This is a genomic window from Serratia sp. Je.1.23.a (genome assembly GCF_051129805.1).
Taxonomy (GTDB): Bacteria; Pseudomonadota; Gammaproteobacteria; order Enterobacterales; family Enterobacteriaceae; genus Serratia; species Serratia liquefaciens.
The window spans coordinates 1-57,671 of record NZ_JBCPSR010000010.1 but is presented as its reverse complement, the minus strand read 5'-3'; the positions used below and the strand labels follow the sequence as shown (position 1 = coordinate 57,671).

Here is a 57,671-nt window from a genome sequence, read left to right as displayed (position 1 = left end):
CTGATCGAAAGGATATTGCCTTCAATCACGATATTCGCAGCGGCATCTTCGACGCTGGAACGGTAGCTTACTGGGCTTTACAGATCCTGACTTTCTTAGGTTTTGAACGGTTGTATATCATTGGGCTGGATATGAATAATTTCCACCAGCCGCGATTTTATGAGTCTGCAGATAATAAATTACCAACCGAGCTCGAAAACAAGGTTACCGTGCAAGTTATGCCTTCTTTCAGCCATGCCAGCAAATTGATGAAGGCCAAGAATATTATTATAAAAAACCTTTCCATCACCAGTGCCATCAGTAATGATATTTTCGACAAGGTCGACCCGGATGAAATTTTCAAATAACCCTTACTACGTACAAAAATTGTATGTGGTATTTTTTTTCCTTTTTTCATTTTTCAGCGCTATTTTCTATAGCTATACGAAAGTTAATAATTTGTTTCATCTTTCGGCTATTTTTTTCGTCATTACTCTTTATTTTGATAAAGACTTTCGGCTGACTTTCTTCCGTAGCAATGAAATCCGTCGCGGCCTGGGCCTTACTGCTGCAATGCTGCTTTACTTTTCTTTTAGCAACCTGTGGTCAAACGATCCTGCCAATATCGAATCAACCCTGACGCACAGCGTTTACCTGCTAATTTATTTGGCCATGCTGATCTCCATACTTAATGGAATGCAACGTAACTTATTGTTTATATGCATTGTTTTAGGATTAACTAGTCTGTGCCTGTTCTCAATCACTTTTGATTATCACGATATCTTGATCAGCAGACAAGTATCAAAAAGTAATCCAGGCCCAGAAAATGTGATTGATCTGGCAGGGTTAGCCGGAATCGGGGTGATACTAAGCCTGATCATATTCCGCGAAAAAAAGAGCCGGATGATTTTGCTCACCATTCCAATATTTTTAGGCACGATGCTGCTCACTCAAAGCCGTGGACCCGTGCTTTCATTACTGATTGCGATGCTGGTGGTATTACCCTATAAACATTTGAAACTCAAACATGTCGCCTGTTTCTTCATTGCCTTAATAGCCATTGGGATAACAATTTTTTCATCCGAAATTGGGCAATTAGTGTTAGCCCGTTTTGAAGAGATACATGTGCAGAGTTTCTTACGTTTTAGCATCTGGCTTCATACTTTCGACCTGGTAAGCCAAGCACCTTATTTTGGTTATGGCTTCAATTCAGAGCTGGCTTTCACCAATTACTCTGGTGAAAATATAACCACTACACACAGCCTTTATTTGGGATCATTACTGAAGGGTGGTCTAGTCGGATTGGGTATGTTATTCGCGGTTTTGGGCTATAGCTGCATGTTAACACTGCGACGCCGGCGCAACGGCATGCGATTGGAAGCAGCGCTGTTTATTTTCATGCTGCTATTTTATACCTCGCAGGGCATGTTCGTCGTAGGTAACCCATCTGAATCCTGGTATCTATTCTGGTTCCCTTTGGGTGTCATTATGTCCACCAGACTGAAACCTCACCTACCGTAATCAAATAGCGCCATCATTATCAATGATGGCGCTATTCTGTTGTAATTATCTAAACCTTTGACTATTCACCGAGCAACTTTATTACCTTCTCCATCACCTCTTGACTGGTAATGATGCTTAAGGGTTGATAACGTTGTTCTGCTCCCAGCTGCTGTGTTTCTACCGGGACGTGTATCACCCGATGAAGTTCAGGATTCTGATAGGGCCCCGTTTGTTCTGGATTTGCACTCGCAAACAGGCTGACAGTTCTCGTTTTCAACGCAATAGCCAGATGTAACGGACCGGTATCGCCGGTAACCAGTACGCCCATGTTTTTCATCACTGCCAACAGTTGTGGTAGGGTAGTTTTTCCAATATAGCTGACCACTCGCTCTCGCTCTTCCGTCGTCAACCCCGCCATAAATTCACACTCAATATCTTGTTCTTTCGGCGTTCCAATCAGGGCGATACTGTAATCTGGAGAATGCGCCAGCAGCATTTTTGCCAAGCCGACAAATCTGGCTACTGGCCAACAACGTAGTGATTCAGAAGCCCCCATTTGGAAGCCCACCACAATTTTATTCAGCTGTTTTTGCTGTTGCGGAAAATCTACAGGGATAAACATTTCTCGGTTATCAGTGTCACAACCTAATAACCCCACTAGCTCCAGTTTACGCTGAATCAAATGACCCTTGCCACGAATGCTAATGCCCGTCAGCCACTGGTCCATGCCCGCCAAATCGTTCTTATAGACGTCCTTAAATACGTATTCACAACCCGCGAATATCGCAGTGATGACATCATAAGGCGCTTTAGAGTGCAGAATTATTGCCAATTGCGGTCTTTTTTTCTTCAGCTGGCAGATCACGCTGAGCATATCTTTTGCTTTGTGATCCCAATAAATCACACTACTAAAATAAGGACTAGTTTCTACCAGACCTCTATTCTTGTGACTTGAGACCAGAGTAATCTCCGCAGCGGGATAGCGTTCATGGATAGCGCGAATCGCCGGAGTATTAAACATCAAATCGCCCAGCGCGGTTGTCGAGAAAATAACAATACGCTCAAACTCACGGCTTTTATCAAACGAACGCTTATCTTTAAAATTACTACCAAGTTTTGTATAAAGTCGGAGACAGGCATTCGCCAACTTTAATTTCCATTGCTTCGACATCTCAGTTCACTTTAAGTTGATAATACTCGGCCAGCGTCATACCAACCGTACGCTGCTGCAGCCAGACGAACAGTTGCTCTAGATCACGGTACAACACTTCAATATCCTGCTCGGTCTTAAACGTTGGGCTGCCACCCGGCATAAACTCGGAAGAGTGGAGCATAAATTCCACGTAATCATGCCCCTGTGCCAAACAGCGCTCAGCTACCCGCTTCATTTTTTCCAGGTTGCCGCCGCTTGGGCGCAGCCAGTTGACCGACGGCGAACGTTGTTTGCCACGCAGCCGATCGTAACCCTGCTTCAGCGTATTCATCAGCGCAGAATGCTTATATTGAATGCTCATCGGCACTTCCAGCAGCGAGGACGCGCCCGCTCTGGCGATATTTTCCGGATCGATAAAATAGGCTTGCGATGGGAAATGGCGATAGTCAGTGCCGCCGTTACCCTGCGGGTTGCCCGGTGAGTACTGCCAGTTAACGCGCGGCGTAACCGAGCAATCCACCTGATAACCATATTCCAGCAGCAAGGCGGCATAATATTCGTTAAACGCCCAACGCCCGGCGCGATGGCTGAGCATTTTTGTTTGGAAGCTGTCTTCGAGCAGTTTGGTCATGTGATCGACCTTGGCGCGGATTTGTTCGGCCGGGTATTCGATCAGATAAGGTTTGTGTCGCCAGTCATCTTCGGTCAACGGCGTCAGCGGTGGGCTGTTCCAGGCATGCAGATGCATTCCCACTTCGCCGGTGCCGCGGGCAATCACATCGCGAGCGAACTCGACATATTCTGCATCCATCGCCATTTCATAGTTGGTGAGGTACACCGGCTTAAAGCCATATTTCTCACACAACGCCTGAAAGCGCGGCAAAAAGCGCGTGTTATCGGTCGAAATGCGATCGTGGTTTTGCCACAGATTGTCGCCTTCGGTATCAATGGTGATGAGAAATGCCGGTTTGGTCATAAATATCGGGCCTGATATCAACAGAATGCATTATGTTACGCAGGGCGTTTCGCCAGGGCAAACGACTTTAGTGCCTGGTTTTGACAACGTTGAAGGCAATTTGTCACTTCCCAAGCCTATTTTTTCTCTTCACGGCAAGAAAACCGTGCAACAGTAGCCACATGCGATCGGGTCATTTAGAATCAAAGATTGGTTTCCCTGAAAGCGACTCATGATGAACGACGCGCCAGCCCTTGCTCCTGATACCTCGATTCAGCGTATTTTGATCGTTAAACTTCGCCACCACGGCGACATGTTGCTGATCACGCCGGTCATCAATACCCTGCAGCAAAACTACCCGCAGGCGCAGATCGACGTACTGCTGTATAAAGAAACCCAGGAAATGCTGGCCAGCCATCCGGCCTTGTCGAACGTCTTCGTGATCGATCGTCAATGGAAAAAACAGGGTACGAAAGCGCACCTGAGTCATGAACTGAATCTGATCCGACAGCTTAAGGCCCGGCATTACGATCTGGTGGTCAACCTGGCCGATCAGTGGCGCAGCGCTATTCTCGCCCGGCTGACCTGCGCACGTATCCGGCTAGGATTTGATTTCCCCAAGCGTCAGGGCTTTTTATGGCGCTACTGCCACACGCATTTGGTACCGGTCAGCGATCATGCCCGCTTGCATACCGTTGAACAAAACCTGTCTCTGTTACAGCCGCTTGGCCTGCCAGGCGTCAGTCAGCAGGTTACCATGAGCTATCCATCGCAGGACTGGCAAGCCTGCGAGCAGCTGTTGCAGCAACAGGGCATTACCGGCGATTACATTGTGGTGCAACCCACTTCCCGCTGGTTCTTCAAATGCTGGAGCGAAGAAAAAATGGCCGCCACCATCAGCGCGTTGCAGGCCGACGGTCACTCATTGGTGATCACCTCTGGCCCGGATCCAAAAGAACGCGAAATGGTGGCACGCATTCTGGCGCTCTGTCCGCCACAGGGCGTAGTGTCCCTGGCTGGGCAACTGACGCTGCGGCAACTGGCCGCCCTGATCGACCACGCAAAACTGTTTATCGGCGTAGATTCGGTGCCTATGCACATGGCCGCCGCGCTGCAGACCCCTTGCGTCGCGCTGTTTGGCCCTTCCAAGCTGGTGTTCTGGCGTCCATGGCAGGTCATTGGCCATGTGATATGGGCCGGTGATTATGGCACCTTGCCCGATCCGGACGCCATTGATACCGGCACCGATGAACGTTATCTGGACCTTATTCCTACAGACGCGGTGATTGCAGCCGCGCGGAGCACGCTGGCATGAAAGCATTTCGTTTGGCGATCGTTCGCCAAAAATACCGCCCGGACGGTGGAGCTGAGCGTTTCGTCTCACGCGCCCTGGAGGCGCTGGAACAGCAGGACCTGGATCTTAACGTCATCACCCGCGAATGGCAGGGTGATGCCAACCCGAACTGGCACATCCACCTGTGCAATCCACTGAAATTTGGCCGCATCAGCCGTGAACGCGGCTTTGCCGACGCTGCCAGAGCCCTGTGGCAAAAGGAACGCTTCGATTTGGTGCAAAGCCATGAGCGCATTCCGGGCTGTGATATTTATCGCGCCGGCGATGGCGTGCATCGCCGCTGGTTATTGCAGCGGGCGCGCCTGCTGCCGGAATGGCGCCGCAAGTGGCTGTTCTCCAACCGCTACCACCGCTACGTTATGTGTGCGGAACGGGCGATGTACGCCGCTCCGGAGCTGAAAGCGGTCATCTGCAACGCCGAAATGATTAAACAGGAAATCATCGATGATTTCGGCGTTCCCGCCGATAAAATTACGGTGATCTACAACGCCATTGATAATCAAAAATTTCTGCCCGCCAATGCCGAACAGCGACAGCAGCTACGTCAGCAATACCAGATCCCGCAACAGGCGCACTGCCTGATTTTTGTCGGCTCAGGTTTTGAACGCAAAGGGCTGGCCGCCGCCATTCGCGCCGTCGCGGCCACCGACAGCTATCTGCTGGTAGTAGGCAAGGATAAGGCCGAAAAACGCTATCAGGCGTTGGCGCAGTCGCTCGGTTGCAGCGAACGGGTGCAGTTTATGGGAGTGCAGAAACAAACGCTGCCCTTCTACCAGGCTGCCGATGCGCTGTTATTACCGACGTTGTACGACCCGTTCCCCAATGTGATTCTGGAAGCCATGTCCTGTGGCCTTCCGGTGATCACCAGCACCACCTGTGGCGGTGCCGAGTTTATCACTCAGGGGCAAAATGGGTTTGTGACCGATGCCCTCGACGTACCGGCGCTGATCGAGGCGATCAGCGCGTTGCCACGTCAGGCTCAGGGTTCCACCATGGGTGAAGCCGCAAGATTACGTATCATGTCGGCTACCCCGGCACACCTGTCGGAACAGCTGATTTCCCTATATAACCGGCTGCTGGATTAACTATGCGTATTCTGATGATTATCGACGGTCTGCCTGGCGGCGGCGCAGAAAAAGTGGTGCTGACGCTGTGCCAGGGCATGCAGCAAATGGGCAATGACGTCAGTCTGATTTCATTGCGCGATGTCTGTAACTACCCTATCCCTACCGGCATTCACTACCAGGTGGTGGCGGACAGCAGCCGTTCGCCATGGCGTAAACTGACCGAACTGTCTCGCCGCGCCGCCGCGTTGGACAAGGCCATCGCAGATAACGAACGCCAACAGGGCGCCTATGATCTGGTGTTCTCCAACCTGCATAAAACCGATCGCATCGTCAGCCGCAGCAAACTGCTCTCGTCAGATCGCCTGTGGTTTTGCATTCACGGCATCCTTTCAACCTCTTATCTGGGCCACCGCAAGGGGCTGGATCGCTGGTTGAAACAGCGAAAAATCGCGGCGGTTTACCAAGGCAGAAATATCGTTGCGGTATCAAAGGCCGTCGGGGACGATTTACAGCGGAACCTGCCGATCCAGCCAAGCAGACTGGAAGTGATCAATAATCCGTTCGACATTGCCAGCATCGAGCAGCAGGCGGCAGAGCCCTGCGAGTTGGCGGGCAAAGATTACCTGGTGCACGTTGGGCGTTTTCATCCGCACAAACGGCACGATCGCCTGCTGAAAGCCTATGCGCAATCGGGTATACAGGCGCCGTTGGCGCTGATCGGCACCGGCAGCGAATCCCATATCGCGCAGGTGAAGCAACTGGCGAACCAGTTGGGCATTGCCGAGCGCGTGCTGTTTCTCGGCTTCCAGGCCAATCCCTACCCGTTTATTCGCCACGCATCCCTGCTGGTGCTGAGCTCCGACAGTGAGGGCTTTGGCAACGTACTGGTTGAAGCACTGCTGTGCGATACGCCGGTGGTCAGCACCCGTTGCCCGGGCGGTCCTGCGGAAATTCTGGAAAAAGCGGGAATGGAAAACGCATTGGCGGATCTCAATGAAAAATCGCTGGCGGAAAAAATGGCGGAAATGTATGCCTCGCCCCCGGAAATTAATCACCAACAGCTGCTGAACTATGGGTTACAGCCTATTTGTCAGCAATATTTATCGCTCAAAAAATAATTAAGGCAGGGGAAACCCTGCCTTATTTTTAATTAATTAAACGCCTGTATTTTTTCCCACACATCATCAACGGGCACATCAATACAGTCACCCGATTCAGTCTGCAAAATGTGATAGCGGCCGGACCAGGGATGCCAGGATTCTTTATCCGTATCGCCAAAGAACACCACCATATCTTTATTCAACGCGGCAGCCAGATGCATCTGCCCACCATCGCTGCACAACACCCTGTCGCATAAATCAAAACCGGCCAGTAATTCCCGCACCGACGCCGTTGGGTACAGCACCACACGCTCGTTCTGGCACAGCGCCAACAGCTGCTCGGCACGTTTCTGATCGCCAATATCATCCGGCGTCAGCGTACCCTGAGGCGACCAAAAAATCAGGACTCCCGTGTTGGGTTCAGCAAGTAAGCGATTGATAATTTCAGCATAGCGTTCGATCGGCCAGCGCCGCTTAGGGCTGCGGCTGCTGATATGAACGGCACAAATCCGCTCGACCGACGGTAAGCTGGCTTGCAACCGCTGCGCAGCCTGTTGACGCTCTTCCGGGGTCAGAAACACCCGCACCGGCGGGATAGGGATGGGTTGTTCGGTAATAGCCGAGAGGTAGCTGAAGGTATGTTCTACCTGATGTTTTCCGCTGAAATTCGCCTTGCGGAAAGGATGATGAATATCAGGCGTGCCTAAATCTGCACCAATGATATTGCTGACCCCGGCCATTTTTGCCAATCGCAGGCTGTACTTGCAGGGTACCGGATTGGCCAGGATGGCCGCGTCGAATTTTATTTTACGCAGCTGAAGAAAAATCATCAGCCGTTCGAAATAAACCCCCAGCGTGGTTTCATTTTTCGCCTTATGCTTTGCTTTTTTATAGACAAAGACTTTTTCCAGATGCGGGTTATTTTTAACGACATCCTGGCTAACTTTATTGATTAACAGATAAAGTTTGGCGTCCGGATAGGCAATTTTCACCCCTTCGATCAACGGGGTTGTACAAACAAGATCGCCAATATTGTCACGGCGAATAATTAAAATATTCTTCATTCCAAGCCTATCAGCGAAATCTCTCGCCTGTTGTCTGAAACTGACACCCAAGGTTACCAAATTAGCGCCTTTCCCTTCCAGTTATGGTACTATTCTGAATAACCCATATAAATGAAATTGATAGAATGTTGCTGCGTTTATATCAGGTACTACTCTACCTTATCCAACCCCTGATCTGGCTCCGCTTACTGTTGCGCAGCCGCAAAGCTCCAGCCTACCGTAAACGCTGGGCAGAACGCTATGGCTTCTGCGCCGGTAAAGTCGCGCCGGGCGGGATTATGCTGCATTCCGTCTCCGTGGGTGAAACGCTGGCCGCCATCCCCTTGGTCCGCGCGCTACGCCACCGCTACCCCTATTTACCGATTACTGTGACCACGATGACCCCGACAGGTTCAGAACGCGTGCAGTCCGCCTTCGGTAAAGACGTTCACCACGTTTATCTGCCTTACGATCTGCCTGGCTCGATGCGCCGTTTCCTGGATCAGGTGAATCCCAAGCTGGTCATCATCATGGAAACCGAGCTGTGGCCCAACCTGATTAACGCATTGCATCAGCGCCAAATTCCGCTGGTGATCGCCAACGCCCGTCTCTCTGCCCGCTCAGCCGCCGGTTATAAAAAAATCGGCGGTTTTGTCCGCGATATGCTGCGCCGCATTACGCTGATCGCCGCGCAAAATCAGGAAGATGGCGAGCGCTTTATCGAACTTGGCCTGAAACGCTCACAGCTTACCGTTACCGGTAGCCTGAAATTCGATATTTCCGTTACTCCAGAACTGGCCGCACGCGCGGTCACTTTACGCCGTCAATGGGCGCCGCGTCGCCCGGTGTGGATCGCCACCAGCACCCATGAAGGTGAAGAAAGCATTCTGCTGGCTGCACACCGAAAACTGCTGGAGAAACACCCTGACCTGCTGTTGATCCTGGTGCCTCGCCACCCGGAACGCTTCGCTACCGCTAAAGATCTGGTACAAAAAGCTGGTTTCAGTTACACCCTGCGCAGCAGCGGTGAAATCCCTTCCGGCGGTACTCAGGTGGTGATCGGCGATACTATGGGCGAATTGATGCTGCTGTACGGCATTGCCGATCTGGCCTTCGTTGGCGGCAGCCTGGTGGAACGTGGCGGACACAACCCGCTGGAAGCCGCGGCACATGCCATTCCGGTACTGATGGGTCCCCATACCTTCAACTTCAAGGACATTTGCGCCAAACTGTCGCAAGCGGAAGGGTTGATCACCGTGACCGACGAGGAATCACTGGTCAAGGAAGTGGCTACATTGCTCACCGACGAAGACTATCGTCGCTATTACGGCCGCCACGCGGTGGAAGTGCTGTATCAAAATCAGGGAGCGCTGCAACGCCTGCTGCAACTGTTGGAACCGCACCTGCCGCCTCGGAGCCATTAAATGAGCGACCGTAAAAGCCTGTCGGTGGTGATTATCGCCAAGAACGAGGCCGGGCTGCTGCCGGATTGCCTGCACTCCGTTGCCTGGGCAGACGAAATCATCATGCTCGATTCTGGCAGCCAGGATGACAGCGTCGCCGTTGCCGAAAGCTTGGGTGCCAAAGTATTCACCCATACCGACTGGCAGGGCTTCGGCAAACAGCGGCAACTGGCTCAAAGTTACGCCAGCCACGACTATATTCTGATGATTGACGCCGACGAACGCGTTACGCCGGAATTGCGCCAGTCTATTGAACAAGCGCTGGCCGCGCCAGATGAGAATAAGGTCTACAGCTGCGCACGCCGCAACCTGTTCCTGGGGCGCTTTATGCGCCACAGCGGCTGGTATCCCGACCGCGTCAACCGCCTGTATGCCAATCGGCGTTATCGCTATAATGACAATCTGGTGCACGAGTCGCTCAATACTGACGGGGCGAAAGTGGTGCCCCTTAGCGGCGATCTGCTGCACCTGACCTGCCGTGACTTCTTTGCCTTTCAACGCAAACAGCTGCGTTATGCCGAAGAGTGGGCCATTCAACGCCACCAGGCAGGCAAGCGCTGCGGCTATCTGTCGATACTGACCCACACCCTTGGCGCCTTTTGCAAAACCTGGCTGTTGCGTGCCGGTTTTCTAGACGGTAAACAGGGGTTGCTGTTAGCCGTGGTCAACGCGCAATATACCTTCAATAAATATGCCGCACTCTGGGCATTGGGCCGCAACTTTTCAGAGAAGTGAATCATGACCCGTAAAGCCATTTATCCCGGTACTTTCGATCCCATGACTAACGGTCACCTGGATTTGGTGACTCGTGCATCTTTGATGTTCGATCACGTCATCCTGGCCATCGCCGCCAGCCCGAGCAAAAAGCCGCTGTTCACGCTGGATGAGCGCGTAGCCTTGGCCAGCCAGGTGACGTCGCACCTGGATAACGTGGAAGTGCTGGGGTTCAGTGAACTGATGGCACACTTTGCCGCCCATCAGAATGCCAATATTCTGGTACGCGGCTTGCGTGCGGTCTCTGATTTTGAATATGAATTGCAGTTGGCGAACATGAACCGCCATTTAATGCCGACATTGGAAAGCGTGTTTCTGATGCCTTCCGAAGAGTGGTCGTTCATCTCCTCCACCCTGGTGAAGGAAGTTGCACGGCACGGCGGCGATATCTCACCTTTCCTGCCGGCCGTAGTCACTCAGGCACTGTTCGAAAAGCTCGCCGAACACTAATCAGCGCTGGCAGCGACGGCAGAAAAATGTGCTGCGCTGCCCGTGTTTCGCAGACTCAATCGGCGTGCCGCATGCGCGACAAGGCTCCCCCGCACGGCCGTACACCTGCAACTCCTGCGCGAAATAACCCGGTTTACCGTCTGACTGCAGGAAATCGCGCAGCGTGGTGCCCCCTTGTTCGATTGAACGCAGCAACACCGCCTTGATGGTCTCCGCCAATAACTCCGCCTCCGCTTTGCTCAGCGAGCCAGCTGGACGGTCTGGTAAGATCCCGGCGGTAAACAGCGATTCACTGGCGTAGATGTTGCCTACCCCGACCACCAACTTGTTATCCATCAACCAGGGTTTGATCAGCGTGCGCTTGTTGCGTGACTTTTCGTACAGGTAAGCGCCGTTAAAGGCTTCGCTTAGCGGTTCCGGCCCCAGGTGCGCCAGCACGTTGCTGGCCGCCAGATCCTCGCACCATAACCAGGCGCCAAAACGGCGGGGATCGGTATAGCGCAGGGTCATGCCATTGCTGATCACCAGATCGACGTGGTCGTGCTTGCCGGCCTCGGTTTCCTCAGCCAGCATGCGCAGGCTGCCGGACATGCCCAGGTGAACAATAATCCAACCGTGGTCCAGTTCAATCAGCAGATACTTGGCACGGCGTTGCACGCTGCGCACCGGTTGGTCGCTCAGCGCCAGAATTTGCTCGGAAACCGGCCAGCGCAGGCGGGCATTACGCACCACCGCATATTGAATGCTGTGACCGACAAGATAAGGTTCAATCCCGCGTCGGCTGGTTTCAACTTCTGGTAATTCAGGCATCTGGCGCTCTCCCGTTGATTTCCTACCTTTATAAAACAAAAAACCCGGCCGAGGCCGGGTTTTTATTAATCCACTAAAATTATTTAATTTTAGCTTCTTTGTACAGTACGTGTTGACGGACAACTGGATCGAATTTCTTCAGTTCCAATTTTTCCGGCTTAGTACGCTTGTTCTTCGTGGTGGTATAGAAGTGACCAGTACCAGCAGAAGAAACCAGCTTGATCTTCTCGCGAACACCTTTAGCCATGATTCAGTTCCTTAATACTTCTCACCACGGGCACGCAGATCGGCCAAGACCGTCTCAATACCCTTCTTATCGATAACACGCATACCTTTAGCAGATACACGCAGAGTTACAAAGCGCTTCTCAGCCTCAACCCAAAAACGGTGTGAGTGCAGGTTCGGCAGAAAACGGCGTTTGGTCGCGTTCATTGCGTGGGAACGGTTGTTACCGCTCACCGGGCGCTTGCCAGTAACTTGGCAGACTCGGGACATGTCTATTCTCCAAAAATCAAATCAGCTCGAGCTTCGTATAGGGTATGGCCGCCTCGTCAGGCTTTTAGAGCCCATCTCAGCAAACTTCATACTGAGGAGACTCTCGTCATCAGGTCAGAAACCACACATCAGGTTAGAAACCTGCTGAGATAGGCTCTTGCGCCAAACCCAAGATTCTCAAAGGTGGCGTAGTATACGCTCTGAAGCGTAAGTGCTCAAGTCCCGAACAGCTAAAGATCCCATAAGGATCGCGAAAAAATCGCTTAAAGCCATCCGCGTTCGGCAAAAGAGACGCATTCACCCCGACCTATAACCAAATGATCGAGCACTCGGATCTCCAATAACAGGCAGGCATTAACCACTTGCTCAGTTATCAAACGGTCGGCGTGGCTGGGTTCAGCCTTACCCGAAGGATGATTATGCGCCAGAATAATGGCGGCCGCATTAGCCTTCAACGCTTCGCGCACAATTTCTCTCGGGTATACGACGACGCTGCTGATGGTACCAGCAAACATCTCCTGATGGCGAATAACACGGTGCTGATTGTCTAAAAACAATACCAAAAACACTTCTCGCTCATGGTGAGCCAACAAACTTTGCAGATAATGCTGGGTCATCTTCGGATTGAGCATGGCATTTTCCTGGGCCAGATGGCTGGAAAAGAAGCGGAACGCCAGCTCCGAAATCGCCTGCAGTTGGGCATAACTGGAATTACCCAGCCCCTTGTGACTGCAAAAAACCGAATGTTCCGCCGACATCAGGTGATACAGCGAACCAAACTGCTCCAATAACTGCTCCGCCAACTGCATAACATGCACGCCGGGAAAGCCGGTGCGCAGGAAAATGGCCAGCAGTTCCGCATCGGACAATGCCGAGGCCCCGTAACGCAACAATTTTTCCCGTGGCGCCAACGTACCCGGCCACAGGGTGATTACCTGACTGCTCATTAACACCCTCCCGAAAACGCCACAGCATGCCACGCAGTGACGCGACCAACGACAGGTGTTTGATAACATTGCGAAGTGCTGCGCAAAGCACAATGTAACTCGTTGCAGGCATAGCGGAATCACTCACCTGTCGGGCGGTTATGCTAAAATGCCACATCTTTCGGATTCAATCGGACAATCATGATGACGGGACTTTCCGGCAAACATATTGTGCTTGGCATCAGTGGCGGCATCGCCGCATACAAATGCCCAGAACTGGTACGCCGCCTGCGTGACAGAGGCGCGGAAGTGCGTGTGATAATGACCAGCGCGGCGAAAGCCTTTATCACGCCGCTGACGCTGCAGGCCGTTTCCGGCTACCCGGTATCGGACGATCTGCTGGATCCCGCCGCCGAAGCGGCCATGGGTCATATTGAGCTCGGCAAATGGGCGGACCTGGTGATTCTGGCGCCGGCTACCGCCGATCTGCTGGCGCGCGTCGCCGCCGGAATGGCCAACGATCTGCTGACCACCGTCTGCCTGGCCACGGCGGCACCGATCGCTGCCGCACCCGCCATGAACCAGCAGATGTACCGCGCCGTCGCCACCCAGGCCAATCTGCAGACGCTACAAGCGCGCGGTATGCTGCTCTGGGGGCCAGACAGCGGCAGTCAAGCCTGTGGCGACGTTGGTCCTGGCCGCATGCTTGATCCGCTGGAAATCGTCGAACTGGCGAACAGCCATTTCTCCGCACCGCAAGATCTGAAACATTTAAAGATTATGCTCACCGCCGGCCCCACGCGCGAAGCGCTGGATCCAGTGCGTTTCATCAGTAATCACAGCTCCGGTAAAATGGGCTTTGCCATAGCGCGCGCCGCTGCCGCACGCGGTGCACAGGTCACGCTGATCGCAGGGCCGGTCAACCTGTCGACGCCGCCGTGGGTCACTCGGGTAGACGTGAACAGCGCATTGGAAATGGAGCAGGCGGTCCAGCAACGTGCCGGCCAACAGGATATTTTTATATCTTGCGCTGCCGTGGCCGATTACCGCGCCGAACAGATTTCCGATGAAAAAATAAAAAAACAGGGTGATGAAATCATCCTCAAAATGGTAAAAAACCCCGATATCGTTGCCGGCGTCGCCGCGATGACCAAAAATCGGCCTTTTGTCGTGGGGTTTGCTGCCGAAACCCAGAATGTGGAAGAATACGCGCGACAAAAACTGGCGCGTAAGAAACTGGATTTAATTTGCGCTAACGATGTATCGCTTGCAGAGCATGGGTTTAACAGTGACACCAATGCCTTGCACCTTTTTTGGCAGAATGGAGAAAAGCGCCTGCCGCTGAGCGACAAGGCACTCCTTGGCCAACGTTTAATAGACGAGATAGTCAGCCGTTATGATGAAAAAAATCGACGTTAAAATCCTCGACCCGCGTATCGGGAAGGACTTCCCTTTACCGACCTACGCCACCCCAGGTTCCGCAGGCCTTGATCTACGTGCCTGCCTGGACAGCGCTGTCGAGTTGGCGCCGGGTGAAACCACGCTGCTGCCAACGGGCCTGGCTATTCATATTGCCGACACCGATCTTGCCGCAGTGATCCTGCCGCGTTCCGGTCTGGGCCATAAACACGGTGTGGTACTGGGCAATCTGGTCGGCCTGATCGACTCCGATTATCAGGGCCAGCTGATGGTTTCCGTCTGGAACCGTGGTCAGAAATCCTTCACTATTGAGCCAGGTGAACGTATCGCGCAGATGGTGTTCGTGCCGGTAGTTCAGGCTGAATTCAATCTGGTAGAAGAGTTCGACAGCAGCGAACGCGGTGCCGGTGGCTTTGGCCACTCTGGCCGCCACTAAGCGCTGCCTGATACCTGACCGACGACAAGGAATTGTCGCCTTAAATCTTGCTACCCCGGAGAGAAGGACAGATCCATGGCAAGATTTGGCCGACTACGATTACAGCGCACACCAGGGCGCACGGAGAATACAGGTCGTTAAGGCCGCTGACCCCAGCATCGTAAAAAAGCTATCACATAAGCCGCACAGAGCTTTCTCTGCAACGGCCGGTGCCCGGGTTTCCGAAAGTCTAAGCAGTTTTAGCAAGGGTCTAATCAGACATGGCAGAAAAAGAAAATATCAAAAGGAATCGGCGCGAGGAAATACTGCAGGCATTAGCCCAGATGCTGGAGTCCAGCGACGGTAGCCAACGTATTACCACCGCTAAACTTGCCGCTAACGTCGGAGTCTCCGAAGCTGCACTGTACCGGCACTTTCCCAGCAAAACACGGATGTTCGACAGCCTGATCGAGTTTATTGAAGACAGCCTGATCACGCGCATCAACCTGATTTTGCAAGATGAAAAAGAGACCTTTAACCGTCTGCGCCTGATTTTGCTGCTGGTATTGGGGTTCGCCGAACGCAACCCTGGCCTGACGCGAATCATGACCGGCCATGCGCTGATGTTTGAACAGGATCGCCTGCAAGGCCGAATCAACCAGCTGTTTGAACGCATTGAAGCGCAATTGCGTCAGGTACTGAAGGAACGCAAACTGCGGGAAGGCAAAGGCTTTATCGTGGACGAAACGCTGCTGGCAAGCCAGTTGCTGGCGTTCTGCGAGGGGATGCTGTCGCGCTACGTGCGATCTGAATTCCGCTATCGCCCAACCCAAGAGTTCGATGGCCGCTGGCCACTGCTGGCGGCACAGCTGCAATAAACCCGTTACCGGGCGCATTTTACGCGCCCGGTAACGTAGATACTGAGTTAGACCCCGTACTGCTCACGATAGGCGCGCACCGCCGCCAGGTGATCCGCCATTTCTGGCTTTTCCTCGAGATAAACAATCAAATCCTTCAGCGTCACGATGGAAATCACCTTACAGTGATAGTCACGCTCAACTTCTTGAATGGCCGAAATATCCGCACGACCTCGTTCCTGACGATCGAGTGAAATCAGCACGCCGGCCAACGTTGCGCCGCTGGCACCGATGATTTCCATGGATTCACGGATAGCCGTACCGGCAGTGATCACATCATCCACCAGCATCACGCGGCCCTGTAGCGGGCTGCCTACCAGCGTGCCGCCTTCGCCGTGGGTCTTGGCTTCCTTACGGTTAAAGCAGTAAGGCACGTCGCGCTCATGGTGCTCTGCCAAAGCCACCGCCGTGGTGGTGGCAATCGGGATACCTTTGTAAGCAGGACCAAACAGCAGATCGAACTCGATACCGGAATCCATCAGAGCTTCAGCGTAGAAACGCCCGAGTAGCGCAAGATCACGCCCGGTATTAAACAGGCCGGCATTAAAGAAATACGGGCTGGTGCGGCCGGATTTCAGGGTGAACTCGCCGAATTTCAATACCTGCTTGTTAAGCGCGAACTCGATAAACTGGCGCTGATAGGCTTTCATTACTGCTTCTCCTCGTCTGGTCGGTTAGATCTGTTAATACTGCCGCCCGATCGCCGGGCGTAAAAAAGGCGACTCTTGAGTCGCCTTAAAAAATTAGTCTGCCAGCGCCGCTTTCTGCGCCTGGAAGATGGTATCGATGCCCCCTCGGGCCAGCGCCAATAGCGCCAACAGTTCATCATGGCTGAACGGCTCGCCCTCGGCGGTGCCCTGCACCTCGATCATACGGCCATCTTCCATCATCACCACGTTCATGTCGGTTTCTGCTGCAGAGTCTTCAACGTACTCCAAATCGCACAGCGCTTCGCCGTTAACGATACCGACGGAAACCGCCGCCACCAGCCCTTTCATCGGGTTGGCTTTCAGTTTTCCGTTGGCTACCAGCGCATTTAACGCATCGGCCAGCGCAACGCAGGCGCCGGAAATGGACGCGGTACGGGTACCGCCATCGGCCTGCAATACGTCACAGTCGAGAGTGATGGTGAACTCACCGAGTTTTTTCAGATCTACCGCTGCACGGAGCGAACGGGCGATCAGGCGCTGAATCTCCAGCGTACGGCCACCCTGCTTGCCTTTTGCGGCCTCGCGGGCGTTACGGCTGTGGGTGGAACGCGGCAACATGCCGTACTCAGCGGTGATCCAACCCTGGCCCTGACCTTTCAGGAAGCGCGGCACACCCTCTTCTACCGTGGCGGTGCACAAAACTTTGGTATCGCCAAACTCAACCAGCACTGAGCCTTCTGCGTGTTTGGTATAATGACGGGTCAGTGTCAGTGGGCGAACTTGTTGTGGTGCTCTGCCTGCAGGACGCATGGGCTCTCTCCGGCTTCTTATCAACGATTGGCTGCGCATTATACGGGCTTCGTGACGTAATGCCTATCCTGCCCGAAGGTCCAACGCTATAATCGCTCCATCTTTTCCTATTACGGGTACGCATCAATGATCCGCAGCATGACAGCCTACGCTCGGCGAGAAATCAAGGGTGAATGGGGCAGCGCAGCTTGGGAGCTGCGTTCCGTTAACCAACGCTATCTGGAAACCTACATCCGTCTGCCGGAACAATTCCGCAGCCTGGAACCGGTGATCCGCGAACGCATTCGTGGTCGTTTGACCCGCGGCAAAGTGGAGTGCAACCTGCGCTTTGAGCTGGATCCGAGCGCGCAAAGCTCGATGATCCTGAACGAAAAACTGGCCAAGCAGCTGGTTGAAGCCGCCAACTGGGTAAAAATGCAGAGCGACGAAGGGGAAATCGATCCTATCGACGTCCTGCGTTGGCCTGGCGTGATGTCTGCTCAAGAGCAGGATCTGGACGCCATCAGCGCACAGCTGATGCAAACGCTGGATGGTGCACTGGATGACTTCATTGTGGCTCGCGAAAGCGAAGGCACCGCACTGAAAGCGCTGATCGAACAGCGTCTGGAAGGCGTGAGCGCTGAAGTAATCAAGGTTCGCACCCAAATGCCCAACATTCTGCAATGGCAGCGTGAGCGTCTGGTCAGCAAACTGGAAGAAGCCCAGGTGCAGCTGGAAAACACCCGCCTGGAGCAGGAGCTGGTGCTGATGGCGCAGCGTATTGACGTTGCCGAAGAGCTGGATCGCCTGGAAGCTCACGTAAAAGAAACGCACAACATCCTGAAGAAGAAAGAAGCCGTGGGCCGTCGCCTCGACTTTATGATGCAGGAGTTCAACCGCGAATCCAACACGCTGGCATCCAAGTCCATCAATGCCGAAGTGACCACTTCAGCCATCGAGCTGAAAGTGTTGATCGAGCAGATGCGCGAACAGATCCAGAACATCGAGTAATACATTGCTTCATTCGCTTAAGCCCGCACCTGCGGGCTTTTTTTATGGTGCAGAAGACCGCACCTGAAAAGGCGCGACGGTGGTATGCGGCTTAATACAGCTCTTGGGTTGGCCGCAAAACAATTTCGTTGATATCCACCTCCGCCGGTTGCTCGATGGCATAAGCGATGGCACGCGCTACGGAATCCGCCGGGATGGCCTGTTGATAAAACTCCTCAACGAACTTCACGCTTTCCCGGTCCGAGGTGCCAAGCTTCAGTTCGGAATCCACGGCTCCCGGACAGATAATGGTGGTGCGAATATGTGCCCCCACCTCATAACGCAAGCCTTCGGAAATAGCACGTACCGCAAACTTGGTGCCGCTGTAAACGGCGCCGCCCGGGCTAAGCACCTTCAGACCGGCGACGGAGGCGACATTGATAAAGTGACCGCTCTGCTGTTGCTCGAACACCGGTAGCACAGCGGCAATACCATACAGCACACCTTTGAGGTTGATATCGATCATCCGTTCCCATTCGTCGACCCGGGTGGCGCTCAGCGGGGCTATCGCCATTAACCCTGCGTTGTTCACCAACACATCAACGCGCCCAAATTCCGTTATTGCGGCATCGACCATTGCCTCCACGTCGTTACGGCGAGTGACGTCTACCGCTACCGCGAGCGCTTTACCCCCGGCCGCGATGATTTCATTCGCCAATGCATCAAGACGCGTTTTGCGACGCGCTGCCAATACCAACGTTGCGCCCCGAGCGGCGAGATGGCGAGCTGTCGCCTCGCCCAATCCGCTACTGGCGCCGGTAATAATCACAACCTTGCCTGAAATCTGGTTCATACAGTTCTCCTCAGCAAAAAGGCCATAAAGCCTCCGTTATAGAACCGGATGTCGCGATGTGTCGTGAAGCCAAAAATAACCCTGCGATTTATAAGCCATCGCAAAGGCTGAAGTATAGTACAGCCGTAAAAAACCGGGTCACAAGCGACTCTCGCCGTGAAATTCGCGTTGAATTTATTTATGAAAAACTGCCGATAAGTAAGAGAGGATGACAATCGGCAACTTACCCGGCTTACCGAAAGTATTTTGTTCTAATTATCACGTAATGTAATGAAAGGCCGGGAGAGCTGTGGCTAAATGTGTTTTTTCCTGCCCGTTAAGCCGTACGGACTCTTTATGCCGCAAATTCTGCAATTTATTTTTGCCCTGGTGGTGATCATCGCCCTGGCACTACTGGTCAGTAATGACCGCAAGAAAATCCGCCTGCGTTATATTATTCAGCTTTTAGTCATTGAAGGCGCACTCGCCTATTTCTTCCTGCATTCAGAAAGCGGCCTGAGCGTCATCAAGCACGTTGCCGGTTTCTTTGAAACGCTGCTGACCTACGCCGCACAGGGTTCCGACTTTGTGTTTGGTGGCATGAGTAAGGATGGGCTGGCGTTTATCTTCCTGGGCGTGTTATGCCCGATTATCTTTATTTCCGCGCTGATCGGTATTTTGCAGCATTTCCGCATTCTGCCGCTGATTATCCGTCTGGTCGGCACCCTGCTGTCCAAGGTTAACGGCATGGGCAAACTGGAATCTTTCAACGCCGTCAGCACGCTGGTGCTCGGCCAGTCTGAAAACTTTATCGCCTACAAGGGCATCATCGGCGATATCTCGCCGCGTCGCATGTACACCATGGCAGCCACCGCCATGTCGACGGTATCCATGTCCATCGTCGGTGCCTACATGTCGATGATCGATGCGCAATACGTGGTAGCCGCGCTGATCCTCAATATGTTCAGCACCTTTATCATATTGTCGATCATCAACCCTTATCAGTTGGACGATGAACCCGAACTGAAACTGAGCAAGCTGCATGAAGACCAGAGCTTCTTTGAAATGCTGGGCGAGTACATCCTGGCGGGCTTCAAAATCGCGATGATTATCGCCGCCATGCTGATTGGCTTTATTGCGCTGATTTCAGCGGTAAACGCTCTGTTCTCCGCCGTGTTCGGCATCAGCTTCCAGCAAATCCTGGGCTATGTATTCTATCCACTGGCCTGGCTGATCGGTATCCCGGCACCGGATGCGCTACGAGCGGGCAGCATTATGGCGACCAAACTGGTGGCCAATGAGTTTGTGGCCATGATCGAACTGAAGAAAATCGCTACGGAGCTGTCACCGCGCGGCCTGGGCATTCTGTCGGTATTTCTGGTGTCTTTCGCCAACTTTGCCTCTATCGGCATCGTCGCCGGGGCAATCAAAGGGCTTAACGAGCGACAAGGTAACGTGGTTTCTCGTTTTGGTTTGAAGCTGGTCTATGGTTCCACGCTGGTCAGCCTGCTTTCGGCAGCCATCGCCGGACTGGTACTGTAAACACTATCCCGGCCTGCGGGCCGGGAGCTTATCAAAACGCGACGCACACGGGCGCATCAACCCGCATCACGGAATCCTGTGCAAACTGTTGTTTATAGCTGCTGCGTAATGCCTCAATATGGGTTTCACTTTCCTTGCCCGGCGCATGAATCAGCATCAGCGCTTTGCTGTTTTCGCGCGCCAGCTTGCCGTCATTACCCAACCACTGTCCTTTGGCATCAAATACCGATAACCCATCTTTAAAACGCGGCGTCACTTGCCGATCGACAAAATTCTGCCATTCGGCAGCACCGATCGCCGGCCCCGCAGGGCGATTAAGGCCAAAATAAAGCGTAGTTTGGACCATAGGATCGCCAACCTGGCAGGTCGCCGATTTTTGCGGCCCAGCGTTCTGAACCGGCGCAACGCAACCGCTCAACAGGATGGTCACAGCGGCAGCCGCCGCCAGCAGGGAAGTTGCTTTCATTTATCTTCATGTTCCTCAGTAAACACCATCATCAGCCAGAGATCCCTCACCGCCAAGCGGTCTCGGGATCGCATGCAAAAAGCATAGTCAGCAATAGAAACCAATGCGAAATATCTAATCCATTCTTGAAACGAATAAGGTTCAAAAAGGCAATGGATAAGCAAATAAAACAAAAAATGGATTAACTAAAGTAATCCGAATTGCCATCGGTTAGAAAAACTCAGTGGTGCTATGTCCTCGCGGCCATTACCCTGCCACCATGACTCTCATTCCCGCCTACCCTGTGAATATCTTATGTTATTGAGCATTCTTTATATCATCGGTATTACTGCCGAAGCCATGACTGGCGCACTGGCTGCCGGCCGCCGCCAAATGGACATGTTTGGCGTCATTATTATTGCCTCTGCCACAGCAATCGGTGGCGGTTCGGTACGCGACATGTTGCTCGGGCATTTCCCCCTGGGGTGGGTCAAACATCCTGAATATATCGTTATTGTTGCCATTGCCGCGATCGTCACCACCTGGCTGGCCCCCTTGATGCGCCACCTGCGTCGTCTGTTTCTGGTGTTGGACGCCGTTGGGCTGATTGTATTTTCAATCATCGGCGCACAGGTCGCGCTGGACATGGGCCACGGTGCCATCATTGCCGCGATTGCCGCGGTGATCACCGGCGTATTCGGCGGCGTTCTGCGCGATATGCTCTGCAACCGCATTCCCTTGGTATTCCAGAAAGAAATCTACGCCGGTATCTCCTTCGCCGCCGCCTGGCTGTACATCGGTCTGCAACACTTCAGCCTGCCACATAATATGGTGGTGATCATCACTTTGGTGGCCGGCCTCAGCGCCCGACTGATTGCTCTGCGCTTTCGGCTGGGTCTGCCGGTGTTTAACTATCAGCATCCGGATCATTAATAAGGGCACCTTAACAGCATAGGCAATCCCGTTGTTGATGGACTCCAAGAGGAACATCACATCAAGGCGCGCTGGCAAAACCCACAATCCCTTGTGAGCCCAGGGTGCTGGCCAGCGCCAAGACTGGCTGGTGCTGGAGAAAATCGGCAATCTGTTGTGCCCTTTTTGCACCAATACCGACGATTTTCCGCCACGCCACGGGGGACATTTGCTGGACCTGATGCCAGTTTGTCAGCGCCATCGTTTGCTGCGGGGAGAGCGGTATACCTAAAGCGAGCAGCCAACGCGCGAACGGTTGTTGTCGCGCCTGCTGAAATTGCCGGTGAATGCTTTGCCCTCGCTTACCGCCGATGCCGGGCGCGGCCATCAGTTGTTCCGGCGTCAGCAACAGCCAATCCAGCAAATTCCTAACTAACCCCTGATCGATCAGCGTCTGCCAGGTGGATTCACTAACGCCGCGCAAACTTAACCCCTGCGGGCCGCTCAACCACACCAGTCGGGCAAGAAACTGCTGACGGCAATCCGGTCGCCAACTGAAACAACTCAACGCGTGGTAACGTTCAGCAGACGGCGCACTGGGCAGCGACCGGTCCGTTACGCGCCAGACCACGTTATTGAGATGTGCAATGCCGTGTCCCATCAGGCTGATTGCAACCTGATCGCCGGGCACAACCGCCCATTTTCGCCAACGTGATAGCGAGCCGAGGTTAACCCGCGTTACCCATTTATCGTCCATCCTGACGAGGTCAAGCCGCAGTACCACGGCGATTTTTCCGGTGCGGCCAATATTGAAATCAATGCCATTTACTCGCGCCACCTGCTGCGCGGGCGGATACTTCCAGGCAACGGCCCAATCACCGGGCCTGGCTTGCCAGTAGAGCCCCTGGGGTGAGTGTGCCTGATGGATCACCACACCATCAGTGACGAAAGGCAAAGCAGTTTTATGCCAATGCTCTCGCCATTGTTGCACCTCCGCCGAGGAGTTCACCGGCTGCGAAAAAGTCAGGGCAAGAGGAAAACCCATTTCAGCAAGCTGGCGTAAACGCTGCGCCATCTCCTGCGGACCGTTGGGCCAGGCCCAGACAAACAGCCCAATCTGTTGGAGTAGCAGCGAGGGTTTATTTTTCATCAGCGCACCGGCGACCTTGGCACGGGCGTTGATGCCGCCGCTGACCTTTTGTTGATGACCGTTCACCATCAGAAACAGCTCGCCCTGCAGAATCAACGTTGGCGGGGCCCCTTAATACTGACCGGCACCGCAGGAATAGTCCGCACTTTTTCCAGCCAGTTCTCGCCTTTCAGTCCGTTCCCTCGGCTGATCGCCGACGTCAGTTTTCCGTCGTGATAAACCAGCGTGATGGCGACACCGTCCACTTTGGGTTGAACCCAGACATCACTACGCCCCTTTAACCATTGGTCGACGGCGGCAAGATCCGGCAATTTCCGCAACCCGGTATGCGCCACCGGGTGCGGCACCTTGCCTTCGGGTAAAAGCGGGCCAGCCCCCTCCTCCGGCGCTACCCCGGCGCAACGCTGCCATAACCGCAGCTTTTCGCGCAGGCTGTCGTAGACTTCATCTTCAATTAAACTGCTGCCCTGCTGGTAATAAGCTACGTCCCAGCGTTCAAGCTGGTTTTTTAAGGCGGTTATCTCCAGTTGCATCCGCACCGGGCGCCACGCCGGACAGGCTTGCGCCCGAACAGTCTCACTGCACAGCAAACCGACCAGCAGCATCATCCCTATTCTCATGACACTTTTGCGCATCTTTCACCTCCCTGATAACCGGCAGTAAAGCCGGAAGAGGAAAGCAAGACAATGGCCCATGAGGCGTTCTGCGCAGCGGTTCGATTAACGCCTGCCGGCATTGCAGAAAACCGTCAAAATTTGGCGATACGCTGCGCAAACCACCCTGTTTGAGGTTTTTTCAGCATAAAGCGGCGGGCAAAATGCGAGCTAACGCTGCATCCGGCACGTTAGCCGTGTATACTGTGCGGAGAAAATACACATCCGCTGTTATTGGCATATCAACGAATATCATCATGGCTCAAGGCACGCTTTATATTGTCTCTGCCCCTAGTGGCGCAGGGAAATCAAGTCTGATTCAGGCTTTGTTAAAGACGCAACCGCTGTACGACACGCAGGTTTCGGTTTCGCACACCACGCGCGACAGCCGCCCGGGTGAACAGCATGGCGATCATTATTTCTTCGTCTCAAAAGAAGAATTCTGCCGAATGATTGAGCAGGATGCGTTTCTTGAGCACGCCGAAGTGTTCGGCAACTATTACGGTACCTCACGCGCTGCCATTGAGCAGGTGCTGTCGACCGGGGTAGACGTTTTCCTGGATATCGACTGGCAGGGCGCGCAACAAATTCGTGCCAAAATGCCCCAGGCGCGCAGCATCTTTATTTTGCCGCCGTCGAAGGAAGAACTTGGCCGTCGCCTTCGTGGACGCGGACAAGACTCTGATGAAGTGATCGCCAAACGCATGGCGCAAGCCGTGGCGGAAATGACGCACTACGCGGAGTATGATTATTTAATCGTGAACGATGATTTCGATCTGGCCCTGTCCGATCTGAAAACCATAATTCGCGCCGAACGCCTGCGTTTAGGCCGCCAATTACTGCGGCATGACGCTTTAATCAGCAAACTATTGGCAGACTGAAGACAGTTTCAGTATTATGCCCAGTCTTTTCGTCACCTGTGGAGTAGCACAAATATGGCACGCGTAACTGTTCAAGACGCTGTAGAGAAAATTGGTAACCGTTTTGACCTGGTGTTGGTCGCTGCTCGTCGGGCACGTCAAATCCAGACTGGCGGTAAAGATGCACTTGTTCCGGAAGAAAACGACAAGTACACCGTTATCGCACTGCGCGAAATCGAAGAAGGCCTGATCACCAGCCAGATCCTCGATGTTCGCGATCGTCAGGAGCAGCAAGAGCAGGAAGCCGCAGAAATTCAAGCGGTTACCGCGATTGCTGAAGGTCGTCGTTAATTAATTAGACTGCGAGCCTGCCTTGTACCTGTTTGAAAGCCTGAATCTGCTGATTCAACGTTACCTGCCTGAGGAGCAGATTAAGCGCCTCAAACAGGCATACCTCGTTGCACGTGATGCTCACGAGGGACAGACACGCTCCAGCGGTGAGCCCTACATTACTCACCCGGTTGCTGTGGCCTGTATTCTGGCGGAAATGCGTCTCGATCATGAGACGCTGATGGCAGCCCTGCTGCATGACGTCATCGAAGACACCCCAGCCACCTATCAGGATATGGAACAGCTGTTCGGCAAAAGCGTCGCCGAATTGGTTGAGGGCGTATCCAAGCTCGACAAACTGAAATTCCAGGACAAAAAAGAAGCCCAGGCGGAAAACTTCCGCAAGATGATCATGGCGATGGTGCAGGATATCCGCGTCGTGTTGATCAAACTGGCCGACCGCACGCACAACATGCGTACCTTAGGTTCGCTGCGCCCCGACAAACGGCGGCGTATTGCGCGTGAAACCCTGGAAATCTACAGCCCACTGGCCCATCGTCTGGGTATTCACCACCTGAAAACCGAGCTGGAAGAGCTGGGTTTCGAGGCGTTGTATCCGAACCGTTATCGCGTAATCAAAGAAGTGGTGAAAGCCGCACGCGGTAATCGTAAAGAGATGATCCAGAAGATTCTCGCCGAAATCGAGGGGCGATTGACCGAAGCCGGCATCCCCTGCCGCGTCAGCGGGCGAGAAAAACATCTGTATTCCATCTACCTCAAGATGCACCTGAAAGAACAGCGCTTCCATTCGATTATGGATATCTATGCGTTCCGGGTGATCGTGAAAGAGGTGGATACCTGCTACCGCGTGCTGGGTCAGGCTCACAGCCTGTATAAACCGCGCCCTGGCAGGGTCAAAGACTATATCGCCATTCCCAAGGCCAACGGCTATCAATCGCTGCACACTTCACTTATCGGCCCGCATGGCGTTCCGGTAGAGGTGCAGATCCGTACCGAAGATATGGATCAGATGGCCGAAATGGGGGTCGCCGCGCACTGGGCTTATAAAGAAAAAGAACAGGGTGAAACCGGCACCACCGCGCAAATCCGAGCCCAGCGCTGGATGCAGAGCCTGCTGGAGCTGCAACAGAGCGCCGGTAGCTCGTTTGAATTTATTGAGAGCGTCAAATCCGATCTGTTCCCGGATGAGATTTACGTTTTCACCCCGGAAGGCCGCATCGTTGAATTGCCTGCGGGCGCCACCCCGGTCGATTTCGCCTACGCGGTGCATACCGATATAGGCCACGCCTGCGTTGGCGCACGGGTTGATCGTCAGCCATACCCGCTGTCGCAGTCACTGACCAGCGGCCAGACGGTCGAAATCATCACCGCTCCGGGCGCACGACCAAACGCCGCCTGGCTGAACTTTGTCGTCAGTTCCAAAGCGCGCGCTAAAATTCGCCAGATGTTGAAAAACCTCAAGCGCGATGATTCGGTTGGCCTCGGCCGCCGTTTGTTAAACCATGCGTTGGGCGGCAGTCGCAAACTGGCCGAGATCCCGCCGGAAAATATCCAACACGAGTTGGATCGCATGAAGCTGGCGACGCTGGACGATCTGCTGGCTGAAATCGGCCTGGGTAATGCCATGAGCGTCGTGGTCGCGAAAAACCTGCAGGGCGATCAGTCCAATCTGGGCACCTCTTCCGGCGTTCGTAATCTGGCGATCAAGGGCGCAGACGGCGTGCTGATCACCTTTGCCAAATGCTGCCGACCTATTCCGGGTGACCCGATTATCGCCCACGTCAGCCCAGGTAAAGGCCTGGTGATCCACCATGAATCCTGTCGCAATATCCGCGGCTACCAGAAAGAGCCTGAAAAGTTCATGGCGGTAGAGTGGGATAAAGACATCGAGCAGGAATTCATTGCCGAGATCAAAGTGGACATGTTTAACCATCAGGGGGCGCTGGCCAACCTGACGGCAGCCATCAATGCGGCTGAGTCCAATATTCAAAGCCTGAATACCGAAGAGAAAGACGGCCGGGTTTATAGCGCCTTTATCCGCTTGACCACCCGCGATCGCATCCATCTGGCAAATATTATGCGTAAAATCCGTATCATGCCGGATGTTATCAAAGTTAACCGTAACCGAAATTAGCGCTTATGAGCCCTGAACGCTATGCGCGGATTTGTGAAATGCTGGCCACCCGGCAGCCGGATTTAACCGTCTGCCTGGAACAGGTTCACAAACCGCATAACGTCTCCGCCATTATCCGCACCGCCGACGCTGTCGGCGTGCATCAGGTGCATGCCGTGTGGCCAACTACACGCATGCGAACCCTGGTTTCCTCCGCCGCCGGCAGCAACAGCTGGGTCAATGTTCAAACCCATCGCACTATCGGCGACGCCGTCACTCATCTGAAAGGCCAGGGCATGCAGATCCTGGCGACTAACCTTTCCGCCCGGGCGGTAGACTTTCGCGAAGTGGATTACACTCGCCCTACCTGCGTCCTGCTGGGCCAGGAAAAAACCGGCATTACCGAAGAAGCGCTGGCGCTTGCCGATCAGGACATCATTATTCCGATGATCGGTATGGTACAGTCACTCAACGTGTCGGTTGCCTCAGCCTTGATCCTGTACGAAGCGCAACGCCAGCGGCAAAATGCCGGCCTGTATCGCCGTGAGCACAGTATGCTCGACGCAGAAGAACAACAACGTCTGCTGTTTGAAGGCGGCTACCCGGTGCTGGCCAACGTGGCCAAGCGTAAAAAGCTGCCGCGCCCTCATATCGATCAACAGGGCCAGGTGGTCGCCGATGCCGAATGGTGGGCGGCCATGCAGGCGACGGTACGCAAATGAAAGGCCGTCTGCTGGATGCTGTCCCACTCACTACGCTTTCCGGGGTTGGCGCCAGCCAGGCGGGCAAACTGGCCAAGATTGGCCTGGAAACCATTCAAGATCTGCTGCTGCACCTGCCGCTGCGCTATGAAGACCGCACCCGCCTCTACCCGATAAACGATCTGCAGCCTGGCATTTTTGCCACGGTGGAAGGCGAAGTGCTGCGTACCGACATCAGTTTTGGACGCCGGCGGATGCTAACCTGCCAGATCAGCGACGGTACCGGCCTGCTCACCCTGCGTTTCTTCAATTTCAACGCCGCGATGAAAAACAGCCTGGCCACCGGCCGTCGCGTGACCGCCTACGGTGAAGTCAAACGCGGTAACCACGGCGCCGAAATTATTCACCCTGAATATCGCATTCAAGGGGAAAGCAGCGAAGTTGAGCTGCAAGAGTCATTGACACCGGTTTATCCCACCACCGAAGGCATACGCCAGGCCACGCTGCGCAAACTGACCGATCAGGCGCTGGAGTTGCTGGATACCTGCGCTATTGCCGAACTGCTGCCGCCGGAACTGAGCGGCGGTCTGATGAGCCTGCCACAGGCGCTGCATACCCTGCACCGCCCGCCACCGGATATCCAATTGGCGGATTTGGAACAGGGCAAGCATCCGGCGCAAAAACGCCTGATCCTGGAAGAGCTGTTGGCGCATAACCTCAGCATGCTGGCGGTACGAGCCGGTGCGCAGAGCTATCAGGCCCTGCCGTTAATGCCCGACGACCGGCTTAAAAAGCAATTCCTCGCCCAGTTGCCCTTTGCCCCCACCGGCGCGCAAGATCGCGTAGTGGCCGATATCGAAGCCGATATGCAAAAAGGCTTCCCGATGATGCGCCTGGTGCAAGGAGACGTCGGTTCCGGCAAAACGCTGGTGGCCGCGCTGGCAGCACTGCGCGCTATCGCTCACGGCAAGCAGGTGGCGTTAATGGCCCCGACGGAACTGCTGGCCGAACAGCACGCCAATAACTTCCGTCAGTGGTTTGAGCCGCTGGGGTTAGAAGTTGGCTGGCTAGCTGGTAAGCAAAAAGGCAAGGCACGTATCGCACAGCAAGAGGCAATTGCCAGCGGGCAGGTCTCCATGGTGGTCGGTACCCACGCCATCTTCCAGGAACAGGTGCAATTTTCCGGTCTGGCGCTGGTGATCATCGATGAACAGCACCGTTTTGGCGTACACCAGCGGCTGGCACTGTGGGAGAAAGGCGAAGAACAAGGCTTCCATGCCCATCAGTTGATCATGACCGCCACGCCAATCCCACGCACGCTGGCAATGACCGCCTATGCCGATCTCGACACTTCGGTGATCGATGAACTGCCACCGGGCAGAACGCCCGTCACTACCGTTGCCATTCCAGACACCCGGCGCGCCGATATTATTCAGCGGGTGAAAAGCGCCTGTATGGAAGAAGGTCGCCAGGCGTACTGGGTTTGTACCCTGATCGAAGAATCCGAACTGCTGGAAGCCCAGGCAGCCGAAGCCACCTGGGAAGAATTGAAAATCGCACTCCCGGAGCTAAAAGTGGCGCTGGTGCACGGTCGCATGAAAGCACAAGAGAAGCAGGCGGTAATGCAGGCCTTTAAACAGGGTGAGCTGCAGCTGTTGGTGGCGACGACGGTGATCGAGGTGGGGGTCGACGTGCCCAACGCCAGCCTGATGATTATCGAAAACCCGGAGCGACTGGGGCTGGCGCAACTGCACCAGTTGCGGGGTCGCGTAGGTCGCGGCGCCGTAGCATCTCACTGCGTGTTGTTGTACAAAACCCCGTTGAGCAAAACGGCGCAAAAGCGCCTGCAGGTGCTGCGCGACAGTAATGACGGTTTCGTTATTGCCCAACGCGATCTGGAAATCCGCGGTCCCGGTGAACTGTTGGGCACGCGCCAAACCGGCAGTGCTGAGTTCAAAGTGGCGGATTTGCTGCGCGATCAGGCGATGATCCCGGAAGTACAACGCGTCGCCCGCCATATTCACCAGCAGTACCCGGAGCATGCCAGAGCCCTGATTGAACGCTGGCTACCGGAGAAAGCACGTTACTCCAATGCCTGATTTTCAGGCAGAGAAAAGGCGCCAGATAGGCGCCTTTTTCGTTATTACGACCGGTTAATCAGCCAATCGCCGGAAACACCGGCAACAGCAGATACAGCTTAATCACAATCGCGTTGGCGATATCGATAAAGAACGCCCCGACCATAGGCACCACCAGAAACGCCAGGTGCGATGGACCGAAGCGATCGGTAATCGCCTGCATGTTGGCGATCGCCGTAGGCGTGGCTCCCATGCCGAAACCGCAGTGGCCCGCAGCCAACACCGCTGCATCGTAATTTTTACCCATCACCCGATAAGTAACGAAGATTGCGTACAGCGCCATCACCAGCGTCTGTACGGCCAGGATCGCCAGCATTGGCAGCGCCAGAGAAGCCAGCTCCCACAAACGCAGGCTCATCAACGCCATCGCCAGGAACAGCGACAGGCTAACGTTGCCCAGCACCGACACCGCACGCTCAAACACGGTATAGAACCCGGTGAAGGCCAGGGTGTTGCTGAGGATCACCCCAACGAACAGCACGCAAACAAAGTTGGGTAATTCAAATACCGTACCGCTCAGCAAGCCGGAGATAAACTGCCCCAGGCTCAGGCAGATGGCGATCATCGCGATGGTTTCAATCATGATCAGCGAGGTGATCAAACGGCCGCTCTCCGGTTTTTCAAAACCGCTTGGCTGGACGCTGTCATCCGGCGAGCCTTCCGGGGTGGAAGAGTGCTTCACCAGGTAACGCGCCACCGGACCGCCGATCAGGCCACCCAGAACCAGACCGAAGGTAGCACAGGCCATCGCCACTTCCGTGGCGTTTTCAAAGCCGTAGCGTTCGATAAACAGCTTGCTCCAGGCCGCCCCGGTACCATGACCGCCGGACAGGGTAATCGAGCCGGCGATCAGGCCCATCAACGGGTCCAGACCCAGCATTTTCGCCATGCCGATGCCGATAGCGTTCTGCACCAGCAGCAGGCCCAGCACCACAAACAGGAATACCATTAATGCCTTGCCACCCGCGCGCAACCGCGACAGGTTGGCGTTCAAACCGATGGTGGCGAAGAAGGCCAACATTAACGGGTCTTTCAGCGACATATCGAAGCTGATTTCCCAGTTAACGAACTTTTTCAGGGCTAACAACAGGAGTGCCACCAGTAAACCACCGGCGACAGGAGCGGGAATGGTGTATTTCCTCAACAGGGGGATGCTGGTGACGCATTTGCCCCCAAGGAGCAGAACCAATGTTGCTGCGACTAACGTGCCATAAGTATCAAGATGAAACATCCAGTTACTCCATGTAAGGGAAAAGATCCAATTAATAAATAATAAGTTAGAGAAAACCGCTTAGTTTTTAAAACTTGATGAGTGCAGGATTAGAAGTAAAAAACGCTGATAACACAAGAAAAAATGAACGAAAATGCGACATAAGTGACGATACTGCTAACAAAGCATTAACGCGCAACCGTTTGCTTTTATGGGCCAAATCATTAAAATGCCTGCTTTGCCGTTTCTGGAAATGCCACACCATGACCCAGCCATCCGCCGAGCTCGATGCTGCGCAAAAAGCATCCGCCACTCCCCGCAACAGTGAACTGATTTATCGCCTGGAAGATCGCCCGCCGCTGCCGCAAACGCTGTTCGCCGCCGGTCAGCACCTGCTGGCGATGTTCGTTGCCGTGATCACACCGGCCCTGTTGATTTGTCAGGCACTGGGTCTGCCGGCGCAGGACACTCAGCACATTATCAGCATGTCGCTGTTCGCCTCCGGCCTGGCCTCGATTTTACAAATCAAAACCTGGGGACCCGTCGGCTCGGGCTTGCTGTCTATTCAGGGCACCAGCTTTAACTTTGTTTCGCCGCTGATCATGGGCGGGCTGGCGCTGAAAAATGGCGGCGCGGACGTTCCCACCATGATGGCTGCGCTGTTCGGTACGCTGATGGTCGCCTCCTGCACCGAGATCCTGCTGTCACGCGTGTTGCACTTGGCACGGCGCATCATCACCCCGCTGGTCTCCGGCATTGTGGTGATGATTATCGGTTTGTCTCTGATTCAGGTCGGTTTGACTTCCATCGGCGGCGGCTATGCTGCGATGAACGGAGGTACCTTCGGCGCCCCCAAAAATCTGCTGCTGGCCGGCGCGGTATTACTGGTCATTATCCTGCTTAACCGTCAGCGCAATCCCTACCTGCGCGTCGCCTCACTGGTGATTGCCATGGCGGTGGGTTATCTGCTGGCCTGGGCCATGGGCATGCTGCCAGAAAGCCAGCCCACCCCCGAGACGGCGGCGATCATCATCCCGACCCCGCTGTATTACGGTCTGGGTTTTGACTGGAATCTGCTGCTGCCGCTGATGCTTATCTTTATGGTCACCTCGCTGGAAACTATCGGCGATATCACCGCGACCTCTGACGTGTCGGAACAACCTGTCAGTGGCCCACTGTATATGAAGCGCCTTAAGGGCGGCGTACTGGCCAACGGCCTGAACTCCATGCTGTCGGCGGTTTTTAATACCTTCCCTAACTCCTGCTTCGGTCAAAACAATGGCGTGATCCAACTGACCGGCGTCGCCAGCCGCTACGTCGGCTTCGTGGTGGCACTGATGCTGATCGCGCTGGGGCTGTTCCCGGCGGTGGCCGGCTTCGTGCAGCACATTCCTGAGCCGGTATTGGGCGGCGCCACCCTGGTGATGTTCGGCACCATCGCCGCATCCGGTGTGCGCATCGTGTCGCGAGAGCGTCTGAACCGCCGTGCAATCATGATCATGGCGCTGTCGTTGGCCGTGGGGATGGGCGTTTCCCAGCAACCATTGATCTTGCAGTTCGCACCGGACTGGCTGAAAACATTGCTCTCCTCAGGCATTGCTGCCGGTGGCATCACTGCCATCGCGCTGAACCTGCTGTTCCCGCAGGAACACGAGAAACAATAATCCATCGAACTGCCTTGTGACAAACGGCCGCTTGCGGCCGTTTTTTATTGCCTATCAGACCATTGCACTTGAGATGCCCGGCCAATTGCGGCATAAACAGGGTATCTTTTTTGACCGACGCGGATGTAGACGATGAAATTTATCGGAAAACTGTTGCTGACGTTGCTGCTGCTGGTCGTGCTGGCCGTTGCACTGTTGTACGTCATAGGGCAAACCCGCTGGGCCGCGGGCTGGGTCAGCCGCTGGGTCAGCGATAACAGCGACTACCGCCTGTCGGTGGCGGCAATCTCGCACTCATGGAACCAGCCGGGCCAAATCAGCCTGGAAGACGTTCAGTTGGCCAAAAAAAATCAGCCTCAATCACTGGTTGCCAAACGTCTGGACCTCGGCCTCAGCCTGCGCCAAATTACCGAACCTCGTCATTTCCATAGCGTCACGCTGCGTGACGGCACGCTGAATCTGCAGCAGCAGGACGCAGCAATGCCAATACAGGCCGACGTGCTGCAACTGAGCAATATGGCGCTGCAATCCAACGATGAAACCTGGCAGCTCAACGCGCAGCAGGTCAACGCCGGCATCACGCCATGGCAACCCAAAGCCGGCCATCCGCTGGGTGATAACAATCAGTTCCAGTTCAGCGCTGGCTCGATGACGCTCAATGGCATCCCGGCCTCTCAGGTGCTGGTTCAGGGCGAGCTGAAACAAAATCAGCTGCTGCTTAGCAATTTCGGCGCCGACCTGGCGCAGGGGGATTTGACCGGCGTAGCCACTCGCGCCACCGACGGCAGTTGGCAGGTAGAGCGACTGAGACTCAGCGGCGTGCGCATGCAGACACCGCTGACACTGGAACAATTCTGGCAACGTTTTACCGCTCTGCCCCCCGTCACGCTCAAACGTTTTGATCTGATAGATGCACGGCTGGAAGGCAAGGAGTGGGCATTTAACGATCTCGACCTGTCACTGCAAAATGTCACCTTCCAACAGGGCGACTGGAGCAGCCAGGACGGTTCGCTGAACTTTAACGCCAGCGACCTGATCAATGGCAGTTTCCATCTGATTGATCCGATCATGAATATGCGACTCTCGCCGGCCGGCATCGCCATTCAGCAGTTCACCACCCGCTGGGAAGGTGGGTTATTGCGCACCTCGGGCAACTGGCTGCGTGCCAACAACCGCCTGCAGCTGGATGAGGTCGCGGTCGCTGCGTTGGAATATACGTTGCCTATAGACTGGCGCGCATTGTGGTTACAACCGCTGCCGAACTGGCTGGCGGAGGTGTATGTCAATAAACTGACCACCAACCGTAACCTGATCATCGATATCAACCCAGCCTTCCCTTTCCAAATCACGGCACTGGACGGTTATGGCAGCAACCTGCTGCTGGCGCGCGACCACCAGTGGGGCATCTGGTCCGGCACGCTGAATTTGAACGGCAGTGAAGCTACCTTCAACAAGATTGACGTGCGCCGACCATCGCTGGCGCTGAACGCCAATGACGGGCAGATCAACGTCACCGAGCTCAGCGCCTTTATGCCGCAGGGGTTGTTGGATGCCAAAGCCACCGTCGAGCAGCTGCCGGGCAAGCCTTTTACGCTGTCGCTGAATGGGCGTTCGGTACCGCTGAATACGCTACAACAATGGGGATGGCAAGCGGTGCCGCTGGAAGGCGACGGTAATCTGCAATTACAGTTGAAAGGTTTGTTGAACAGCGATGGGCCATTTAAGGCTTCATTGCAGGGCAGGTTGCAGGCCACCAGTAAAACAGGACAAATGCTGGAGCAGCAGCTGCCCTAATGACTCGAACCCGCTGACAGTTCTCTCTAGAGCAATTAGGTTAGTGAATAAACACTAACATTTTAATATAAAAGGATTTTATTGGCATGGACGCCACACAATACCCCTTGCGTACGACTGCCCTTGGTGCTTTCGCTACCATTGCATTGTACAGCTTAGCTTTAGCCCAGTCTGCAGATGGATCGGCAACGCCTGAGCATCTCCAATGGACTCCAACGAAGCCGATGCTGACAGCACGCTATGGCCACGTAGCCGTCTCACTTCCAAATGGCCAAGTGCTAGTCACTGGTGGTTTTGGGGGAAAAGGTGGCGGTAGCGTGCTCAACTCGACTGAGATTTACGATCCTGTCTCTCAGCGATGGTCGAAGACAAGTGCAATGGCGATTCCTCGCCTCGCGACCAAAGCCGTCTTACTCCTCGACGGGAGGGTACTGACCGTGGGCGGACAGTCTGTTGAGACCATCACCGTCTGGGATAGAAAAGTCACCAGTCTCTCGTTTGATGGCGTCACATCTGCTGAAGTGTATAGCCCTGCTCATAAAACATGGTCCGCGATCGGGCCGATGGCCGTAGGACGCCTGGATCATACGCTCACCGTATTGAAAGATGGTCGAGTGCTTGTCGTCGGCGGTCGTAGTGCCACTTATGACGCTTTGGATTACAAACTTTTTGATTCTGCGGAGCTGCTCGATCCAACCAAAGGTAGGTGGACGATGGCGGGGTCCATGATTACGCAGCGAATTTGCCACACGGCCACATTATTGCCAAACGGCAAGGTGCTTGTCGCAGGAGGGCGGACCGGACGGCCCACCTATAGCAGCAAAACGGTGACTTCATCGGCAGAGCTATATGATTCGGCCAGCGGCACTTGGGCAAAGGCCACCAACATGAGTATGCCGCGCTGCGGTCACACCGCGACCCTCCTGCCATCTGGCAAGGTATTGGTGACCGGTGGTGAAGATGATGAAGAAGCCGACGTAGACGCTATGATCACCGAAGTCGTTAGGGAAAAAGGGTCAAATTTCACGGCGGCAGACCTGAATACAGCGCTCGCCAAAGACACTCGGCCTTATCTGAATTCGGCAGAGCTCTATGATCCGGCGACAAACCAATGGTTACCCACAGGACACATGAGCGGCGCTCGATCGGGACATACGGCACTTCTATTGTCTAACGGAAGCGTGATTGTCGCACGGGGTCACGATAGCAATAGCTTGGATCTTAATTCAGCCGAAATTTACGAGCCGGCGAAAGGCACTTGGCTCAACACGGGTTCTATGAATGACACTGTGGGGTTAGGGGCCACGTTTTCGTTGTTGCCCGATGGCAAAGTTCTTGCTGCGGGGGGTGACAGAGGCTATGTGGAATCCAAACCTGGTTTTAGAGAGCGGCTTGCGCGGGGAATTTATCGTAAAGAAGATTTCAACGAAAACAGCGCACTGTCCTCGACAGAGTTCCTGAGTTATTGATCTTGTTCAGGAGCGCAAATATGCGTTTACCCTCATAGCCCACGAGGGTTAATACCATCATGGGCATGGACGTTTCGTGCACAGCTCCCCGAACAGTGCCCTCTGTTAAGCTATTGCCTCTGACCCCCCCTGATCCAGGGGGACTTCCGGCTCGGCCGGCAACACCATATAAGTGCCTTCAAATACCGCACCTTTGTCGTCGTCACCGAACAGATGGACTTCCGCCTGCACACGAGCGCGGCGGCCACGGGCCAAACGGGCCAGATCGCCGCTCAACGAGCTGAGATCCGCCACTGCACGCGGTCGGCCTGTGATGGGCTTGCTGTAACGAATATGGGCATCGGCCAAAATGATGGTGCCACCGAGATGGCGCTCACGCAGCAATAGCCAGATCAGGCCCCAGGCGGTCAAGGTGGCCAGAGAGAACAGGCTGCCGGCAAACAACGTGTGGTGCGGGTTCTGGTTGCCAATTTCCGGCATGGTAGTGACAAAACGCTGGCCGGTATATTGGCTGATGCGCACCCCCATCTTCTCGCTGAGCGGAATGTGATCGTACCAGGCCTGCTGCAGCTGACCGCACCAGTCGGGCCGATGCAGGATGTCGTCCAGCGTCGCCACCGGTTTGATCATCAGGAAATGGCGAATCGGCGTGGTTTGCGGCGCGGTGATCTCACCCTGATTAATGAAACCCAGCTTGGCAAAGAAATCTACCGCGTCTTCACGGGCGCTACAGACTACGCGCTTCACGCCCTCCTGGCGCGCCACGGATTCCAGCGTCATGGCTACCAGCGTCCCCAGGCCTTTGTCCTGCACCGTCGGGTCTACCGCCAGAAAACGAATCGCGGCTTCGTTATCGGCATTGATGTACAGCCGCCCAATGGCGACAATTTTTCCGCTCTCGTCCACCACCATCTGGTGATGTGCCATGGCGTCGTAGGCATCCTTTTCCGACCCCACCGGCTGGTGCAACGGCTTGCGCAGCATTTCCCAGCGGAACTGGTAATACTCTTTCAGTTCTTGCTCTGTTACCGGTACTCGTAGGTGATACATAGACGCCTTCTCTCTCAGAATTCTTAGACTTGAAGCCAAAACGTCACCGGCCCGTCGTTCACCAGCGCGACTTTCATGTCGGCCGCAAACTCACCGGTTTGGGTTTCGATACCGCGTTCGCGGCACTGGCCAACAAAATATTGGTATAACCGATCGGCCTCCTGCGGTACCGCGCCGCGAGAGAAACTCGGACGCATCCCCTTTTGCGTGTCGGCCACCAGCGTGAACTGCGAGACCACCAGCAAACTGCCCCCTGCTTGTTGGACGTTGAGATTCATTTTGTCGTTCTCATCGCCAAAGATGCGGTAGCCCAATACGCGCTCACACAGGCGCTCGGCCTTCTGTTCGTTATCGTCCTGCTCCACGCCCAATAACACTAACAAACCGGGGCCTATGTTGCCTACCGTCTGGCCTTCCACCGTGACGCTGGCATTTAATACCCGTTGAATTAACGCAATCATAACTGCCCTTCTGATGACTGTTCCTGTTGTTGTGCCTTTTGCTGTCGGTAGTCGCGGTATTCCCCAATGGTAACCGTGATTTCCGCGCCGAGTAACACGATACACCAGCTCCAGTAGACCCAAAGGAATAAAATGGGGATCACCGCCAACACGCCGTAAATCAGCTGATAAGACGGGAACATGGTGACATACAGCGCAAACCCCTTCTTGCCCAGCTCAAACAGCAAACCGGCCACCAGCGCGCCAATCAACGCATCCTTGGGTGGCACCCTAACCGTCGGCACGATGCAATACAGCAGCCAGAACGATATCCACGACAGGATCAGCGGGAAAATACGCAGCACCTGATCCACCAGGCTGTTGACGCCGGTTTGCGCCAGCCAGTTAAGCGACAGCAGATAGGAGCTGATCGCCATACTGGCCCCCACCAACAGCGGCCCCAGGGTCAGCACCATCCAGTACACGGCGAAAGAAAACACGATAGGACGCTGATTCTTGCTGCGCCAGATGGTGTTGAGCACGCTGTCCACCGATGAAATCAGCAACAGCGCAGTGACTATCAGGCCGCAGGTCCCGACGGCGGTCATCTTGTTGGAGTTGGCGACAAATTGCTCCAGATAACTTTGGATCACGTTGCCGGCGGCCGGCATGAAGTTGGAAAAGATAAAGCTTTTCAGTTGAACGCTGATGTCGGAGAACATCGGGAACGCGGCAAACAGCGCAAACACCACGGTCACCAGAGGTACCAGTGACAGCAGTGAGACGTAGGCCAGGTGGCCCGCCAACATGGTCAGGCCATCGCTGTCGACGCGTTTAATCAGCAGTCGTAAAAAGGTGACGCTGGGTTTGATCGAAGCGGGCAGCTTCTTGCGGCGGAAAAACGACATGGCCACTCCTTGATGTCAGTTTGTACGCCTTAAGCTTAACCCTTTGCGGTCATTGGGCAAAATAAGCCGGTACTACGTCGCGGTCGGTCACGTGAACCGTTTTGATGCCAAGCGCCTGGGCGGCAGCGACGTTATCCGGATGATCGTCAAAGAACACCGCGTCGTCCGGCGAAGTATTTTCTGCATCCAGTACGTGCAGATAAATGTTGGCGTCCGGCTTACGCATGCCAAGATCCTGCGACAAATAGAGATGATCGGCGGCTTCGGCCACCTGCGGGTAGTGCTGCGGCCAGTAATTGCAGTGCAAGCGGTTGGTGTTCGATAACACCACCACCCGGTGACCTTCGCTGCGCAGGCGCTTCATGATGTCGATCACTTCTGGACGCAGGGCGACAAACACCGCCTGCCAGCCGGTAGCGAACTGCTCGAAACTGAGGGCAATCCCCATTTCGGCACTCAGCCCTTCGGCAAAGTCTTCATCGCTGATTTCACCGCGCTCGTGCTGCTGAAACAATTCGCCCATAGCAAAACGTTCGGACAAGACCGCCAATGGCGTACCGCTCAAACTGCTCCATACACCCAGTACACGTTTGAAATCGATATCGACGATCACATTACCTAAATCAAAGATATACAGCATAGTCCTCTCCTGATGGGCCGGTGAGATTTTACTGTAGCGGGAAAAGCAGAGGCTGAATAGAGAGCGGATGGAAAAGCGTATAGCACGCGGCAGAAATGAGAAAAGACAGAGGAAAAAACTCAGGGCGCTGGCGCGCCCTAAGTGTTGCAGACTAAATCGGCAATTAGGCTTCTTTAGGACCGCGGCTTGCACGCTTACGATCGTTTTCCGTCAGGTGACGCTTACGGATACGGATCGAGGTTGGCGTGACTTCTACCAGTTCGTCATCATCGATGAATTCCAGAGCTTGCTCCAGAGTCATTTTGATAGCCGGAACCAGGGTAGTGGCTTCGTCAGTACCGGAAGCACGCATGTTGGTCAGCTTCTTACCGGTCAGGCAGTTCACGGTCAGGTCGTTGGAACGTGAGTGAATACCGATGATCTGGCCTTCATACACTTCCGCACCGTGACCCAGGAACAGCTTGCCGCGATCTTGCAGACCGAACAGGGCGAACGCTACCGCTTTACCCTGGCCGTTAGAGATCAGCACGCCGTTCTGGCGCTGGCCAACTTCACCCGGACGCACGTCGTCGTAGTGGCTGAAGGTGGAGTACAGCAGACCGGTACCGGAAGTCATGGTCATGAACTCGTTACGGAAGCCAATCAAGCCGCGGCTTGGGATCACGTAGTCGAGACGCACACGGCCTTTACCGTCTGGATCCATGTTTTTCAGGTCAGCTTTACGCTCACCCATGGCTTGCATGACTGAACCCTGGTGCTGTTCTTCGATGTCCAAGGTCACGTTTTCGAACGGCTCTTGTTTACGACCATCGATTTCACGGAAGATTACTTTCGGACGGGATACCGCCAGTTCGAAACCTTCACGACGCATGTTTTCGATCAGAACCGACAGGTGAAGTTCACCACGGCCAGATACGCGGAATGCATCAGCATCTTCAGTTTCTTCAACGCGCAGTGCCACGTTGTGCACCAGTTCCTTGTTCAGACGCTCAAGGATTTGACGCGAAGTCACAAACTTACCTTCTTTACCGCAGAAAGGTGAGGTGTTGACGTTGAAGAACATGGTTACGGTCGGCTCATCTACAGACAGCGCCGGCAGTGCTTCCACTGCAGAGGTGTCACAGATGGTGTCGGAAATGTTCAGCTCGCCCAGACCGGTGATAGCGATGATGTCGCCCGCTTCAGCCAGAGTAGACTCGATACGCTCCAGACCCATGTGGCCCAGCACTTTGCCCACTTTACCGTTGCGAGTTTTACCTTCGCTATCGATGATGGTGACCTGCTGGTTTGGCTTCACTTTACCGCGCTTGATACGGCCGATACCGATCACGCCCAGGTAGTTGTTGTAGTCCAACTGGGAGATTTGCATCTGGAATGGCGCTTCGAGCTCAACCTGCGGTGCAGACACGTGGTCTACGATCGCTTGATACAGCGGGGTCATGTCTTCCGCCATCTCGTTGTGGTCAGTACCGGCGATCCCCATCAATGCAGAAGCATAGATGATTGGGAAGTCGAGCTGCTCGTCGGTTGCGTCGAGGTTAACGAACAGGTCAAAGACCTGATCAACAACCCAATCAGGACGTGCGCCCGGACGGTCAACCTTGTTGATTACCACGATCGGCTTCAGACCATTAGCGAAGGCTTTTTTGGTCACGAAGCGGGTTTGCGGCATTGGGCCATCCATTGCATCCACAACCAGCAGCACCGAGTCAACCATTGACATCACACGCTCAACCTCACCGCCGAAGTCGGCGTGTCCTGGGGTATCCACGATGTTGATGCGGTAGTCTTTCCAATTAATGGCGGTGTTTTTTGCGAGGATGGTAATCCCACGCTCTTTCTCCAAATCGTTGGAGTCCATTACGCGTTCGGTGGCTTCTACACGCTCTCCGAAAGTACCGGATTGTTGCAGCAGCTTATCAACCAGGGTGGTCTTACCATGGTCAACGTGGGCAATAATGGCGATGTTACGCAAATTTTCGATCACAGCTTTGCCTCAGGCATTAGAAATAGCGCGCTATTGTACACGTATTAAGCGAGGGACTAAACAAGATCACAACAGTCTCTTATAAACAACTGTGTACAGGTCAGTATGTGATCCCTTTCACGGTGCAAAAAGCAGCATCCGGTGCACTTTTGCACCATTACAGTGCCCCACCCCGCACTGATTGCACCATTTAAGTGCAAAACGTCACTGATGGTGCATACTGATTCTGTGCAAAACCCACGCAGAAAGGCGATTAAAGCGCTTTAGCAAAGTTGGCACAGTTTTCGCTTTAGTCTTTTCAAGGCAAAAAAAGCCAGTTTCACAGATTCGTTCCACGACGACGACAATGATAAATCCGGGAGAGTTAAGTATGTCCGCTGAACACGTTTTGACGATGCTGAATGAGCATGAAGTGAAATTCGTAGACCTGCGTTTCACTGACACCAAGGGTAAAGAACAACACGTCACCATCCCTGCTCATCAGGTAAATGCCGACTTCTTCGAAGAAGGTAAAATGTTTGACGGTTCCTCGATCGGCGGTTGGAAGGGCATCAACGAATCTGACATGGTGCTGATGCCAGACGCCAGCACTGCGGTACTGGATCCGTTCTTCGAAGAATCTACCCTGATCATTCGCTGCGACATCCTCGAGCCAGGCACCATGCAGGGCTACGATCGTGACCCACGCTCCATCTCCAAGCGTGCAGAAGATTTCCTGCGCTCTTCCGGCATCGCGGACACCGTTCTGTTCGGGCCAGAGCCAGAATTCTTCCTGTTTGACGACATTCGTTTCGGCAGCAGCATCCGCGGTTCCCACGTGGCCATCGACGATATCGAAGGCGCATGGAACTCCGGCACCCAATACGATGGCGGCAACAAAGGCCACCGTCCGGCAGTCAAAGGCGGTTACTTCCCGGTTCCTCCGGTCGATTCTTCACAGGACATCCGTTCTACCATGTGTCTGACCATGGAAGAAATGGGCCTGGTCGTTGAAGCGCACCACCACGAAGTGGCAACCGCAGGTCAGAACGAAGTGGCAACCCGCTTCAACACCATGACCAAGAAAGCCGACGAAATCCAAATCTACAAATACGTGGTTCACAACGTGGCTCACGCATTTGGCAAAACCGCGACCTTCATGCCGAAACCAATGTTCGGTGATAACGGTTCCGGCATGCACTGCCACATGTCGCTGTCCAAGAACGGGACTAACCTGTTCGCCGGCGACAAATACGGCGGCCTGTCTGAGACTGCCCTGTTCTACATCGGCGGTATCATCAAGCACGCTAAAGCGATCAACGCCCTGGCCAACCCGACCACCAACTCTTACAAGCGTCTGGTCCCAGGCTACGAAGCTCCGGTCATGCTGGCTTATTCTGCCCGTAACCGTTCCGCTTCCATCCGTATCCCAGTGGTTGCCAGCCCGAAAGCGCGCCGTATCGAAGCCCGTTTCCCGGATCCAGCGGCTAACCCGTACCTGTGCTTCGCGGCCCTGCTGATGGCAGGCCTGGACGGTGTGATTAACAAAATCCACCCTGGCGACGCCATGGACAAAAACCTGTATGACCTGCCACCGGAAGAAGAAGCTGAAATTCCAAAAGTTGCAGGCTCCCTGGATGAAGCGCTGGCAGCACTGAGCGAAGACCGCGAGTTCCTGACCCGTGGCGGCGTATTCACCGACGACGCTATCGATGCTTACATCGATCTGCGCAAAGAAGAGATGGACCGCGTTCGCATGACGCCACACCCGGTTGAATTCGAACTGTACTACAGCGTTTAAGTTTTACCGCGCCGTCTGCGGGCGGCGCCCAGATTTAGTTGTCTTTTTTTGTTGCCGTGGAAACTTTCAGCCCATCTTCGGATGGGTTTTTTTCTCCACCGTATTTTCTGCAAAACTATTCCATACCGCGTGCATAACGGATGGAGTAGGATAAATGCACTAAAAAGGTGCAGTCGTCTGCTATGCCCAAGAGATTTCACGGTGCAGCTAGGCGGCAACCGAGCGAACCGACAGGAGCTTGGTCTGCCAAGTGACTGGTGTGAGTAAGAGCAGCCAACAACGCTGCGTCTTGAAAGATAAAGGGCATATATGGCAACTGGCAAGCTGCCCGACGCAGGGCAGATCCTCAATTCTCTCATCAACAGCATCCTGCTGTTGGATGACTCACTGGCGGTTCATTACGCCAATCCGGCAGCACAACAACTGCTGGCACAAAGTTCTCGTAAACTTTTCGGTACACCGTTACCCGATTTGCTCGGTTATTTCTCACTGAACGTCGATCTGATGCGTGAGAGCCTGCATGCCGGTCAGGGCTTTACCGATAACGAAGTGACCCTGGTGGTTGACGGGCGTGCGCATATCCTCTCCCTGACCGCTCAGGCGTTGCCTGATGGCTATATCCTGATCGAGCTGGCACCAATGGATAACCAACGCCGTTTGAGCCAGGAACAACTTCAGCACGCCCAGCAGGTGGCAGCCCGCGATCTGGTCCGAGGCCTGGCGCATGAAATTAAAAACCCGCTTGGCGGGTTGCGCGGTGCGGCTCAATTGCTGGCCAAGGCGCTACCCGATCCGTCGCTGACCGAATACACCAAGGTGATCATTGAGCAGGCCGATCGTCTGCGCAACCTGGTCGATCGCCTGCTCGGCCCACAGCGGCCGGGCCAGCACATAACCCAAAGCATTCATCAGGTGGCAGAGCGAGTGTGCCAACTGGTGTCGCTGGAGAAGCCGGATAACGTGACGCTGGTGCGGGACTACGACCCGAGCCTGCCTGAAATGGCGCACGACCCGGATCAAATCGAACAGGTATTGCTGAACATCACCCGCAATGCACTGCAGGCGCTGGGAGAAACGGGTGGCACCATCACGCTGCGCACTCGTACCGCTTTCCAGATCACCCTGCACGGCACCCGCTACCGGTTAGCGGCACGTATCGACGTAGAAGATGACGGCCCCGGTGTGCCGGCGCAGTTGCAGGACACGCTATTTTACCCGATGGTCAGCGGCCGCGAAGGCGGGACCGGCCTGGGGTTATCCATCGCCCGTAATCTTATCGATCAGCATTGCGGAAAAATTGAATTTAACAGTTGGCCAGGACATACCGAATTCTCGGTTTACCTGCCTATTCGCCAGTGAGGTTTTCTATGCAACGAGGGATAGTCTGGATCGTCGATGACGATAGCTCCATCCGCTGGGTGCTTGAACGTGCGCTCACTGGAGCCGGTGTGAGCTGCGTGACCTTCGACAGTGGCAATGCGGTGCTCGAAGCCCTGGCCACGCAAACTCCTGACGTGTTGCTGTCTGACATCCGCATGCCGGGTATGGATGGCCTTGCGTTGCTCAAGCAGATCAAACAGCGTCATCCGATGCTTCCGGTCATCATAATGACCGCACATTCGGATCTCGACGCCGCAGTCAGCGCCTACCAGCAAGGGGCGTTCGATTACCTGCCGAAACCCTTTGATATCGATGAAGCCGTAGCGCTGGTAGAACGCGCCATCAGCCATTATCAGGAGCAGCAGCAGCCTGCACGCAGCCAACCGGCCAACGATCCGGTGGCAGACATCATCGGTGAAGCCCCGGCGATGCAGGACGTGTTCCGCATCATCGGACGCCTGTCGCGTTCGTCGATCAGCGTACTGATCAACGGCGAATCAGGTACCGGTAAAGAGCTGGTTGCCCATGCCCTGCACCGTCACAGTCCGCGCGCCAAATCGCCTTTTATCGCGCTGAATATGGCGGCGATCCCCAAAGACCTGATCGAGTCCGAACTTTTCGGGCATGAAAAAGGGGCCTTTACCGGCGCCAACCAAATCCGTCAGGGTCGCTTTGAGCAGGCCGACGGCGGGACCTTGTTCCTGGATGAAATCGGCGATATGCCGCTGGATGTGCAAACCCGCTTGCTGCGGGTGCTGGCAGATGGCCAATTCTATCGGGTCGGTGGTTATGCCCCGGTGAAGGTTGACGTACGCATCATCGCCGCCACCCACCAGAACCTGGAAATGCGGGTACAGGAAGGTAAATTCCGTGAGGATTTGTTCCACCGCCTGAATGTGATCCGCGTGCACCTTCCGCCGTTGCGTGAACGCCGTGAGGATATTCCGCGTCTGGCGCGTTACTTCCTGCAGGTGGCGGCAAAGGAGCTGGGTGTGGAAGCGAAAAACCTGCACCCGGAGACTGAAACTGCACTGACGCGCCTGCCATGGCCAGGTAACGTTCGCCAGTTGGAGAACACCTGCCGTTGGTTAACCGTGATGGCCGCTGGTCAGGAGGTGCTGATTCAGGATCTGCCGAGCGAGCTGTTTGAAACCTCTGCGCCGGAAACGACCGGGCATAGCCTGCCCGACAGTTGGGCCACGCTGCTGGCACAGTGGGCAGACCGCGCGCTGCGTTCCGGTCATCAAAACCTGCTGTCGGAAGCGCAACCGGAGATGGAGCGCACCTTGCTCACCACTGCACTGCGTCATACCCAGGGGCATAAGCAGGAAGCCGCCCGTTTGCTGGGGTGGGGGCGCAATACGTTAACGCGTAAGTTGAAAGAATTGGGAATGGAATAGTTTGCGGCATTGATTATAGAAAATACAATCAAGCGCACAAAAAAACGGCTATTTCAGGCTTTACAGCCGAAGAGGCCGCAGTATGATCGGGGCGCACACCCTGGAGGCTTCCATGCTGGATTCGTTAATCGCATTCATTTCTCAAGGCGCAGAACTTGGTTCTGCCGCCAGTCACACGCCGCAGGCAGCCGTTGCTGCGGTATTGTGCGCTGCACTGATTAATTTCTTCAGTTAAAACAACGGCCGCGAAAGCGGCCGATGTTTTACTCATTAAATAACCCGAGAGAATTGCTGAGTGCGGGCCTGTTGACGCAGGTAGATATCAAAGCACATGCAAATATTGCGGATCAGTAACCGGCCACGCGGCGTAACCTGAATGCCCTGCTCGTCACGCTCCACCAGCCCATCGCGTTCAAACGGCGCCAACAATTGCAAATCCTCGGCAAAATAATCGGCAAAGTTGATGCCGAACTGACGTTCTATGGCCAGGTAGTCCAGTTTGAAATTGCAGATCAGCGTTTTGATCACCTCACGCCGCAAGCAGTCGTCTTCGGTCATCGCCAGGCCGCGCCACAGTGCATGACCTTGCGCTTCGACGCTGCTGTAATAAACCTTCAGCTCTTTCTGGTTCTGCGCATAGCTGTCCCCCAGCATGCTGATGGCGGAGACACCCAGCCCCAGCAAATCACTGTCGCCCTGGGTGGTGTACCCCTGGAAGTTACGATGAAGTTTTCCTTCGCGCTGTGCCACCGCCAACTCATCGTCCGGTCGTGCGAAATGATCCATGCCGATAAACTGATAACCCGATTCGGTCAGGGAGGCTATGGTGTGCTGCAAGATATCCAGTTTCTGCTGCGCGCTCGGCAGATCTGCGTCTTTGATTTTGCGCTGGGCAGCAAACAGGTTCGGCATATGGGCATAGTTAAATACGCTCAGGCGATCGGGGCTTAGCTCTGCCACCCGCTGCAGAGTGTAGGCAAAGCTCTCCGGCGTTTGCTTTGGCAAGCCGTAGATTAGATCGATATTGGTGGAATTAAAGCCAAGCGCTTTAGCGCGAGCAATCAGGGCAAAGATGAAGGCTTCATCCTGCTCGCGGTTCACTAGCCGCTGCACCTCTTTATTGAAGTCCTGCACCCCCATGCTCAGGCGATTAAAACCTTCGCTGCGTAAATGATCGAGCACATCCAGCTCAATCTCACGCGGATCGACTTCGATCGACATTTCGGCATCGGGAAGGAAATCAAAGTGTTGGCGCAGCATCGTTACCAGCTGGCTGATTTGTGCCTTGCTCAGATAGGTTGGCGTACCGCCACCCCAGTGCATCTGGCCGACCTTACGCCCGGCAAACAACGGTGCACGTTGAGCAATCTCTTGCGCCAGCACCGCCAGATATTCATCGGCCTTGTGCGTTTGACGCGTCACCAGCTTGTTGCAACCACAGAAATAGCAGAGCTTGTGGCAGAAAGGGATATGCACGTACAGCGATAAAGGGCGCCCAGGATAACGCACCGCGGCGCGTTGAAACGCCGCTTCGTCGTAGCTCTGGTTGAATTCCAGCGCTGTGGGGTATGAGGTGTAACGCGGCCCTGAATAGTTATATTTCTGGATCAGGGCCAGATCCCAGACAATTGCCTGCTCTGACATGCTCACTCCTTCCGATATTTTTTCCTACCGGGCCGGGAGATGGGCAGTTGTCTACGCTGTCTGGCCGCGGAAGCGCTGCGAAAACGCTTTTTGCGTTTAGACAGCCGCCATAGTTTACCGAATAACCACAGCAGATAACACATCAAGAGTAGGGCTATTGACGGGATCAGCCACATGACGCGTTAAATTACGTCTTTCGGGTTACCGCCTTTCAGCAGTTTCAGGATATCTTCCTTTTTCTCTTCTTCTTCGTCGTCTTCATCGTCGCCCAGCTCAATGCCCAGTTGCTCCATCAGGGCATCAATGCGATCCAGAGTCTGGTCAACATAACTCTGATCTTCTGCGCTCAGCGTCTCGCCGTCGTCAATACGATCCAGCAGTGCGTCCAGACGCTCATCATTTTCCAGCTTCGCCAGCTCTTCTTCCGGGGACAGACGTGGTTTGGCTTCGGCCTTAGGTTTTGGCTGCGGCTTGGCTTTTGGCTTGGCTTCAACCACCAGAGCTACCGGCACTTTGCTGCCAATGCGCGGATCTTTGGTCTGCGCGTCGGCCTTGTTCTTTTGATTGGCAGACTCAACCTGGGTGCGAGAACCGGAAGCAAGACCACGGCGCTTTTTCAGACGCTTGCGCTCACGGGCTTCCTGATCGAGCTCCACACGGCTTTTCTTTTTGGTTTTCGACGTCGCCGCGCTGCTGCGTGGGGCGCGAGGTGCTTTTGATGGCTGGTTCATAGCGTATGCTCTTAGGTATGTAGATTCAGTATAGAGATAGATGCTATACGATTGCGGCGGAATCTAGCAGAAAGCGAACAAAGAAAAAAGGCGGCAGGTTAAACCCGCCGCCTTTTTGCACCCTCTTTCGAAGGATATTCCTGCTACGCATTCCGTGCGCACACTCAACATCCAGGTTTTTCCTTTTGCTGTAAGCGCATTCCCTGCCGCACTACTTCCTTCATCCTGAAGGGAAAATCATCCATGGCGAAATCCGTTCGTGTCCACTCTTCCTGAGTTTGCTTCCTGCCGGCATCCCAATTGCGGTAACTTCACCATCCCTGTGCTATTTGCAAATTCCGATGCAAATAGACCCATTCCTTCGGTTATTCGTCCTGGCACTCATTAGCACGTCCCGTGCTCTCCCTGAGATTTATCACCCTTCCCGGATGTTCCTTAATCCTGCACAGTCCTGTGCTGCAACTTACTTTACGCTATCAGGGGTCAGGCTCAAGGCACCCGCTGCGTAATAGGCTGATAAAAATACGCATCGGAGAATTAACATCATGTTTTATAATAAAAAGAATAAAAACAACTTTCGAATAAAAGCGACATTACCCCCTATTCGAATGGCAAATGTCTCACAAGACTGCCCCACATAAATTGCCACACCCAACTGGCCCGGCGCTTAAAAACAGAGAAACACACCATTTTTAGCGCTGATGCAGTTATAATCGCCAACCAGTTAGCCATCCTCACGGAGACGAAAAATTTTGACCAGCAAGAATTACAATTATCATGTGACCCATTTCGTCACCAGTGCGCCCGATATTCGCCATCTGCCGGGGGATGAAGGTATTGAAGTTGCGTTCGCCGGCCGTTCTAACGCCGGTAAGTCCAGCGCGTTAAATACCCTGACCAACCAGAAAAGCCTGGCGCGTACCAGTAAAACGCCGGGGCGTACCCAGCTTATCAACCTGTTTGAAGTGGAAGAAGGCATTCGCCTGGTCGACCTGCCGGGTTATGGCTACGCCGAAGTGCCTGAAGAGATGAAACGCAAATGGCAGCGGGCGCTGGGTGAATACCTGCAAATGCGCAACTGCCTGAAAGGCTTGGTGGTGCTGATGGACATCCGCCATCCGTTGAAAGATCTCGACCAGCAGATGATCCAATGGGCTGTCGATGTCGGCACGCCGGTTCTGGTTCTGCTGACCAAAGCGGACAAACTGGCATCCGGCGCACGTAAGGCGCAACTGAATATGGTGCGTGAAGCGGTAGTGCCGTTTATGGGTGATATCCAGGTTGAGGCCTTCTCCTCACCGAAAAAAATGGGCGTCGACAAACTGAGCCAGAAACTGAACACCTGGTTTAACGAGATCCCGCCGGAAGTGCTACCGGAAGATGATGAAGCCGCCGGCGAATAAAAAGCCGCTGCGCTGCAACAGCCGATGTGGAAACGCATCGGCTTTTTTATGCGCGTTATTCGGGCGCAGGCTATTTTCGTTATCTAATTACAGTTCTGACTGAAATCCATCACAAATACTTATGATGACTTGGTATTGAGAATCCGATGAGCAGGCCATTTCGGGGGAAAATCTGAAGGAAAGAGGTCGCGGGACGAATAAGAAGAACCTATGGTTTGGCTTTGTTTTTACAATAAAAAACGCCCCAGTCAATACTGACTGGGGCGGCTAAATATTCAGCCAAATCCGATTACGTGAAGTAAAAGGTCTGAAAGATAGAACATCTTACCTCTGTACCCTACGCCAGTAACTCTACATGATTTTTTCGCAGTGCAAAAGAATTTTTTGTAGTTTACTTACACAGTTTGGCGCGTAATAACGGCGAGGTTGAGGAAACAATCGCCGTATCCTGTAGCTTAATTACAAAAACTGCTTAGGTTATCGCCAGTTAGCCCATCCTTTAAGAACGAGGCCAGCGAACGGCCGCGCAATCAGTGGGCTTCGTCCCAGTTGGCCCCCACGCCAACATCCACTTTCAGTGGGACAGCCAGCGTCATGCTGTTTTCCATCAGCTCGCGAATGCGTTGGTTAGAGGCTTCCAGCACCGATTCATGCACCTCGAACACCAATTCATCGTGTACCTGCATGATCATACGCACCAGCGGCTCTTCCTGAGCTTGCAACCAGGCGTCCACCTCGATCATCGCACGTTTGATGATATCGGCGGCAGTCCCTTGCATAGGGGCGTTAATCGCCGCGCGCTCGGCCGCCTTGCGACGCATGCCATTACTGGAGCTGACATCCGGCAGATAGAGACGGCGGCCGTCCAGCGTGCTTACATAGCCCTGACTGGCAGCCTGCTGGCGGGTACGCTCCATATATTCCAATACGCCCGGGTAGCGCTCGAAGTAGAGATCCATGTAGCGCTGCGCTTCACCACGCGGAATGCCCAATTGGCGTGCCAGACCAAACGCGCTCATGCCATAAATCAGGCCAAAGTTAATTGCCTTGGCGCTGCGACGCTGTTCGTGGGTCACTTTATCAAGCGGCAGGCCAAATACCTCGGCTGCGGTGGCACGGTGGATATCCTCACCGGCCGCAAAGGCCTTCAGTAACCCTTCATCTTGTGACAGATGGGCCATAATGCGCAGTTCGATTTGCGAATAGTCGGCCGCAACGATGCGGTAACCCTCAGGAGCAATAAAGGCCTGGCGGATCCGGCGCCCTTCGTCGTTACGCACCGGGATATTCTGCAGGTTAGGATCGCTCGAGGAGAGACGTCCAGTAGCCGTCACCGCCTGATGATAAGAGGTATGCACCCGGCCACTGACCGGATTGATCATCAGCGGCAGCTTGTCGGTGTAGGTCGTCTTCAGCTTCGCCAAGCCACGGTATTCCAGGATCACCTTAGGCAACGGGTAATCCAACGCCAGTTCGGCCAACACTTCTTCGTTAGTAGAAGGGGCACCACCCGGCGTTTTCTTCAGTACTGGCAGCTTCTGCTTTTCGTACAGGATCGCCTGCAGCTGTTTGGTTGACGCCAGATTGAAAGGCTCTTCCGCCAGTTCATGAGCCTGAATTTCCAGCTCGGCCAGGCGTTTGGTCAATTCGATGGAATGCGTGGCCAGAATGCTTTGATCAATCAGCACCCCGGTGCGTTCGATGTGCGACAACACCGGCAACAGCGGCATTTCAATCTCATTGAATACTTTCAGCAGCTCGGCGCTTTCCTTCAATTGCGGCCACATCGCCAAATGCAATTGCAAGGTAACGTCGGCATCTTCGGCAGCGTAAGGAGCCGCCTGCTCCAGTGCAATCTGGTTGAAGGTGAGCTGCTTTTTCCCCTTGCCGGCTATCTCTTCGAAGGTCACGGTTTTATGGCCGAGGTAACGATCGGACAAGCTGTCCATATCGTGACGACCGCCCACGCTGTCCAGCACATAAGATTCCAGCATGGTGTCGAAGGCAATGCCGCGCAGGGTAATGTCGTAACGCGCCAGCAGGCCCATATCGAACTTCAGATTTTGCCCGACCTTGAGCGCTTTCTCGTCTTCCAGCAGCGGCTTCAAGGTGGCCAGCACATAATCGCGATCCAGCTGTGCCGGGGCATCGAGATAGTCATGCGCTACCGGCAAATAGGCGGCTTCGCCCGGTGCAATGGCAAACGACAGGCCGATCAGATTGGCGGTCAGGGTGTCCAAACCGTCGGTTTCGGTATCAAACGCAAATACCTCGGCTTTTTTCAGCTTTTCCAGCCACTGCACGAAAGTATCTTCATCCAGGATGGTGACATAACCTTCTTGCGATAACGTCGCTTCGGCAGGTGCTTTGTCTGCTACCGCCGTGGCCTTTGGCGCACTGGCAGCTTTCACGCCGGCACCCTTTTTACCTTCCAGCCAAATACCGGCTTCAACATCCGCCAGCCAGCGTTTAAATTCGTATTGTTTAAACAACTGCTGCAGCACATCGACATCCAGCGCTGATACTTCGAGATCGGCGCAGGTAAGATCCAGTTCGACGTCGGTTTTGATGGTCGCCAGCTTGTAGGAGAGGTAAGCCACCTCTTTGTTCTGTTCCAACTTGGCCGCCATGGTCTTGGCGCCGCGGAAGCTGAGCGTGGCGATGCTATCGAGGTTGGCATAGAGCGCATCCAGCCCCCCAAGCCCCTGTAACAGCGCCTGCGCGGTTTTCTCGCCAACACCAGGTACGCCAGGGATGTTATCCGACGAATCACCCATCAGCGCCAGGAAGTCGATAATCAGCTCCGGCGGAATGCCGTACTTATCGCACACTTCCTGTGGACCAAGGATGGTGTTGTTCATGGTGTTGATCAGGGTGACGTTCGGTGTGACCAACTGCGCCATGTCTTTATCGCCGGTGCTGATCAGCACCGCATGGCCGGCTTTTTCTGCCTCCAGTGCCAAAGTGCCAATCACATCGTCGGCTTCTACGCCGGGCGTGACCAGCAGCGGCAACCCCATCGCCTTGACCATTTTGTGCAACGGTTCGATTTGCGCGCGCAGGTCGTCCGGCATCGGCGGCCGGTGCGATTTGTATTCTGCGAACAGCTCATCGCGGAAGGTTTTTCCTTTGGCATCAAACACCACCGCAACATGGCTTGGCTGGTACTGCAGCAATAGACTGCGCAGCATGTTCAGCACGCCATACATTGCCCCGGTAGGTTCACCCGCAGAGTTGGTCAGCGGAGGGAAGGCGTGGTAAGCGCGGTAGAGGTACGAGGAACCGTCAACCAGGATTAATGGGTTTTCTGCAATCTGGGCCATAGCGTTTCTTTATCGTGATCGGACATGACGGTAAGCATGCCATAGCTGGCCGCCTGAGACGAACCTTAGCGTGCATTAAGGGCGAAAATCATGTGATTCTGCAAAGCGATCCGCAAGATCCTGCCTGTGGATAACTTTGTGCATAGAAAAGACAACAAATTATAACGATGAGTTTATCGTTATAATGGGAAATAAAAATCCTATTAAAATCACTGCGTTAAACAGTGCTATTTTAACTGAAGGTTATTATCGACTTTTACACAATTTGTGGATATAACTTGCGCCCGATTTTAATCGCACTATTAATCAAATTTGGCGCCTCAATTACCATAGCACAAGGTGAGCAAGTTGCACGAAAACGCAGCAAATGCCTATTTCTTCCCCTCTAAAACAGCTACTGCTGGCAGGAGTTTTCCCCCTATAATGTCGTTAAAATATTTTTTGTTCATGCATACTGGCATGTAACGCTGTTCTCACCAACCGTCAGCCTATAACCATGCCAAGATTGCTATCCCCTGTTATTTTTATCGTTTCCAGCCTGCTCGCCATTTTGGTCACCGTACTGTGTTCGATCCCCATTACGATCGCCGGCGTCATTAAGTTACTGGTGCCCTTTCCTGCCGTATGGCGACGTATCTCCGCCTTCGCCGACTTTATGATGTGGTGCTGGTGCCTGGGGTTATCGCTGCTATTACGTATTAACGGCCAACTGCGCTGGGATATAGAAGGGTTGGAAGGCCTGGATCGAAAAAACTGGTATCTGCTGATCAGTAATCACGAAAGCTGGTCGGATATTGTGGTGCTGTGCGTATTGTTCCGTAACCATATTCCAATGAATAAGTACTTTCTTAAACAGCAATTGGCCTGGGTCCCTTTTGTCGGTCTGGCCTGCTGGGCGCTGGATATGCCCTTCATGAAACGCTATTCGCGCGCCTATTTGCTCAAACACCCGGAAAAGCGCGGTAATGATATCGAGACCACACGCCGTTCCTGCGAGAAGTTTCGTAAACGCCCGACCACCATCGTTAATTTTGTAGAGGGCTCGCGTTTTACCGAAGCCAAGAAAATTAAAACTCGTTCGCCCTACCGTAATTTATTAGCCCCTAAAGCTGCCGGTATTGCTTTTACACTCAGTGCATTAGGTAAGCAGTTCGATAAGGTGTTAAACGTCACCCTGCTTTATCCAGATAATACTGAGCGGCCTTTTATGGATATGCTGTGCGGCCGGTTAAAACGCATTGTGGTAAGGGTTGAATTGCTGCCAATCGAGGAAAGCATGCATGGCGATTACTTTAACGATAAGCAGTTCAAGCGACGTTTCCAGCTTTGGCTGAACACGCTGTGGCAGGATAAAGACAGATTGCTGGATAGATTGAAACGGCAATAGAAGTTAAAAAAAAAGCCGGCTAAGCCGGCTTTTTTACTTTAAATTTCGGTTACTTCTGCTCGCTGAGGAATTTAACCACGTCGGCGAATTGCTTCACGTAAGCATCCATCGAACTGGTGTCCAGGCCGTCATTTTTGACCATGTATTTGCCGTTAACAAATACCGCCGGTACGCCACGCAGTTGCAGATCTTCTGCAGCTTTCTCCTGTTGAACCACCAGGGATTTAACTACGAAGCTGTTCAGAGCCCCGTCATAATCAGCCGCGCTCACGCCTGCTTTCACAAACACGTTGCGGATATCATCAGGCGTTTGTACGGTCTGGGTTTTCTGCACCGCTTCGAACATCAGCGGGCTGACTTTATCTTCCACACCCAGCGCCATTGCAACAGCCCATGCCTGAGTCAGTTGCTTACCCAACGGCCCCAAGAACTCAACGTGGTACTTGGTCATTTTAGTGCCCGCAGGCAGCGCTTTTTTCACATTTTCGGAAACGTGATAAACCTGCTCGAACTGATAGCAGTGTGGGCAATAGAAGGAGAAGAACTCCAGTACCTGAGGTTCACCCGTCACTGGCTTGTCCAGGGTGACATACTGGGTACCATCGCTAAACTGCGCAGCCGAGGCACTGAATGCCATTACCATGCCAACGAGCGCCAACCAAATTTTCTTCATAAGACTAAACTCTCCATTGTGTTAAAGCTTCAATACATTGGCATCAGCTGCAGAGGGGGCTCCTGCAACAGCTTAACCTGTTCGGTGAATGCCGCCGTCTGAGATAACCAAAAATCAGACTCCGCCATCCACGGAAAACTTTTAGGGAACGCAGGATCTTGCCAGCGGCGAGCAACCCATGCCAGGTAGTAAACCATACGCATAGCACGCAGCGGCTCGATCAACGCCAACTCACTTTGATCAAACTCAGCAAACTCTGAGTACGCTTCCAACAAAATATCTAACTGCATCAAACGATCGCGACGCTCACCGTGCAACAACATCCACAGATCCTGTATCGCTGGCCCGTTACGCGCGTCATCAAGATCAACAAACAGTGGGCCATCACGCCACAGAATATTGCCCGGATGGCAGTCACCGTGCAAACGCCGCGGCTGCCAATCCTGATGCCAATGCTGTTTGATCGCCTCAATCAGCTTGTCAGTCGCTGCAAGAAAGCTGTCACGCTGCGCTTTGGGCAACAGCGCGCAGCCCGCCAAGACCTGACGCGGTAAAGTGAGGTACTCCTCGATGCCCATCGTCGGACGTTCAACAAACAGGCTTTCGCTGCCCACCTGATGAATGCGCCCCAGGAAACGGCCAACCCACTCCAGTTGATCGAGATTGTCGATCTCATACTGCCGTCCGCCAACGCTGGGAAAAACCGTAAAAAAGAAACCGTTGTGCGTATGCAGCGTATTGCCCTGCAGAACTAATGGGGCAACTGCAGGGATCTCCGCCAGAGCAAGATCATGGGAGAACTGGTGTTCTTCACCAATTTGTTTCGCGCTCCAACGTTCTGGCCGATAAAACTTCACCACATAACGCTTACGATCCTCGTCCATAAACTGATAGACGCGGTTTTCATAACTGTTAAGCGCCGTTAGCCCGGAGTCTACACGCAGGCCAACCCCTTCCAGCGCGTCCATAATCAGGTCGGGCGACAGGGTCTGAAAATTAAAAGCTGAGTTGTTCATAACAACATTCGGTTTCGGTTGGGCGACATCACAATGCCGGGATTGAGAAATAGTAGCATTAATGACGGGTTGCACGAGCAACGGCTTACCCCTAACGCACGAATGCTAATCCTTGATCACGCCACGGGCGCGTAGCAGTGCCGTTTTGAAATCTTCCTCATAATCCTTTTTCAGACCAGGGATCTGTTCGTTGCCGGCGCTGCCGCGCATTTTCAAATGGTAGATCAGAATATCATCGCTCAGTTCAGTCAGATTGCCCTGAAAGCCAGCTTCTTGCGCCAACTTCTGTAAAAACTGGATCAGATTAAGATCCGGATCTTCCTGCCAGGCCGGGTGCAGAAGCTCAATCAGCTCGTTTACGCGGTGCGTTTTCATCGCAATATTGTCCAATAGAATCAATAAACACACAAAGTAACAGGCTTGCCAACGCAGTGAAAGAAGCAGCTTGTCAATAAAGGTAAATCCTGATGCCATACCTGCTTTAGCGCTACAATCATGGCGTTAGTCACAATGCGGAATTTGAAATATGCATGAAGAGATTACCGGCATTATTCTGGCCGGAGGGCGTGCCACTCGCATGGGTGGGGAAGATAAAGGTCTGGTTCCCATTGCCGACATCCCCCTGTATCAGTATGTGCTTGCCCGGCTACGGCCGCAGGTCGGGCCGATAGCCATCAACGCCAATCGCAATCAAGCACGGTATAGGGAAAGTGGCCTGCCGATAATTGGCGATCTGATCCCTGACTTTTCAGGCCCGCTCGCCGGTATGCTGGCCGGCCTGAAATACGCAACGACCGAGTGGGTGGCCTTTGTCCCCTGTGATGTTCCTGACTTTCCTGCAACGCTTATCGAGAAACTCTGGCAACAAAAAGGAAGTGCGATAGCCGCCTATGCCAGTGATGGGGAACGGGCTCACCCAACGCTAGCGCTATTGCACACCAGTCTGGCGACTCCGTTGGAAGATTATCTGGCCCGCGGGGAACGCAAACTGATGCTGTTCCTGGACGCTGCGCGTGCACAGCAAGTGGAGTTCAAAGGGCAACAATCGGCCTTCCACAATCTTAATACCCTTGAGGACTGCCAACGTTGGGTAAAAGAAAAAGGAATTATCCATGAATAGCCCTTCCCAACCCCCTCTACTGGCCATTGCTGCCTATAGCGGCACGGGCAAAACCACTCTGCTTAAACAATTGATTCCTTTATTAAAGCAGCGGCAAATCCGCGTAGGGCTGATCAAACATACTCACCATGATATGGATGTCGATACCCCCGGCAAAGACAGTTATGAACTGCGCAAAGCCGGTGCCGACCAAACGTTGGTCGCCAGCAATAACCGCTGGGCATTAATGACAGAAACGCCGGAACAACCCCCACTGGATCTGCAATATTTGGCGAGTCGTTTTGATACTGGCAAGGTGGATATCATTTTAGTCGAAGGGTTCAAGCATGAGCCCATCAGTAAAATCATTCTCTATCGTGAAGAGGTGGGTAAACCACTGGAGGATATGCTGGACGAGTTTGTGATCGCCATTGCCAGCGATCGGCCAATCACTGGAAATGCCCCACTGTTGGATCTTAATGACCCAGAGTGCATCGCTGACTTTATCGGGGACTGGTTAAAAAGCGCAGCCTAGCTGCGCCATTTTTTCTTTTGCACATAGCAAAAAGGCCATCCTTGCGGATGGCCTCTTGGCTTATTTGATGCCTGGCAGTGTCCTACTCTCGCATGGGGAGACCCCACACTACCATCGGCGCTACGGCGTTTCACTTCTGAGTTCGGCATGGGGTCAGGTGGGACCACCGCGCTATTGCCGCCAGGCAAA

Annotated in this window: 53 protein-coding genes, 1 rRNA gene and 1 pseudogene (1 of these 55 running past the window's edge); 30 read left to right on the top strand and 25 right to left on the bottom strand. The window is 54.0% G+C overall.

The annotated features are described in order from the left end of the window. Nucleotides 1–347 carry the 3' portion of a sugar glycosyltransferase gene (locus AAZT04_RS24385; RefSeq protein WP_116691552.1) on the top strand. Its footprint begins 556 nt before the window's first position, so 347 of the gene's 903 nt are visible here — the last part of the coding sequence; its start codon lies off the left edge, out of view; the stop codon is at nt 345–347. Then, nucleotides 331–1,500: an O-antigen ligase family protein gene (locus AAZT04_RS24380; protein WP_048762399.1), complete on the top strand. Its 1,170-nt coding sequence runs from the start codon at nt 331–333 to the stop codon at nt 1,498–1,500. The genes AAZT04_RS24385 and AAZT04_RS24380 overlap by 17 nt, the downstream gene beginning before the upstream one ends. A gap of 61 nt (nt 1,501–1,561) precedes the next feature. Here the strand turns inward: AAZT04_RS24380 and AAZT04_RS24375 are convergent, their stop codons facing one another. After that, nucleotides 1,562–2,653, bottom strand: a complete 1,092-nt coding sequence (locus tag AAZT04_RS24375; RefSeq protein WP_434682111.1) for a glycosyltransferase family 9 protein — start codon at nt 2,651–2,653, stop codon at nt 1,562–1,564. Between the two features lies 1 nt (nt 2,654). Continuing rightward, the gene (locus AAZT04_RS24370; protein WP_176984641.1) at nt 2,655–3,611 is read right to left on the bottom strand and encodes a polysaccharide deacetylase family protein; all 957 of its coding nucleotides are present in this window, start codon (nt 3,609–3,611) and stop codon (nt 2,655–2,657) included. 211 nt (nt 3,612–3,822) lie between these two features. Here AAZT04_RS24370 and rfaQ point away from each other — a divergent pair, with 211 nt between their 5' ends. From rfaQ to AAZT04_RS24355, 3 genes are read left to right on the top strand one after another with little or no spacing between them, the layout of a single operon-like run. Continuing rightward, on the top strand, nt 3,823–4,905 hold the full coding sequence (gene rfaQ / locus AAZT04_RS24365; protein ID WP_262259582.1) for a putative lipopolysaccharide heptosyltransferase III: 1,083 nt from the start codon (nt 3,823–3,825) through the stop codon (nt 4,903–4,905). After that, nucleotides 4,902–6,029: a glycosyltransferase family 4 protein gene (locus tag AAZT04_RS24360; RefSeq protein ID WP_434682110.1), complete on the top strand. Its 1,128-nt coding sequence runs from the start codon at nt 4,902–4,904 to the stop codon at nt 6,027–6,029. Before rfaQ ends, AAZT04_RS24360 begins: the two co-directional genes overlap by 4 nt. Before the next feature lie 2 nt (nt 6,030–6,031). Beyond that, nucleotides 6,032–7,129, top strand: coding sequence for a glycosyltransferase (locus tag AAZT04_RS24355; RefSeq protein ID WP_048762409.1), 1,098 nt, complete (start codon nt 6,032–6,034; stop codon nt 7,127–7,129). Between the two features lie 32 nt (nt 7,130–7,161). Here AAZT04_RS24355 and AAZT04_RS24350 read toward each other — a convergent pair whose 3' ends face one another. Then, a complete protein-coding gene (locus AAZT04_RS24350; RefSeq protein WP_048762410.1) occupies nt 7,162–8,175 on the bottom strand; it encodes a glycosyltransferase family 9 protein in 1,014 nt (337 codons plus the stop codon). Nucleotides 8,176–8,300: 125 nt separating this feature from the next. Here AAZT04_RS24350 and waaA point away from each other — a divergent pair, with 125 nt between their 5' ends. Genes waaA through coaD form a run of 3 tightly spaced genes read left to right on the top strand, consistent with a single transcriptional unit; the run spans nt 8,301 to nt 10,841 of the window. Further along, nucleotides 8,301–9,578, top strand: a complete 1,278-nt coding sequence (gene waaA / locus AAZT04_RS24345; protein WP_115060835.1) for a lipid IV(A) 3-deoxy-D-manno-octulosonic acid transferase — start codon at nt 8,301–8,303, stop codon at nt 9,576–9,578. After that, a complete protein-coding gene (locus AAZT04_RS24340; RefSeq protein WP_256814466.1) occupies nt 9,579–10,352 on the top strand; it encodes a glycosyltransferase family 2 protein in 774 nt (257 codons plus the stop codon). It begins immediately after the preceding gene. 3 nt (nt 10,353–10,355) lie between these two features. Then, nucleotides 10,356–10,841, top strand: a complete 486-nt coding sequence (coaD, locus tag AAZT04_RS24335) for a pantetheine-phosphate adenylyltransferase (RefSeq protein ID WP_020837609.1) — start codon at nt 10,356–10,358, stop codon at nt 10,839–10,841. Here the strand turns inward: coaD and mutM are convergent, their stop codons facing one another. From mutM to radC, 4 genes are all read right to left on the bottom strand, one after another. Further along, nucleotides 10,842–11,651, bottom strand: coding sequence for a bifunctional DNA-formamidopyrimidine glycosylase/DNA-(apurinic or apyrimidinic site) lyase (gene mutM, locus AAZT04_RS24330; protein ID WP_044554887.1), 810 nt, complete (start codon nt 11,649–11,651; stop codon nt 10,842–10,844). Between the two features lie 79 nt (nt 11,652–11,730). Beyond that, a complete protein-coding gene (gene rpmG / locus AAZT04_RS24325; protein ID WP_002208990.1) occupies nt 11,731–11,898 on the bottom strand; it encodes a 50S ribosomal protein L33 in 168 nt (55 codons plus the stop codon). An 11-nt stretch (nt 11,899–11,909) separates the two neighbouring features. Continuing rightward, nucleotides 11,910–12,146: a 50S ribosomal protein L28 gene (rpmB, locus tag AAZT04_RS24320; RefSeq protein WP_004931195.1), complete on the bottom strand. Its 237-nt coding sequence runs from the start codon at nt 12,144–12,146 to the stop codon at nt 11,910–11,912. Between the two features lie 263 nt (nt 12,147–12,409). Continuing rightward, complete coding sequence (gene radC / locus AAZT04_RS24315; RefSeq protein ID WP_129941797.1) at nt 12,410–13,093, bottom strand: RadC family protein; 684 nt, start codon at nt 13,091–13,093, stop codon at nt 12,410–12,412. Between the two features lie 180 nt (nt 13,094–13,273). Between radC and coaBC the strand changes: the two genes are divergently transcribed. From coaBC to slmA, 3 genes are all read left to right on the top strand, one after another. Continuing rightward, the gene (gene coaBC, locus AAZT04_RS24310; protein ID WP_165366462.1) at nt 13,274–14,491 is read left to right on the top strand and encodes a bifunctional phosphopantothenoylcysteine decarboxylase/phosphopantothenate--cysteine ligase CoaBC; all 1,218 of its coding nucleotides are present in this window, start codon (nt 13,274–13,276) and stop codon (nt 14,489–14,491) included. Beyond that, nucleotides 14,469–14,927 (top strand): dUTP diphosphatase, encoded by a 459-nt coding sequence (gene dut, locus AAZT04_RS24305; RefSeq protein WP_046374864.1) that lies wholly within the window; start codon nt 14,469–14,471, stop codon nt 14,925–14,927. The genes coaBC and dut overlap by 23 nt, the downstream gene beginning before the upstream one ends. A 260-nt stretch (nt 14,928–15,187) precedes the next feature. After that, nucleotides 15,188–15,784 (top strand): nucleoid occlusion factor SlmA, encoded by a 597-nt coding sequence (gene slmA / locus AAZT04_RS24300; RefSeq protein WP_020837638.1) that lies wholly within the window; start codon nt 15,188–15,190, stop codon nt 15,782–15,784. 47 nt (nt 15,785–15,831) lie between these two features. On the opposite strand, the gene pyrE is transcribed toward slmA, so the two are convergent. Further along, complete coding sequence (pyrE, locus tag AAZT04_RS24295) at nt 15,832–16,473, bottom strand: orotate phosphoribosyltransferase (RefSeq protein ID WP_020837639.1); 642 nt, start codon at nt 16,471–16,473, stop codon at nt 15,832–15,834. A 93-nt stretch (nt 16,474–16,566) separates the two neighbouring features. Then, on the bottom strand, nt 16,567–17,283 hold the full coding sequence (rph, locus tag AAZT04_RS24290; protein WP_012147518.1) for a ribonuclease PH: 717 nt from the start codon (nt 17,281–17,283) through the stop codon (nt 16,567–16,569). Between the two features lie 126 nt (nt 17,284–17,409). On the opposite strand from rph, the gene AAZT04_RS24285 reads away from it, so the two are divergent. Beyond that, nucleotides 17,410–18,273, top strand: coding sequence for a YicC/YloC family endoribonuclease (locus AAZT04_RS24285; protein WP_434682107.1), 864 nt, complete (start codon nt 17,410–17,412; stop codon nt 18,271–18,273). Nucleotides 18,274–18,364: 91 nt separating this feature from the next. Here AAZT04_RS24285 and AAZT04_RS24280 read toward each other — a convergent pair whose 3' ends face one another. Then, complete coding sequence (locus tag AAZT04_RS24280; RefSeq protein ID WP_048762415.1) at nt 18,365–19,105, bottom strand: SDR family oxidoreductase; 741 nt, start codon at nt 19,103–19,105, stop codon at nt 18,365–18,367. Between the two features lie 336 nt (nt 19,106–19,441). On the opposite strand from AAZT04_RS24280, the gene AAZT04_RS24275 reads away from it, so the two are divergent. After that, on the top strand, nt 19,442–20,626 hold the full coding sequence (locus AAZT04_RS24275; protein WP_020837645.1) for a NupC/NupG family nucleoside CNT transporter: 1,185 nt from the start codon (nt 19,442–19,444) through the stop codon (nt 20,624–20,626). A gap of 31 nt (nt 20,627–20,657) precedes the next feature. Here AAZT04_RS24275 and AAZT04_RS24270 read toward each other — a convergent pair whose 3' ends face one another. Beyond that, a complete protein-coding gene (locus tag AAZT04_RS24270) occupies nt 20,658–21,092 on the bottom strand; it encodes a DUF3574 domain-containing protein (protein ID WP_149573765.1) in 435 nt (144 codons plus the stop codon). Nucleotides 21,093–21,386: 294 nt separating this feature from the next. Here AAZT04_RS24270 and AAZT04_RS24265 point away from each other — a divergent pair, with 294 nt between their 5' ends. After that, on the top strand, nt 21,387–22,004 hold the full coding sequence (locus AAZT04_RS24265) for a trimeric intracellular cation channel family protein (protein WP_020837649.1): 618 nt from the start codon (nt 21,387–21,389) through the stop codon (nt 22,002–22,004). A 61-nt stretch (nt 22,005–22,065) separates the two neighbouring features. Here the strand turns inward: AAZT04_RS24265 and ligB are convergent. Further along, nucleotides 22,066–23,768: pseudogene (gene ligB, locus AAZT04_RS24260) on the bottom strand (NAD-dependent DNA ligase LigB). A 275-nt stretch (nt 23,769–24,043) separates the two neighbouring features. On the opposite strand from ligB, the gene gmk reads away from it, so the two are divergent. From gmk to recG, 5 genes are read left to right on the top strand one after another with little or no spacing between them, the layout of a single operon-like run. Next, entirely contained in the window at nt 24,044–24,667 is a 624-nt protein-coding gene (gene gmk, locus AAZT04_RS24255; protein ID WP_041415115.1) for a guanylate kinase, read from the top strand. Between the two features lie 54 nt (nt 24,668–24,721). Beyond that, a complete protein-coding gene (gene rpoZ / locus AAZT04_RS24250; protein ID WP_004953385.1) occupies nt 24,722–24,997 on the top strand; it encodes a DNA-directed RNA polymerase subunit omega in 276 nt (91 codons plus the stop codon). A 22-nt stretch (nt 24,998–25,019) separates the two neighbouring features. Then, a complete protein-coding gene (gene spoT, locus AAZT04_RS24245; protein WP_020837653.1) occupies nt 25,020–27,131 on the top strand; it encodes a bifunctional GTP diphosphokinase/guanosine-3',5'-bis pyrophosphate 3'-pyrophosphohydrolase in 2,112 nt (703 codons plus the stop codon). A gap of 5 nt (nt 27,132–27,136) precedes the next feature. Then, nucleotides 27,137–27,832 carry a tRNA (guanosine(18)-2'-O)-methyltransferase TrmH gene (gene trmH, locus AAZT04_RS24240; protein WP_020837654.1) on the top strand — a complete coding sequence of 232 codons (696 nt, stop codon included), beginning with the start codon at nt 27,137–27,139 and terminating at the stop codon, nt 27,830–27,832. Continuing rightward, nucleotides 27,829–29,910, top strand: coding sequence for an ATP-dependent DNA helicase RecG (gene recG / locus AAZT04_RS24235; protein WP_261440416.1), 2,082 nt, complete (start codon nt 27,829–27,831; stop codon nt 29,908–29,910). Before trmH ends, recG begins: the two co-directional genes overlap by 4 nt. Nucleotides 29,911–29,968: 58 nt before the next feature. Here the strand turns inward: recG and gltS are convergent, their stop codons facing one another. After that, nucleotides 29,969–31,180 carry a sodium/glutamate symporter gene (gene gltS, locus AAZT04_RS24230; RefSeq protein ID WP_020837656.1) on the bottom strand — a complete coding sequence of 404 codons (1,212 nt, stop codon included), beginning with the start codon at nt 31,178–31,180 and terminating at the stop codon, nt 29,969–29,971. 242 nt (nt 31,181–31,422) lie between these two features. Here gltS and AAZT04_RS24225 point away from each other — a divergent pair, with 242 nt between their 5' ends. The 3 genes from AAZT04_RS24225 (at nt 31,423) to AAZT04_RS24215 (ending at nt 36,086) form a co-directional block, all read left to right on the top strand. Continuing rightward, nucleotides 31,423–32,823 carry a nucleobase:cation symporter-2 family protein gene (locus AAZT04_RS24225; RefSeq protein ID WP_046374860.1) on the top strand — a complete coding sequence of 467 codons (1,401 nt, stop codon included), beginning with the start codon at nt 31,423–31,425 and terminating at the stop codon, nt 32,821–32,823. Between the two features lie 132 nt (nt 32,824–32,955). Then, nucleotides 32,956–34,617: an AsmA family protein gene (locus tag AAZT04_RS24220; RefSeq protein ID WP_434682101.1), complete on the top strand. Its 1,662-nt coding sequence runs from the start codon at nt 32,956–32,958 to the stop codon at nt 34,615–34,617. An 86-nt stretch (nt 34,618–34,703) separates the two neighbouring features. Beyond that, nucleotides 34,704–36,086 carry a kelch repeat-containing protein gene (locus AAZT04_RS24215; protein WP_434682098.1) on the top strand — a complete coding sequence of 461 codons (1,383 nt, stop codon included), beginning with the start codon at nt 34,704–34,706 and terminating at the stop codon, nt 36,084–36,086. Nucleotides 36,087–36,191: 105 nt separating this feature from the next. Here the strand turns inward: AAZT04_RS24215 and fabY are convergent, their stop codons facing one another. The 5 genes from fabY to typA all read right to left on the bottom strand — a co-directional run bounded on the left by fabY (nt 36,192) and on the right by typA (nt 41,111). Then, entirely contained in the window at nt 36,192–37,136 is a 945-nt protein-coding gene (gene fabY, locus AAZT04_RS24210; protein ID WP_048762425.1) for a fatty acid biosynthesis protein FabY, read from the bottom strand. Nucleotides 37,137–37,159: 23 nt separating this feature from the next. Next, complete coding sequence (dtd, locus tag AAZT04_RS24205) at nt 37,160–37,597, bottom strand: D-aminoacyl-tRNA deacylase (protein WP_020837661.1); 438 nt, start codon at nt 37,595–37,597, stop codon at nt 37,160–37,162. After that, entirely contained in the window at nt 37,594–38,484 is an 891-nt protein-coding gene (locus tag AAZT04_RS24200; protein ID WP_020837662.1) for a virulence factor BrkB family protein, read from the bottom strand. Before AAZT04_RS24200 ends, dtd begins: the two co-directional genes overlap by 4 nt. A gap of 49 nt (nt 38,485–38,533) precedes the next feature. Then, nucleotides 38,534–39,124: a glucose-1-phosphatase gene (gene yihX, locus AAZT04_RS24195; RefSeq protein ID WP_020837663.1), complete on the bottom strand. Its 591-nt coding sequence runs from the start codon at nt 39,122–39,124 to the stop codon at nt 38,534–38,536. A 163-nt stretch (nt 39,125–39,287) separates the two neighbouring features. Then, complete coding sequence (gene typA, locus AAZT04_RS24190; RefSeq protein WP_020837665.1) at nt 39,288–41,111, bottom strand: ribosome-dependent GTPase TypA; 1,824 nt, start codon at nt 41,109–41,111, stop codon at nt 39,288–39,290. A gap of 370 nt (nt 41,112–41,481) precedes the next feature. Here typA and glnA point away from each other — a divergent pair, with 370 nt between their 5' ends. The 4 genes from glnA to AAZT04_RS24170 all read left to right on the top strand — a co-directional run bounded on the left by glnA (nt 41,482) and on the right by AAZT04_RS24170 (nt 45,906). Next, nucleotides 41,482–42,891 (top strand): glutamate--ammonia ligase, encoded by a 1,410-nt coding sequence (gene glnA / locus AAZT04_RS24185; protein WP_020837667.1) that lies wholly within the window; start codon nt 41,482–41,484, stop codon nt 42,889–42,891. 309 nt (nt 42,892–43,200) lie between these two features. Beyond that, nucleotides 43,201–44,250, top strand: coding sequence for a nitrogen regulation protein NR(II) (glnL, locus tag AAZT04_RS24180; protein ID WP_020837668.1), 1,050 nt, complete (start codon nt 43,201–43,203; stop codon nt 44,248–44,250). Between the two features lie 8 nt (nt 44,251–44,258). Further along, entirely contained in the window at nt 44,259–45,671 is a 1,413-nt protein-coding gene (gene glnG, locus AAZT04_RS24175) for a nitrogen regulation protein NR(I) (protein ID WP_041415118.1), read from the top strand. A gap of 112 nt (nt 45,672–45,783) precedes the next feature. After that, a complete protein-coding gene (locus AAZT04_RS24170; protein ID WP_139285489.1) occupies nt 45,784–45,906 on the top strand; it encodes a YshB family small membrane protein in 123 nt (40 codons plus the stop codon). Nucleotides 45,907–45,941: 35 nt separating this feature from the next. Here the strand turns inward: AAZT04_RS24170 and hemN are convergent, their stop codons facing one another. Both hemN and yihI read right to left on the bottom strand, forming a co-directional pair. Continuing rightward, on the bottom strand, nt 45,942–47,315 hold the full coding sequence (gene hemN / locus AAZT04_RS24165; RefSeq protein ID WP_434682093.1) for an oxygen-independent coproporphyrinogen III oxidase: 1,374 nt from the start codon (nt 47,313–47,315) through the stop codon (nt 45,942–45,944). Nucleotides 47,316–47,497: 182 nt separating this feature from the next. After that, nucleotides 47,498–48,046 (bottom strand): Der GTPase-activating protein YihI, encoded by a 549-nt coding sequence (gene yihI / locus AAZT04_RS24160; RefSeq protein ID WP_020837675.1) that lies wholly within the window; start codon nt 48,044–48,046, stop codon nt 47,498–47,500. 752 nt (nt 48,047–48,798) lie between these two features. On the opposite strand from yihI, the gene yihA reads away from it, so the two are divergent. Then, nucleotides 48,799–49,449 carry a ribosome biogenesis GTP-binding protein YihA/YsxC gene (gene yihA / locus AAZT04_RS24155; protein ID WP_046374857.1) on the top strand — a complete coding sequence of 217 codons (651 nt, stop codon included), beginning with the start codon at nt 48,799–48,801 and terminating at the stop codon, nt 49,447–49,449. Nucleotides 49,450–49,979: 530 nt separating this feature from the next. Here the strand turns inward: yihA and polA are convergent. Further along, nucleotides 49,980–52,772: a DNA polymerase I gene (gene polA / locus AAZT04_RS24150; protein WP_434682090.1), complete on the bottom strand. Its 2,793-nt coding sequence runs from the start codon at nt 52,770–52,772 to the stop codon at nt 49,980–49,982. A 496-nt stretch (nt 52,773–53,268) separates the two neighbouring features. Here polA and AAZT04_RS24145 point away from each other — a divergent pair, with 496 nt between their 5' ends. Beyond that, entirely contained in the window at nt 53,269–54,159 is an 891-nt protein-coding gene (locus tag AAZT04_RS24145) for an acyltransferase (protein WP_048762436.1), read from the top strand. Between the two features lie 49 nt (nt 54,160–54,208). Here the strand turns inward: AAZT04_RS24145 and dsbA are convergent, their stop codons facing one another. The 3 genes from dsbA to AAZT04_RS24130 form a co-directional block, all read right to left on the bottom strand. Next, nucleotides 54,209–54,832 carry a thiol:disulfide interchange protein DsbA gene (dsbA, locus tag AAZT04_RS24140; protein ID WP_020837681.1) on the bottom strand — a complete coding sequence of 208 codons (624 nt, stop codon included), beginning with the start codon at nt 54,830–54,832 and terminating at the stop codon, nt 54,209–54,211. Nucleotides 54,833–54,861: 29 nt separating this feature from the next. After that, nucleotides 54,862–55,848, bottom strand: coding sequence for a serine/threonine protein kinase (locus AAZT04_RS24135; RefSeq protein WP_020837682.1), 987 nt, complete (start codon nt 55,846–55,848; stop codon nt 54,862–54,864). A 105-nt stretch (nt 55,849–55,953) separates the two neighbouring features. Beyond that, nucleotides 55,954–56,223, bottom strand: coding sequence for a YihD family protein (locus AAZT04_RS24130; RefSeq protein ID WP_046375106.1), 270 nt, complete (start codon nt 56,221–56,223; stop codon nt 55,954–55,956). 151 nt (nt 56,224–56,374) lie between these two features. Between AAZT04_RS24130 and mobA the strand changes: the two genes are divergently transcribed. Both mobA and mobB read left to right on the top strand, forming a co-directional pair. After that, nucleotides 56,375–56,968, top strand: coding sequence for a molybdenum cofactor guanylyltransferase MobA (gene mobA / locus AAZT04_RS24125; protein WP_048762437.1), 594 nt, complete (start codon nt 56,375–56,377; stop codon nt 56,966–56,968). Beyond that, nucleotides 56,961–57,482 carry a molybdopterin-guanine dinucleotide biosynthesis protein MobB gene (gene mobB / locus AAZT04_RS24120; RefSeq protein ID WP_020837686.1) on the top strand — a complete coding sequence of 174 codons (522 nt, stop codon included), beginning with the start codon at nt 56,961–56,963 and terminating at the stop codon, nt 57,480–57,482. The genes mobA and mobB overlap by 8 nt, the downstream gene beginning before the upstream one ends. A gap of 69 nt (nt 57,483–57,551) precedes the next feature. Here mobB and rrf read toward each other — a convergent pair. Beyond that, nucleotides 57,552–57,667 (bottom strand): 5S ribosomal RNA (gene rrf / locus AAZT04_RS24115). Nucleotides 57,668–57,671: the final 4 nt, after the last annotated feature.

Coding starts and splice junctions, on each gene's coding strand:
- AAZT04_RS24380 (WP_048762399.1), top strand. CDS start 331: ATGAAATTTTCAAATAACCCTTACTACGTACAAAAATTGTATGTGGTA.
- AAZT04_RS24375 (WP_434682111.1), bottom strand. CDS start 2,653: ATGTCGAAGCAATGGAAATTAAAGTTGGCGAATGCCTGTCTCCGACTT.
- AAZT04_RS24370 (WP_176984641.1), bottom strand. CDS start 3,611: ATGACCAAACCGGCATTTCTCATCACCATTGATACCGAAGGCGACAAT.
- rfaQ (WP_262259582.1), top strand. CDS start 3,823: ATGATGAACGACGCGCCAGCCCTTGCTCCTGATACCTCGATTCAGCGT.
- AAZT04_RS24360 (WP_434682110.1), top strand. CDS start 4,902: ATGAAAGCATTTCGTTTGGCGATCGTTCGCCAAAAATACCGCCCGGAC.
- AAZT04_RS24355 (WP_048762409.1), top strand. CDS start 6,032: ATGCGTATTCTGATGATTATCGACGGTCTGCCTGGCGGCGGCGCAGAA.
- AAZT04_RS24350 (WP_048762410.1), bottom strand. CDS start 8,175: ATGAAGAATATTTTAATTATTCGCCGTGACAATATTGGCGATCTTGTT.
- waaA (WP_115060835.1), top strand. CDS start 8,301: ATGTTGCTGCGTTTATATCAGGTACTACTCTACCTTATCCAACCCCTG.
- AAZT04_RS24340 (WP_256814466.1), top strand. CDS start 9,579: ATGAGCGACCGTAAAAGCCTGTCGGTGGTGATTATCGCCAAGAACGAG.
- coaD (WP_020837609.1), top strand. CDS start 10,356: ATGACCCGTAAAGCCATTTATCCCGGTACTTTCGATCCCATGACTAAC.
- mutM (WP_044554887.1), bottom strand. CDS start 11,651: ATGCCTGAATTACCAGAAGTTGAAACCAGCCGACGCGGGATTGAACCT.
- rpmG (WP_002208990.1), bottom strand. CDS start 11,898: ATGGCTAAAGGTGTTCGCGAGAAGATCAAGCTGGTTTCTTCTGCTGGT.
- rpmB (WP_004931195.1), bottom strand. CDS start 12,146: ATGTCCCGAGTCTGCCAAGTTACTGGCAAGCGCCCGGTGAGCGGTAAC.
- radC (WP_129941797.1), bottom strand. CDS start 13,093: ATGAGCAGTCAGGTAATCACCCTGTGGCCGGGTACGTTGGCGCCACGG.
- coaBC (WP_165366462.1), top strand. CDS start 13,274: ATGATGACGGGACTTTCCGGCAAACATATTGTGCTTGGCATCAGTGGC.
- dut (WP_046374864.1), top strand. CDS start 14,469: ATGATGAAAAAAATCGACGTTAAAATCCTCGACCCGCGTATCGGGAAG.
- slmA (WP_020837638.1), top strand. CDS start 15,188: ATGGCAGAAAAAGAAAATATCAAAAGGAATCGGCGCGAGGAAATACTG.
- pyrE (WP_020837639.1), bottom strand. CDS start 16,473: ATGAAAGCCTATCAGCGCCAGTTTATCGAGTTCGCGCTTAACAAGCAG.
- rph (WP_012147518.1), bottom strand. CDS start 17,283: ATGCGTCCTGCAGGCAGAGCACCACAACAAGTTCGCCCACTGACACTG.
- AAZT04_RS24285 (WP_434682107.1), top strand. CDS start 17,410: ATGATCCGCAGCATGACAGCCTACGCTCGGCGAGAAATCAAGGGTGAA.
- AAZT04_RS24280 (WP_048762415.1), bottom strand. CDS start 19,105: ATGAACCAGATTTCAGGCAAGGTTGTGATTATTACCGGCGCCAGTAGC.
- AAZT04_RS24275 (WP_020837645.1), top strand. CDS start 19,442: ATGCCGCAAATTCTGCAATTTATTTTTGCCCTGGTGGTGATCATCGCC.
- AAZT04_RS24270 (WP_149573765.1), bottom strand. CDS start 21,092: ATGAAAGCAACTTCCCTGCTGGCGGCGGCTGCCGCTGTGACCATCCTG.
- AAZT04_RS24265 (WP_020837649.1), top strand. CDS start 21,387: ATGTTATTGAGCATTCTTTATATCATCGGTATTACTGCCGAAGCCATG.
- gmk (WP_041415115.1), top strand. CDS start 24,044: ATGGCTCAAGGCACGCTTTATATTGTCTCTGCCCCTAGTGGCGCAGGG.
- rpoZ (WP_004953385.1), top strand. CDS start 24,722: ATGGCACGCGTAACTGTTCAAGACGCTGTAGAGAAAATTGGTAACCGT.
- trmH (WP_020837654.1), top strand. CDS start 27,137: ATGAGCCCTGAACGCTATGCGCGGATTTGTGAAATGCTGGCCACCCGG.
- recG (WP_261440416.1), top strand. CDS start 27,829: ATGAAAGGCCGTCTGCTGGATGCTGTCCCACTCACTACGCTTTCCGGG.
- gltS (WP_020837656.1), bottom strand. CDS start 31,180: ATGTTTCATCTTGATACTTATGGCACGTTAGTCGCAGCAACATTGGTT.
- AAZT04_RS24225 (WP_046374860.1), top strand. CDS start 31,423: ATGACCCAGCCATCCGCCGAGCTCGATGCTGCGCAAAAAGCATCCGCC.
- AAZT04_RS24220 (WP_434682101.1), top strand. CDS start 32,956: ATGAAATTTATCGGAAAACTGTTGCTGACGTTGCTGCTGCTGGTCGTG.
- AAZT04_RS24215 (WP_434682098.1), top strand. CDS start 34,704: ATGGACGCCACACAATACCCCTTGCGTACGACTGCCCTTGGTGCTTTC.
- fabY (WP_048762425.1), bottom strand. CDS start 37,136: ATGTATCACCTACGAGTACCGGTAACAGAGCAAGAACTGAAAGAGTAT.
- dtd (WP_020837661.1), bottom strand. CDS start 37,597: ATGATTGCGTTAATTCAACGGGTATTAAATGCCAGCGTCACGGTGGAA.
- AAZT04_RS24200 (WP_020837662.1), bottom strand. CDS start 38,484: ATGTCGTTTTTCCGCCGCAAGAAGCTGCCCGCTTCGATCAAACCCAGC.
- yihX (WP_020837663.1), bottom strand. CDS start 39,124: ATGCTGTATATCTTTGATTTAGGTAATGTGATCGTCGATATCGATTTC.
- glnA (WP_020837667.1), top strand. CDS start 41,482: ATGTCCGCTGAACACGTTTTGACGATGCTGAATGAGCATGAAGTGAAA.
- glnL (WP_020837668.1), top strand. CDS start 43,201: ATGGCAACTGGCAAGCTGCCCGACGCAGGGCAGATCCTCAATTCTCTC.
- glnG (WP_041415118.1), top strand. CDS start 44,259: ATGCAACGAGGGATAGTCTGGATCGTCGATGACGATAGCTCCATCCGC.
- AAZT04_RS24170 (WP_139285489.1), top strand. CDS start 45,784: ATGCTGGATTCGTTAATCGCATTCATTTCTCAAGGCGCAGAACTTGGT.
- hemN (WP_434682093.1), bottom strand. CDS start 47,315: ATGTCAGAGCAGGCAATTGTCTGGGATCTGGCCCTGATCCAGAAATAT.
- yihI (WP_020837675.1), bottom strand. CDS start 48,046: ATGAACCAGCCATCAAAAGCACCTCGCGCCCCACGCAGCAGCGCGGCG.
- polA (WP_434682090.1), bottom strand. CDS start 52,772: ATGGCCCAGATTGCAGAAAACCCATTAATCCTGGTTGACGGTTCCTCG.
- AAZT04_RS24145 (WP_048762436.1), top strand. CDS start 53,269: ATGCCAAGATTGCTATCCCCTGTTATTTTTATCGTTTCCAGCCTGCTC.
- dsbA (WP_020837681.1), bottom strand. CDS start 54,832: ATGAAGAAAATTTGGTTGGCGCTCGTTGGCATGGTAATGGCATTCAGT.
- AAZT04_RS24135 (WP_020837682.1), bottom strand. CDS start 55,848: ATGAACAACTCAGCTTTTAATTTTCAGACCCTGTCGCCCGACCTGATT.
- AAZT04_RS24130 (WP_046375106.1), bottom strand. CDS start 56,223: ATGAAAACGCACCGCGTAAACGAGCTGATTGAGCTTCTGCACCCGGCC.
- mobA (WP_048762437.1), top strand. CDS start 56,375: ATGCATGAAGAGATTACCGGCATTATTCTGGCCGGAGGGCGTGCCACT.
- mobB (WP_020837686.1), top strand. CDS start 56,961: ATGAATAGCCCTTCCCAACCCCCTCTACTGGCCATTGCTGCCTATAGC.